Raw genomic sequence first — 57,092 nt, 5'->3', positions numbered from 1 at the left:
TGCCGCGCCGTACAAGGGCAATATTTTGTTGCTCGACAACAAGGGCGACGTGATCGCCGACTCGGCTTCGGTGGAGCCCAGGCAAGGCAACTACGCCGATCGCGAATACTTTCAATCTCACGTGAACAACCCGGACCCGGGCATGTTCATCAGCCCCCCCTTTAGAGCCAGGTCGCCCGAACAGGATTGGCGTATCAGTTTCAGTCGACGGCTGAGCGGCTCCCAGGGTGAGTTTCTGGGAGTAGCCGAAGCCGCCATGCGCTTGAGTTACTTCGATCAGTTGTTCAACAGTTTGAGCATCGGCCGCGATAGCACGGTCAATCTGATCAGCAAGAATGGGATTCTCCTGGCCCAACAACCACGCCTGGCCGAAGAGCTGATTGGCAAGGATTTCAGTAATCGCCCCAATTTCCAGCGCATCGTCAAAGAAGGCAATGGCAGCTTCACCAGCATGTCCGATCGATACCGTGACAAGCGTCTGTACACCTTTTCCAAGGTCGGAAATTTGCCACTGATCGTCATCGTTGCGCTGTCCAGTGATGAAGTTTTTGCGGCCTGGAAGCGCACGGCAGTGGTGGTCAGCTCTGCAACCGTAGCCTTGTGCGTAAGCCTGCTGTGGCTGACGTGGTTGCTACGCCGTGAATTGCGCCGACGTCACAACGCCGAACACGAGCTGGCACAACTGGCCGCCACCGATGCCTTGACCGGCGTAGCCAACCGCCGAATGCTCGATCAAACCCTGCGCCATGAGTGGTTTCGCGCGCAACGCTCCGGCAAACCGCTGTCGGTGTTGATGATCGATGCCGACCACTTCAAGGCGTTCAACGATCAACATGGCCATCAGGCGGGTGACGATGCGCTACGGGCACTGGCCAAGGTGATCGCCGAGAACGTGCGGCGACCGACGGACCTGGTCGCCCGCTACGGGGGGGAGGAGTTCTCGGTGGTCCTGGCGGAAACGGACAGCGCAGGCGCGCGGCAAATTGCTGAACACATTCGGTCTGCGGTGGAACAACTGCCGTTTGTGGCGGGCGTGGAATCGCCGATTACTGTCAGTATCGGCATCAGCACCTGGACTTCGACGACTGATACCAGCCTTGAACAGTTGCTGATTGCGGCGGACAAAGCGCTGTATCAGGCGAAGGAAAGCGGGCGAAATCGGGTGGTGGCTACGGAGTGAGATCTTCGCTGTAGCGGCCGGCCCCATCGCCGGCAAGCCTCGCTCCTACAGGGTACGCATTGCCATTGTAGGAGCGAGGCTTGCCCGCGAAGGCGTCATCACTACCACCGCATAACTTTCCGGCAGGCATAAAAAAAGGCCACCCGAAGGCAGCCTTTAAAAACTAGAGAGGTTTTTACTTACACCGCCGCAACCGGACGCATGTAAGAGATCGGTGCAGTGCTGGCGTCTTCGAAAGTCACGACTTCCCAAGCATCTGGCTGCTCAATCAACTTGCGCAGCAGCTGGTTGTTCAATGCATGTCCGGACTTGAAGCCCTTGAACTCACCAATCAGGCTATTGCCCAGCAGGTAGAGGTCACCAATTGCATCGAGGATCTTGTGCTTCACGAATTCGTCTTCATAGCGAAGGCCGTCTTCGTTCAGTACACCATCCGCGTCGACCACAATAGCGTTTTCAACGCTACCGCCGAGTGCGAGGTTGTGCTTGCGCAGGTACTCGATGTCACTCATGAAACCAAAGGTACGGGCGCGGCTGACTTCTTTTACGAACGAAGTGCTGGAAAAATCCACGCTTGCACTTTGTGTGCGGTTACGGAAAACCGGGTGATCGAAATCGATCTCGAAACTCACCTTGAAGCCTTCGAAAGGGACGAAAGTGGCGCGCTTGTCGCCGTCTTCCACTGTCACTTCCCGCAGGATCCGGATGAACTTCTTGGCTGCGTCCTGTTCTTCCAGGCCGGCCGATTGAATCAGGAAAACGAAAGGTCCAGCGCTACCATCCATGATCGGGACTTCGGACGCGGAGAGCTCGACGTAGGCGTTATCGATGCCCAGGCCGGCCATGGCCGAGAGCAAGTGCTCAACCGTGTCCACTTTCACGTCACCGTTGACCAGCGTCGTCGACATAGTTGTCTCGCCGACGTTGGCAGCACGAGCCGGGATCTCGACCACTGGATCGAGGTCGGCACGGCGAAAGACGATTCCGGTGTCGATCGGTGCAGGCTTGAGGGTCAGGTATACCTTCTCCCCGGAGTGCAGACCTACACCGGTGGCACGGATAATATTTTTCAGTGTGCGTTGTTTAATCATGGCTTGGGCCGCTTCAGCGCAAATTGCGAACTGGTATCAACAAAGGCTGGCGATGATAGCAGACCAGACCTTTGCTGAACACCAATCACCTTCATAGCCCTGATACATTCCATTAATCGGCCTGACGACGCAGGAAAGCCGGGATGTCCAGGTAGTCCAGATCATCTTGCGGATTCATCTTCGCGGCAGTCGCAGCACCGGCCTGAGCCTGGTTACGCATGACGGTCGGACGGTCCAGGTCACGGTAGTTCACCGCTGGAGCTTCCTGACGAGCGGGAGCCGATTGTTGCGGTTGCGGCGCCATGGAAGTGTGAACGGTATTGTCGATGACCTTCACAGGCTTCTCGATTTTCGCGCCCAGACCGGTGGCAACGACTGTTACGTGCAGCTCGTCGCGCATGTCCGGATCGATAACGGTACCGACCTTGACCATCGCGTGCTCGGAAGCGAAGGCTTCGATGATGCTACCCACGTCGGAGTACTCACCCAGGGACAGGTCAGGACCGGCGGTGATGTTCACCAGGATGCCGCGTGCACCTTGCAGGTTCACGTCTTCCAGCAGCGGGTTGCGAATGGCCGCTTCGGTAGCTTCGCGTGCACGGTTCGGACCGCTGGCGCAGCCAGTGCCCATCATCGCCATGCCCATTTCGCTCATCACGGTACGAACGTCGGCAAAGTCGACGTTGATCATGCCCGGACGCTTGATGATGTCGGAGATACCGCGAACGGCACCGGCCAGTACATCGTCTGCCTTGGCGAAAGCCGACAGCAGGCTGGCGTCTTTACCGAGGATGGTCAGCAGCTTCTCGTTGGGAATGGTGATCAACGAGTCGACGCTTTCCGACAGCAGGCGGATGCCTTCGTCGGCCAGTTGCATACGCTTGCGGCCTTCGAACGGGAACGGACGGGTCACCACCGCAACGGTGAGAATCCCCATTTCCTTGGCCACTTCAGCAATGATCGGCGCAGCACCGGTACCGGTACCGCCGCCCATGCCGGTGGTGATGAACACCATGTTGGTGCCCTGGAGGACTTCGGCAATGCGCTCGCGATCTTCGAGAGCGGCCTGACGACCTACTTCAGGGTTGGCGCCGGCGCCGAGACCTTTGGTCACGCTGGTGCCCAGTTGCAGGATGGTCCGCGCACTGATGCTCTTCAGCGCCTGGGCATCAGTGTTGGCGCAGATGAATTCAACGCCTTCAATGTTGCTCTTGACCATGTGATTGACAGCGTTGCCGCCGCCTCCGCCAACACCGATAACCTTAATGACCGGGCTTGCGGGGATGTTGTCTACGAGTTCGAACATTTTCCCTCTCCTTTGATTCTCTAGTTTTTTCGCCTACTGCCTGTATCTACAACGGTGCTGCGGTAATTCTTCAGAAGTTGCCTTGTACCCAGCTCTTGATGCGATCGAGCAAGGCGGCTTTCGGTTCGTCATTGCTGTAGCTGTCGCGGCTGCTGATGCCCGAGAACGAAATCCCGTCGGACTGCTTCTGCAGGCCGTACATCAACAGGCCGACGCCGGTGGAATAAATCGGGTTACGCACCACGTCGTCGAGGCCCTTCACGCCATGCGGCACGCCCAGGCGGACCGGCATGTGGAAAATCTCTTCGGCCAGTTCGACCGCGCCTTCCATCTTCGACGTACCACCGGTCAGCACGATGCCGGCCGGGATCAGGTCTTCGTAGCCGCTGCGGCGCAGTTCAGCCTGGATCAGCGTGAACAGTTCGTCGTAACGCGGCTCGACCACTTCGGCCAGGGCCTGGCGGGACAGCTCGCGCGGTGGACGGTCGCCAACGCTCGGGACCTTGATGGTTTCACCGGCACCGGCCAGCTTGGCCAGGGCACAGGCGTAGCGAATCTTGATTTCTTCGGCGTACTGGGTCGGGGTGCGCAACGCCATGGCGATGTCGTTGGTCACCTGATCGCCCGCAATCGGGATCACTGCGGTGTGACGGATCGCGCCTTCGGTGAAGATCGCGATGTCGGTGGTGCCACCGCCGATGTCCACCAGGCACACGCCCAGCTCTTTCTCGTCGTCGGTCAGTACCGAGTACGCGGACGCCAGTTGCTCGAGAATGATGTCGTCGATTTCCAGACCGCAGCGGCGCACGCATTTTTCAATGTTCTGTGCGGCGTTGACGGCGCAGGTGACCACGTGGACCTTGGCTTCCAGACGTACGCCGGACATGCCCAGAGGCTCACGCACGCCTTCCTGGTTATCGATCACGTAATCCTGCGGCAGGGTGTGCAGCACGCGCTGGTCAGCCGGGATCGCCACAGCCTGGGCAGCGTCGAGAACGCGCTCAAGGTCGGCGGAGCTGACTTCGCGATCACGAATCGCAACGATGCCGTGGGAGTTCAGGCTGCGGATGTGATTGCCGGCCACGCCGACGAACGCCGAGTGGATCCGGCAACCGGCCATCAGCTGCGCTTCTTCGATGGCGCGCTGGATCGATTGCACGGTGGACTCGATGTTCACCACCACGCCTTTCTTCAGGCCGCGGGACGGATGAGTGCCGATCCCGACGATTTCCAGCGTGCCGTCGTCCGAGACCTCGCCTACCAGCGCCACCACCTTGGAGGTGCCGATATCGAGACCGACGATCATTTTGCCGCTTTGCACGTTTGCCATGGGTCCTGCCTCTCTTAATTCTTCGCGACAGCGGGTTGGGCTGTCGTAGGCGCTACAGGTTCCCGCCAGCCAACAGCGAGGCCGTTGGCGTAGCGCAGATCGATGCGCGCAATGTTCGTAATCTGTTCTTTAAGCGTCTTGTCGTAGATGGCAATGAAGCGGCGCATCTTTTCCACCAGGTTGCCGCGGCCCAGCAGCAGTTCGATCCCCGGGCCCGAACTGCCGGCGCCGGTGGTCAGGAACCAGCTGCCTCGTTCACGCAACTCCAGGCGTGCAATCGAGAAGCCCAACGGCCTGAGCATCTGGCTCAGCACCTGGTATTGCTGCATCACTTGCTGCTGAGCCCGTTGTGGGCCGAACAGCTGTGGCAAGTGTTCGTAGTTCGCCAGCTCACGCGGGGTGAACGCCTGACCCTGGTTGTTCAACAGCGATTCGTCGCCCCAACGGGCCACCGGCAGTTGTTCTTCCAGGCGGATCACCACTTGATCCGGCCACACCCGACGTACTTCGGCGTGGGCAATCCATGGCATCTGTTCCAGCTCGGTGCGCATGCTCGCCAGGTCGATGGTGAAGAAGCTCGACGCCACGTACGGGGCGATTCGCTGCTGCACCGCTTGCTGGCTGATGTAACTCAGGTCGCCCTGCACCGCGATCTTGGTGATTGGCCGGTCGGCGTACGGCAGCAAACGCTGTGCGCCTTCGTAAGTGCCAAACCCCAGCGCGACCAGCAGCACCGGCCAGAACAGGCTTTTCAGAAAACCAAAATTGGCTTTCGGCAGGCGCGCAGACATCGGCTCTTTGGCCACCATTCGGCTGGCACCCCGCGGCACCGGCTTGCGGCCGGGTGCTGGAGGGGGCTGATGTCTTAGCTGTGCGCCTTGCATGGTCTTACCCTCGAACCTCAACACTGGCGGCCAGGATCGCCAGGACCAATTGCTGGAAATCCAGACCGGCGGCACGGGCCGCCATCGGGACCAGACTGTGATCGGTCATGCCCGGTGCGGTGTTGACTTCCAGGAACCAGAACTGCCCGTCGGCGTCCTGCATCACGTCAGCCCTGCCCCAACCGGCGATACCCAGCGCCTCACAGGCTTTCGCCGTGAGGTCCATCAGTTCTTTTTCCTTGTTGCTGTCGAGGCCGCACGGGATCCGGTACTGGGTATCGGAGGCCACGTACTTGGCGTCGTAGTCGTAGAAACTGTGTGTCGTGCCCAGGGCAATCGGTGGCAACACCTGGTCACGCAGGGTGGCGATGGTGAACTCCGGACCTTGAATCCATTGCTCGACCAACACTTGCGAATCGTAGGTACTGGCCGCTTTCCACGCGTCGATCAACTCCGGCGCGGAAGTCACTTTGGCCATCCCGATACTTGAACCTTCATGGGCCGGTTTGACGATCAAAGGGAAGCCCAGTTCCGTCGCCGCCGAAATACAATCGGCCTCGGAACTCAGTACCGCGTGGCGTGGCGTCGGAATGCCGAGGCTGTGCCACACCTGCTTGGTGCGCAGCTTGTCCATGGCCAGCGCCGACGCCAGAATGCCGCTGCCGGTGTACGGAATGCCCAGGCATTCCAGCAGGCCTTGCATGCTGCCGTCTTCACCGCCACGACCGTGGAGAATGATGAACGCACGGTCGATTTTCTCGTTGAGCAAACGCTGCAACAGGTCATCACCGACATCGAGACCGAACGCGTCCACACCGGCGCTTTGCAGCGCTGCGAGAACCGCGTTGCCCGACTTCAGGGAAACTTCACGCTCCGAACTCTTGCCGCCGAACAGCACGGCAACGCGGCCGAAATCTTTCGGCGCGACAGTGGAGACGAGGTTGGCGTAAGCAGCAGTCATTTCAACTTCCCCACGCTTGGCGCGGCAACGGCGCCAGCGAACAACGGACTCTTCAACAGTTTCGGTGCGAGACCGCCGATATCACCGGCGCCCTGGCACAACAGGATGTCGCCGGCACGCAGCAGCGGCTTGACGACAGGCGCGAGATCGACACCGCGCTCGATGTAGATCGGGTCGAGCTGACCGCGCTGACGGATGCTGTTGCACAGCTTGCGGCTGTCGGCACCCGGGATCGGCTCTTCGCCGGCCGGATAGACTTCCATCAGCAACAGCACGTTGGCGTCGGCCAGTACATTGACGAAATCGTCGTACAGGTCGCGGGTGCGGCTGTAACGGTGCGGCTGGTAGACCATCACCAAACGGCGCTCCGGCCAGCCACCACGCACGGCCTTGATCACGGCCGCGACTTCGGTCGGGTGGTGACCGTAGTCGTCGACCAGCATCACGCTGCCGTCTTCGACCGGCAGTTCGCCATAGACCTGGAAGCGTCGGCCGACACCCTGGAACCCGGACAGGCCCTGGACGATGGCTTCATCGCTGACGCCTTCGTCAGTGGCGATGCAGATGGTGGCCAGCGCGTTCAGCACGTTGTGGTTGCCCGGCATGTTCACCGAGACATCCAGCGGCTCGCGGTCAGGACGCAGCACGGTGAAGAAAGTCTGCATGCCCTGCTGACGCACATTGATCGCACGCACATCGCAGTCATCGCCGAAACCGTACGTGACGACCGGACGTTTGACCTGCGGCAGAATTTCACGCACCACCGGATCGTCCAGGCACACCACCGCCAGACCGTAGAACGGCAGGTTGTGCAGGAACTCGACGAAGGTTTTCTTCAGTTTGTTGAAGTCACCGTCGTAGGTCGCCATGTGGTCGGCGTCGATGTTGGTGACCACGGCCACCAGCGGCTGCAAGTGCAGGAAGCTGGCGTCGCTTTCGTCGGCTTCGGCGATCAGGTAGCGGCTGGTGCCGAGCTGGGCATTGGTGCCCGCGGCATTCAGACGACCACCGATGACGAACGTCGGATCGAGGCCACCGGCCGCAAATACCGAAGCGATCAGGCTGGTGGTGGTGGTTTTGCCGTGGGTACCGGCGACGGCGATGCCGTGGCGATAACGCATCAGCTCGGCCAGCATCTCGGCACGCGGCACCACCGGAATACGGCGTTCAAGCGCAGTGGCGACTTCCGGGTTGGAGGTGTTCACCGCGCTCGATACCACCAGCACGTCGGCGGCAGCGGCGTTCTCGGCACGGTGGCCGATAAAGATCTGGGCACCGAATGATTCGAGACGCTCGGTGACCGGCGAAGCTTTCAGGTCGGAACCGGACACTTCATAGCCCAGGTTCAGCAACACTTCGGCGATCCCGCACATGCCCACGCCGCCGATACCGACGAAGTGGATGCGACGGATACGGCGCATTTCCGGGTGCGGCATGGCTTTCTGATTCTCAACCATGGGCCACCTCCAGGCAGGTATCGACCACGTTACGGGTCGCATCGGGTTTGGCCAGGCGGCGTGCCGCGGTGGCCATGTCGGTGAGTCGTTGTGGTTGCATCAGGACCTCTGTCAGGCGTGCGGCTAGATCCGCTGCGCCAGTCGTTCTTTGCGGCATCAGGAAGGCAGCGCCTTCACGGGCCAAATAATCGGCGTTGCGGGTCTGGTGATCGTCGATCGCGTGGGGCAAAGGCACCAGCATCGAGGGCAGACCGGCGGCAGCCAGTTCACTGATGGTCAGCGCGCCTGCGCGGCACACCACCAGGTCGGCCCAGCCATAGGCGTGGGCCATGTCTTTGATGAAAGGCTGCACTTGCGCCTCGACGCCAGCCGCGCGATAGCGCTCTGCAGTCACTTCATCGTGGTTTTTCCCAGCCTGATGGAACACGTCCGGGCGCAGGTCGGGGGCGACGTGCGACAGGGCTTCAGGCAGTAATTTGTTCAACGGTTCTGCGCCCAGGCTTCCGCCGAGGATCAGCAAACGCGCCTTGCGACCAGCCAGGGCAGGTCGCGGTGTGTCGAGGAACAGCTCGGTGCGCACCGGGTTACCGGTGGTCCGTCGGCTGTCCGACAGGGTAAAGGTGTCGGGGAACGCTTCACAGACTCGGGCGGCCAACGGCACCAGCAACCGATTGGCGGTACCGGCCACGGCGTTCTGTTCGTGAACGATCACCGGCACACCGGCCAGTTTGGCTGCAACGCCGCCAGGACCGGTCACATAACCACCGAAACCGACCACGCACACCGGCCGCAACTGGCGAATGATCGCCCGCGCCTGCCAGACGGATTTGAGCAACATCAACGGCGCCTTGAGCAGGGACAACTTGCCCTTGCCGCGCAGACCGCTGGCGTTGATCCGGTGCAGCTCGATGCCGGCCATCGGCACCAGGTCATTTTCGATGCCACGCGGCGTGCCAAGCCAATGCACGGTGTAACCGCGGGCCTGGAACTCGCGAGCGCAAGCCAGCGCCGGGAACACGTGTCCGCCGGTGCCGCCCGCCATGATCAATACGTTAGCGCCCATGGGTCGGCTCCTCGGCGAAGTCGCTCTCATGGAACTCCATCTCCTCACTGCCCAGGTGGGTTCGACTCTCCCACTCAATGCGCAGCAACAAGCCGAGACAGGCACAGCAGATCACCAACGAACTGCCGCCATAACTGAGGAACGGCAAGGTCAGGCCTTTGGTAGGCAGCAGGCCGACGTTCACCCCGATGTTGATCAGGAACTGACCAATCCACAGGAACGACAGACCGTACGCAATATAGGCAGCAAAGAACTGCTTGGCCTTCTCGGCCCAATAACCGATGTACATGCCGCGAATACAGACAAAGACGAACAGCGCCACGGTGCACAGGGAACCCACGGCACCCAGCTCTTCGGCCAGAACCGAGAACACGAAGTCGGTGTGGGCTTCCGGCAGGTAGAACTGTTTCTGCACGCTGTTGCCCAGGCCTACGCCCAGCCACTCACCGCGACCGAACGCGATCAATGCTTGCGACAACTGATAACCGGCGCCGAACTGGTCGGCCCACGGGTCGGCAAAGTTGGTCAGACGCGCCATCCGGTATGGCTGCACCTGAATCAACAACACCACCGCCGCAACCGCCAGGACCACCATCAACGAGAACCGGAACAGCCCGACCCCGCCAAGGAACAGCATCGCCGCAGCCGCGCCCATCATCACGACGGTGGCACCGAAGTCCGGCTCCATCAGCAACAGACCCGCCATCGGCAGCAGCACGATGAACGGCTTGAAGAAACCCATCCAGCTTTCACGCACTTCTTTCTGGCGACGCACCAGATAACCGGCGAGGTAGATCACCACGAACACCTTGGCAATCTCGGAAGGCTGAACGTTGAAGAAACTGAAACCGATCCAGCGCATCGAACCGTTCACTTCACGGCCGATCCCCGGAATGATCACCATCACCAGCAAGCCGAACGCACCGATCAGCATCAGCCAGCCCAGGCGTTGCCAGGTGGCGATCGGAATCATCATGGTAACGATGCAGGCAGACAGGCCCAGCACCACGTAGATCAAGTGGCGAGTCATGTAGTACAGGGCACTGCCCGACTGCACGGCGCCCACTTCGGTCGAAGCCGAGGCGATCATGACCAGTCCGAGGCCGAGCAAGGCCAGGCAACCGGCAAGCATCGGAAAATCGAGATCGATGCCGCGCCCGGTGATGAGCGGCGAAGGAAACGGCTTGATGATGTTGAGCAGGCTCATGCCAGATCCTCCACTGCCTGGACGAACTGGTGACCACGGTCTTCGTAATTCTTGAACATGTCGAAGCTGGCGCAGGCCGGCGACAACAACACCACGTCGCCCGGTTGCGCAGCGGCGCGGCATTGCTCCACCGCTTCGACCAGCGAAGCAGCGCGGATCAGCGGCACGGCGTCGCCAATGGCCTCACCGATCTTGTCGGAGTCGCGGCCCATCAGGATCACGGCGCGGCAGTTGGCCGCCACCGGATCACGCAGATCATTGAACTCGGCACCCTTGCCGTCGCCACCGGCGATCAGCACGACCTTGCCGTCGATGTCCGCGCCCAGACCTTCGATGGCGGCCAGTGCGGCGCCGACGTTGGTGGCTTTGGAATCGTTGTAGTAGCTCACGCCGTCCAGGTCACGAACCCACTGGCAGCGATGTTCGAGACCGGCGAACGTGCGCAGGCTCGACAGCATGGCGTCGAACGGCAGGCCGACCGCGTGGCCCAGGGCCAGCGCCGCCAGGGCATTGGACTGATTGTGGGCGCCGCGAATTTTCAACTCGCGCACCGGCATCAGGTTCTGGAATTCGAAGGCGAGGTATTTCTCGCCGTCTTCTTCGCGGATACCAAACGCCTTGAAATCGGGTTTGCTCAAACCGAAGGTCCAGCAGGGCTGACCTTCGCCCATCAACGGACGGCTCAGGGCGTCCTGACGGTTGACCACGAACTGCCTGGCGCCACGGAAAATCCGGTGCTTGGCCAGGTGATAGGCCGGCAGGCCGCTGTAGCGGTCCATGTGGTCTTCGCTGACGTTGAGCACGGTCGCCACTTCGGCGTTGAGCTGGTCGGTGGTTTCGAGCTGGAAGCTCGACAGTTCCATCACGTACAACTCGATGTCATCGCGAAGCAGATCCAGCGCCGGCGTGCCGAGGTTGCCGCCGACAGCGACGCGCTTGCCGGCCGCAGCCGCCATCTCGCCCACCAGCGTGGTCACGGTGCTTTTCGCATTGGAGCCGCTGATGGCGACAATCGGCGCCTTCGCGTTACGCGCGAACAGCTCGATGTCACCGGACAACTTCACGCCACGAGCGGCGGCAGCCTGCAGGGCCGGGGTCGCCAGCGCCAGGCCGGGGCTCACGTAGAGCTCATCGGCGCGGCACAGGAATTCGACGTCCAGCTCGCCACAACGCACTTCCACGTGCGGATAGTCACGCTTGAGCGTGGCCAGTTCCGGTGGATTTTCCCGCGTATCGGCCACGGCAAACGACGTGCCCCGGTTCGCCAGGAAGCGAACCAGGGACATGCCGCTCTTGCCGAGGCCGACAACGATGCGGAAGTGGTCAGAAGCGATCAGAGACACGAGTTTCTACCTCAGCTTCAGGGTGGCAAGGCCGATCAGCACGAGAATCACGGTGATGATCCAGAAACGGACGATCACACGCGGCTCGGGCCAGCCCTTGAGTTCAAAGTGGTGGTGAATCGGTGCCATGCGGAACACACGGCGACCGGTCAGTTTGAAGGAGGCAACCTGAATGACGACTGACAGGGTCTCCATCACGAACACGCCGCCCATGATGAACAGGACGATTTCCTGGCGAACGATCACCGCGATGGTGCCCAGGGCCGCGCCCAGCGCCAGCGCACCGACGTCGCCCATGAAGACTTGTGCCGGGTAGGTGTTGAACCAGAGGAAGCCGAGGCCCGCACCGATCAACGCACCGCAGAACACGATCAGTTCACCGGCGCCGGGTACGTACGGGATCAGCAGGTATTCGGCGAATTTCACGTTACCCGACAGGTAGCAGAAGATCCCCAGACCACCACCGACCATCACGGTCGGCATGATCGCCAGGCCGTCGAGGCCGTCGGTCAGGTTGACCGCGTTGCTCGAACCGACGATCACGAAGTAAGTCAGCACGATGAAACCTGCGCCCAGCGGAATGCTGTAGTCCTTGAGCATTGGCAGGATCAGGGTGGTTTCGACCGGCGTCGCGGCGGTCATATAGAGGAAGATCGCCGCGCCGAGACCAAACACCGACTGCCAGAAATACTTCCAGCGGCTCGGCAGGCCTTTGGAGTTTTTCTCGATGACCTTGCGATAGTCATCGACCCAGCCGATGGCACCGAACAGCAACGTCACCAGCAACACGGTCCACACATAGCGGTTGCTCAGGTCAGCCCAGAGCAAGGTGCTGACGCCGATGGACGACAGGATCAGCGCGCCACCCATGGTCGGGGTGCCGGATTTGGACAGGTGCGATTGCGGGCCGTCGTTACGAACGGATTGACCGATCTGACGGTTCTGCAACGTGCGAATCATCCACGGGCCATAGCACAGCGACAAAACCAGCGCGGTCAGCACACCGAGAATCCCGCGCAGGGTCAGGTACTGAAAGACCGCGAAGCCTTTGTAGAACTGTTGCAGATACTCCGCTAGCAGCAGCAGCATTAATGTTTCTCCAGACTGGACCCGCACAAAGCGGCGACGATGTTTTCCATCGCAGCGCTGCGCGAGCCCTTGATCAAAATGGTGGTGTTTGTGTCTTGCTCGGCGCCGAGGGCCTTGATCAGTTCAGCCTGAGTGGTGAAGTGATAAGCCTGCTCGCCAAAAGCGTTTACGGCGTGAGTCATCAACGGCCCGACCGCGTAAAGCGCAGAAACCTTGCCACGGGCATACTCGCCCACGTCGCGGTGCCCCTGCTCCGCCCAGTCGCCCAACTCGCCGATATCCCCGAGCACCAGAACGGTGCGGCCGGAAAAGCCGGCGAGTATATCAACGGCCGCGCACATCGAGGTGGGGTTCGCGTTGTAAGTGTCATCGATCACGCGTATGCCATTGCTGGCCAGTTGCGCGACGGTACGGCCCTTGACCGGCTGCACCGCGCCGAGGCCGGTGGCGATGCCGGACAGCGACACGCCCAAGGCGTGCGCGGCAGCGGCGGCGGCCATGGCATTGGCAACGTTATGGGTGCCGAGCAGGTTCAGTTGAACGCGCTCCACACCGCCAGGACTGTGCAGATTGAACGCCGGGCAACCGCGCGCATCGCGATCCAGATCGCTGGCGTAGAAGTCGGCGCTGACGTTGCTCAGGGCAAAGGTCAGCACTTTGCGACCGGCGGCGCGGGTCTTCCAGATGTCGAAGGCCTTGTCGTCGAGATTGAGCACGGCGATGCCATCGTCCGCCAGCCCTTCAATAATCTCGCCCTTGGCTTCCACGATTTTTTCCGGCCCGCCGAACTCGCCGACGTGGGCGGTCCCGGCGTTGTTGAGCACGGCCACGTGGGGCTTGGTCATGCCAACGGTGTAGGCAATTTCGCCGAGCCGCGAAGCACCCAGCTCGATCACGGCGGCGGTATGTTCCGGCGCGAGTTCAAGCAAGGTCAGCGGCACGCCGAGGTCATTGTTCAGGTTGCCACGGGTCGCCAACACCGGACCGCGTGTGCGCAGGATGCTCGCAAGCATTTCCTTGACCGTGGTCTTGCCGCTGGAGCCGGTGATGGCGGCGACTGGGTGAGTAAACGCAGCACGGTTCATCGCCCCCAGTTGCCCCAGGGCCTGACGGGCGTCCTTGACCAGCAATTGCGGCAGCCCACTGTCGGGCACTTCGCGCTCGACCAGGGCAGCCACCGCGCCTTTGTTCGCCACATCATTCAGATAGTCATGGCCGTCGAAACGCGGGCCGGTCAAGGCAATAAACAGTTGGCCCGGCTTGATCGCACGGCTGTCGATGCTGACGCCATCGAACGTGGCATCGGCGATGATCATGCGGCCATTGAGCGCGCCAGTCAGTTCGCTCAGTTTCAAGTGTTTAAGCATGAGTCACCTCCCACGCGGTCAGTGCGCGATCAGCCTCGACCAGATCAGAGAAGTCATGACGCTGGCCGTTGATTTCCTGATAGTCCTCGTGACCTTTACCGGCCAGGACAATCACGTCATCCACCGAAGCACTGGCGATCAATTGCGCAATGGCCTGACCACGACCGGCGACGAACGTCACCTTATCCACGTTGGTGAAACCGGCGCGGATGTCATCGAAAATTACTGCAGGGTCTTCGGTGCGCGGATTGTCATCGGTGACCAGCACGCCGTCGGCAAGACGCTCGACCACTTCAGCCATCAGCGGGCGCTTGCCGCGATCGCGATCACCGCCGCAGCCGAACAGGCACAGCAAGCGACCTTTGGCATGCGGACGCAGGGCCATCAATACTTTTTCCAGCGCATCCGGGGTGTGGGCGTAATCGACCACCACCAGCGGCTGATTACCGCCGCCCAGGCGCTGCATTCGGCCGGCCGGGCCTTCGAGTTTCGGCAGGACCTTGAGGATTTCGTCCAGCGCGTAGTCGAGACCGAGCAAGGCACCGACCGCTGCCAGGACGTTGCTCAGGTTGAAGCGACCAAGCAAGGTGCTGCGCAGATGATGCTCGCCTTGCGGCGTGACCAACGTGGCGCGCACGCCTTCGTCGTCGAACTGCGCTTCGCGGCAAAACAGGTAGGCGCTGCTGTCGAGCAGGCTATAGGTGATCAAGCGCGACTCACGTTTTTCAGCAGCCAGTTGCCGGCCGAAATCGTCGTCGAGGTTCACCACCCGGCATTTCAGATCGTTCCAGTCGAACAGCTTGGCCTTGGCTTCGCCGTAGGCCTGCATGGTGCCGTGGTAATCCAGATGATCGCGGGACAGATTGGTCATCACCGCCACATCAAACGCCAATGCCGTTACACGGCCCTGATCCAGACCATGGGAAGACACTTCCATGGCCACGGCTTTGGCACCGGCCTTTTTCAGGTCGGCGAGGGTCGCTTGCACGGCGATCGGGTTCGGCGTGGTGTGCAGCCCGCTTTCCAGCGCGCCGTAGAAACCAGTGCCCAGTGTGCCGACAATGCCGCAATGCTGGCCGAGCAAATCCAGTGCTTGCGCCACCAATTGGGTCACGCTGGTTTTGCCGTTGGTGCCGGTCACGCCGACCAGGTTCAGGTGGCGGCTCGGTTCACCGTAGAAACGCCCGGCGATATCGGACAGCTGCGCCGCCAGGCCTTTGACCGGAATCAGCGGCACGTCGGTGATCGGCAGCACGGTTGCGCCTTCGACTTCATACGCCACGGCTGCAGCACCGCGCTGCAAGGCGTCGGCAATGTGCGCGCGACCGTCGAACTTGCCGCCAGGAACGGCAAGAAACAGATCGCCAGCCCGCACATTGCGGCTGTCCAGTGTCAGTTCGCGGATCAACAGATCGCGGCCAGCGTGGGCGAAAATCTTGTTCAGGCTCAGAGACATCAGCCGCGCCCTCCATTGGCTTTCAGCGGAACAACCGGTGTTGCATTGGCTTGCTGCACCGGCGGCAGGTTGTCCGGCGTGACGTTCATCAGGCGCAGGGTCCCGGACATCACTTTGCTGAACACCGGCGCCGATACCAGGCCACCGAAATAGCCGGCTTTGGTCGGTTCATCGATCACCACCACGATGGCGTATCGCGGGTCGCTCATCGGGCCGAAGCCTGCGAACAGCGAGCGGTAGGAATTCTCGGCATAGCCTTTGGTGCCGACCGACGTTTTACGCGCCGTACCGGACTTGCCGCCGACGTGATACGCCGGCACTTGCGCACGGAATACACCGCGCGGTGCTTCGATCACTTGTTGCAGCATGGTTTGCATGGTCTTGGCGACAGCTTCCGGCAGCACTTGCGTGGTTTGCGGCGCCTTGTCGGTCTTGATCAGGGTCAGTGGCGCGAGGCGACCGTTGTTGGCCAGGGCCGAGAAGGCGTGGACCAACTGGATCGCGGTCACGGAAATACCGTAGCCATAGGACAGCGTGGCGGTTTCAGCCTTGCGCCATTCGCGGTAGTTCGGCAGGTTGCCCACGCGCTCGCCCGGGAAGCCGAGGCCGGTGTCCTGGCCGAGGCCGACTTTCTGCGCCAGGCGGAAAATGGTTTCGCCGCCGATATCGAACGCGACCTTGCTCATGCCGACGTTACTGGAGTTGATCAGAATGCCGGTCAGGTCGAGTACCGGACCTTCGGTCTTCGATACGTCCTTGATGGTGTACTTGCCAATCTGCAGGCTGCCCGGGTACACCTCGACGGTGTCGGTCGGTTTCCAGCGGCCGGTTTCGATCGCGGCACTCATGGAGATCGCTTTCATGGTCGAACCCGGTTCGAACACGTCGATCATTGCGCGGTTACGCATCATCGCCGGTTGCAGGTTGCGACGGTTGTTCGGGTTGTAGGTCGGCTGGTTGACCATGGCGAGGATCTCGCCGGTCTTCACATCCATGATCACCAGGCTGCCGGCTTTCGCGCCGTTCTCGATGATCGCGTTGCGCAGCTCGCGGTTGGCCAGGTATTGCAAACGCAGGTCAATGGACAACGCCAAGGGCTTACCGGCCTTGGCGTTTTTGGTCACCTGAACATCTTTGATAAGTCGACCGCGCCGGTCCTTGATGACCTGCCGCTTGCCAGGGACACCGGCGAGCCATTCGTCATAGGCCAGCTCGACACCTTCACGACCGTGGTCATCAATGTCGGTAAAGCCGACCATATGAGCAGTCACTTCACCGGCCGGGTAGAAACGGCGGAATTCTTCGATGCCGTAGACGCCCGGCACTTTCAGGTCGAGCACGGACTGGCCTTGCTCAGGCGTCAGCCCGCGCACCAGATAGATAAATTCTTTATTAGCCTGAGCTTCGAGACGTTCGGCGAGGGCTTTCGGATCCTGACCCAACGCGGCCGCCAATGCTGGCCACTTCTCTTTGGCCGTTTGCATTTCCTTGGCGTTGGCCCACAGCGTGGTGACCGGAGTACTGACAGCCAAAGGCTCGCCGTTACGGTCGGTGATCAGACCACGGTGAGCCGGAATTGGAATATGACGAACGCTGCGCGCGTCGCCCTGGCCTTTCAGGAAGGCACGGTCGACCACTTGCAGGTCAATGATGCGCCAGCAAATTGCCGCGACCATGACGCCGAGCAAACCCACCACCAGGCGAAACCGCCATGGAAAGAGTGCGCCTTCGAGTTTCATCATGGCGCCACCATCTGCACGTCAGCGGCGCCAGGAATGTGCATCTTCAGTTGCTCGGTGGCCAGGACTTCGATGCGGCTGTGCGCCGTCCAGGTGCTCTGCTCGAGAATCAACCGGCCCCATTCCGCCTGCGCCTTGTCGCGCACGCTCAACTCGTTGTAAAGCGAGTTCAACAGCTGACGGTTCCAGTGGGCGCTGTACGACACGCCGATGGCCGACACGAGCACGCCAACAAACAGCAGGAGCATGAAAAAGCTTCCGCCGGGAAGTGGCTTGGCGAAAAGCTTGCTCACCGCAGCTTCTCCGCCACGCGCATGACGGCGCTACGGGAACGTGGGTTGGCTTTGAGTTCGGCCTCGGAGGCGGACTGCGCTTTGCCATGGATTTTGATTTTCGGTTCGAACGCGACGTGACGGACCGGCAGGTTGCGCGGCAGGTTGTCGGCTTCGCCTTTCACCAGTTTGCGCATGAACAGTTTGACGATGCGGTCTTCCAGCGAGTGAAAACTGATGACCACCAAGCGGCCACCGATTTCCAGGGATTCCAGCGCAGCTTCAAGGCCGGCTTCCAGATCGCCCAGTTCGTTGTTGACGTGAATACGCAGGCCCTGGAATGCACGGGTCGCAGGGTTCTTGCCCTTTTCCCATGCCGGGTTGGCGACTTTCAGGACTTCAGCCAGATCGCCGGTGCGTTCGAACGGCTTGATGTCGCGACGCTCGGCCACGGCACGGGCCATGCGCCCGGAGAAACGTTCTTCGCCGTATTCCTTGAACACCCGGGCGATTTCTTCCACCGGCGCGGTGTTGACGAATTCGGCAGCGCTGATCCCGCGGGACGGGTCCATGCGCATGTCCAGCGGGCCATCATTGAGGAAACTGAAACCGCGCTCAGGGTCGTCGAGCTGTGGCGAAGACACGCCCAGGTCAAGCAGAACACCGCTGACCTTGCCGGCCAGACCGCGTTCGGCGACTTCCGAACCGAGCTCGGCAAAGCTGCGCTGCACAACGACAAAGCGGCCGTCTTCGGCCGCTAGCGTCTGCCCGGTGGCAATCGCTTGAGGATCCTTGTCGAATCCCAGCAACCGACCCTCGGGACCAAGCTGGCTGAGGATCAACCGGCTGTGTCCGCCGCGCCCGAACGTGCCGTCCAGATAGCAGCCATCAGGACGTACGGCGAGAGCCTCGACGGCTTCGTCAAGCAGTACGGTGATGTGGTTAAAGCCGCTATCAATAGTCACAGGATCAAATCACGCAGTTCATCAGGCATGGCGCCCGGTTGTTGAATAGCAGCCAGGTCAGCGGCAGAAACCGCATCCCAGGCATCCTCGTCCCACAATTGGAACTTGTTCAGTTGGCCTACCAGCATCGCGCGCTTATCCAGCCGGGCATATTCACGAAGACGCGGCGGAACCAGGAAACGACCACTGCCATCGAGCTCGAGGTCGACGGCATTACCAATCAGTAAACGTTGCAGGCGGCGGTTCTCTTCGCGAAGCGAAGGCAGTGCGCGCAGTTTGGTTTCAATAATTTCCCACTCATCGAGGGGGTAAACACACAAACACGGATCAACGGCATCAATTGTGACGATAAGCTGACCGGAACTACGCGAAACGAGCTCGTCACGGTACCGGCTCGGCATGGCGAGACGGCCCTTTGCGTCGAGACTGATAGCGTTAGCTCCGCGAAACACGTCAGCGTTTCTCCAAATATTAGCGTTTTGCGTTCAAAAAACCCACTTCATGCCACTTTCCACCACTTGCGCACACTATAGGAATGCGGCCACCGCACCGTCAAGGCGCGGATTAAAGGAAAACCCTTACAGAACTGAGATTTAGGAGCGTATTGGGAGGGGTAACGGCAATCTGGCGGATGAATTTGCTCGATAACTTGAATCAGCACAGAAGGCTGCGTTCAGAAGTTAAAGTAGTTTGTTAAGAGTAAGATTTTTTCGGTATTACAAAAGAGGTTATGCGATTGATTGTGCAGGAGGGAAATTGCCATTACGAGCGCCCTGCTCAACGATTCAAACAGGGAGGGAAAAAGGTGGAGAGTCGATCTGTAAGCCGGGTTCTGTCTTGAACAGTCATTCGTCTACGATGGCCATCACTGGACATCTTTAGCAACCTACCCGGTCCCAGCGCGGGCCACGCCTTGGGACCCTATTTGGTCTTGCTCCAAGTGGGGTTTACCTAGCCACGAACTGTTGCCAGACGTGCGGTGCGCTCTTACCGCACCTTTTCACCCTTACCGGCGCCGAAGCGCTTAGGCGGTTATTTTCTGTGGCACTTTCCGTAGGCTCACGCCTCCCAGGCATTACCTGGCACTTCGCCCTATGGAGCCCGGACTTTCCTCCCCCCCCTAATTTTCATAGAGGGCAGCGACTGTCCGATCGACTCTCCGCCGCGAAGGTTAACGGCAGAGCGGCCGAAGAACAAGCGTTAAACGCCATCAGCCACGCCTACACGTCGGGATTTACTCGCCCTTCTGCTTATCCAACGCGACCTGATACAGGACATTCTTGCGTTCGCCGGTAATTTGCGCGGCCAATGCTGCGGCCCGCTTGAGTGGCATTTCTTCGAGCAACAGATTGAGGATGCGCATGGCTTCACTGCTGACGGCATCTTCCGTCTCGGGGGCAGACCAGCCCGCCACCAACACCACACACTCACCGCGCTGCTGATTGCTGTCCGACTCGACAAACTCGCGCAGCTCGGCCAATGGCAGGCCTTTCAGGGTTTCGAAGGTTTTGGTCAGTTCGCGCGCCAGCAACGCCAGACGCTCGCCACCGAAGACCAGCTCCATGTCTTGCAGGCATTCCAGGATCCGGTGCGGGGCCTCGTAGAAAATCAGCGTGCGCGCCTCTTCCTTTACCAACTCCAGACGAGCCCGACGACCGACCGCCTTGGCCGGCAGGAAGCCTTCGAAGATAAAACGGTCCGACGGCAAACCCGCCGCCGACAGCGCCGCAATCAATGCACAAGCCCCCGGGACCGGCACGACATTGATTCCGGCCGCACGGGCCTGACGCACCAGGTGATAACCCGGATCGGAGATCAGCGGCGTTCCGGCGTCGGAGATCAGCGCCACATCGTCACCGGCAAGCAGGCGGGTAATAAAGCGGCTACCTTCATCCCGCTCGTTGTGCTCGTGGCAAGCCGCCAGCGGCGTGGGGATGCCGAAATGCTGCATCAAACGCTGAGAATGACGGGTATCTTCGGCGGCGATCAATGCCACTTCGCGCAGGATCTTCAGTGCGCGCGCACTGATGTCGTCCAGGTTGCCGATGGGCGTCGCCACCACATAAAGCGAGCCAGCAGCGGAATTCAAAGCACCTGGAGCAGTCAAAGCGCACACCTCATGATCGGTAAAAGCCGCCATTGTAGCGCGTAGCGACGATTGCGATACGCGCAAGCAACCCCGGGTTTTTCAGGCTACGGTGCAGTGCTGCAACATTTGTACGAGCTAAATTGATCGATTCACGCCAGTAGCATCGCGCCCCGGCCAGTGCTTGGGTACAATTCCACGCTTATTTGATCGAGTATCAGGAACACTACATGATCGCTTGCCTGCGGCTGTTCACTGCCCTCTGCCTCGCTGCCTTGCTGGCGGCTTGCGCCAGCTCGCCCTCTTCCAGCCTTGGCGAACTTCCACGGACCCCGGATGCTAGTATCGAGCAACTGCTCGATCAGGCCGCCAAAAGCAAAACGCCGGAACAAGCCGCGCTGTTTCGCCTGAGCGCGGCCGACCTCGCTTATCGCCAGGGCAATGCCGGCCAGTCCGCGCAAATCCTGCAACAAGTGCCGGTCGAGCAACTCAAGCCAGGCCAACAGGTCTTCGCCAACACTCTGGCGGCCGAACTGGCCATGACCCGCAATCAGCCGAAAGCGGCGCTGACCGCTTTGAGCCATCCAAGCCTGCAACGCCTGGGTGAATTGCCGGAAGAACAACAGATTCGCACCGGCACCGTGCACGCTCGCGCCCTTGAGGCCGATGGCCAGACCCTCGCCGCCGCACGGGAGCGTATTTTCATCGCGCCGATGTTGAGCGGTGAAGCGGCAGGCAAAAACCACGAAGCGATCTGGACCCTGATCGCTTCGCTGCCAACCGACCAATTGCAGCCAACCACCAAGGACGACCTCGGTGGCTGGATGGGCCTGGCGCTGGCGGTTAAAACGGCCGGCACGCTTGAGCAGCAACAAGCTGCGATCGACAACTGGCGCGCCCAGAACCCTAAACACCCGGCCGCCATTCAGTTGCCGCTGTCACTGACCAAACTCAAGGAACTGGCCAGCCAGCCTCTGAGCAAGATCGCCCTGCTGCTGCCGCAAGACGGCCCGCTGGCATCGGTTGGCAAAGCGCTTCGCGAAGGTTTCATGGCAGCGCACTACCAGGCTCAACAGGCCGGCCAGAAGCCGCCTGCCATCGAGTTCTATGACAGCTCGCGCCTGACTTCCCTTGACGAGTTCTACCGCAAGGCTCAGGCCGATGGCGTGCAACTGGTCGTCGGCCCGCTGGAAAAACCACTGGTCAAACAGCTCAGCACTCGCCCGCAGCTGCCGATCACGACCCTGGCGCTGAACTACAGCGAAGGCGAACAAGGCCCGGCCCAGTTGTTCCAGTTCGGTCTTGCCGCTGAAGACGAAGCCCGCGAAGTGTCCCGTCGCGCTCGCGCCGATGGCCTGCATCGCGCCGCGATCATGGTGCCAAAAGGCGAATGGGGCGACCGCGTACTCCGAGCGTTCAGCCAGGACTGGCAGGCAAACGGCGGCAGCATCGTTGCCACCGAGCGCGTTGATCAGCCAGTGCAACTGGCCCAGCAGATTGCCGACATGTTCCAGCTGCGCCAGAGCGAAGGTCGTGCCAAGAGCCTGCAAAGCACCGTCGGTTCGCAGGTCGCTGCCCAGCCTTCGCGTCGCCAGGACATCGAGTTCATCTTCCTGGCCGCCACACCTCAGCAAGCCCAGCAGATCAAACCGACCCTGAACTTCCAATACGCAGGCGATGTGCCGGTTTACGCCACCTCCCACGTATTCAGTGCCAGCGGCGACGTGAACCAGTACAACGACATGAACGGCATTCGCTTCTGCGAAACCCCATGGTTGCTGGACGCCAATGACCCGCTGCGCAAGCAAGTGACCACACAATGGCCACAAGCCGCCGGCAGCCTGGGTCGTTTGTATGCGATGGGCGTCGACGCCTACCGCCTGGCTCCGCGCCTGGGGCAACTCAAGGCGCTGCCGGACAGCCGCATCGAAGGTCAATCGGGTAGCCTGGGCATGACTCAGAACCAGCGCGTCGTGCGCCAGTTGCCGTGGGCACAGTTCGCCAACGGCCAGGTTCAACGCCTTCCGGACACCCCGCGCTGATGCCTGACCGGTCACGCCAGCAAAGTGGTAAAGATGCCGAGCGCCATGCGCTCGAGCATCTGCAACAACAGGGTCTGCGCCTGCTGGCGCAGAACTGGTTGTGTAAACGCGGCGAGCTTGATCTGGTCATGCTTGATGGCGATACAGTAGTATTCGTTGAAGTTCGCTACAGAAAAAACACTCAATGGGGTGGCGCGCTCGATAGCATCGATGAGCGCAAACGGCAGAAACTGATTTTTGCCGCGCAGTATTTTCTTCAGCGCGAGTCGCGTTGGGCCAATTCCCCTTGCCGTTTCGACGTGGTTGCCATCGACAGCAGCCTCGATCAGTTGAACTGGCTGCAGAATGCCTTCGACAGCTGATCGCGTGCGTCCCGAACCGGACACTTTCACCCGACAATTTTGCTCTTTGCTTTGCGGGCTGCACATTCATGTGCCGAGTAGCCGCGCTAATTAAGGTCACACAGATGGACATGCAATCCCGAATTCGCCAGCTTTTTCAGGCCAGTATCGACACCAAGCAAATGGCGATGGACGTACTTGCACCGCACATCGAGCAAGCCAGCCAAGTGATGGTCAACGCCCTGCTCAACGAGGGCAAAATGCTCTCCTGCGGCAACGGCGGTTCCGCGGGCGATGCCCAGCATTTTTCGTCCGAACTGCTCAACCGCTTCGAACGTGAGCGTCCGAGCCTGCCGGCCATCGCGTTGACTACCGACAGCTCGACGATCACCTCGATCGCCAACGACTACAGCTACAACGAAATCTTCTCCAAGCAGATCCGCGCACTCGGCCAGCCGGGCGACGTACTGCTGGCGATTTCCACCAGCGGCAACTCGGCGAACATTATTCAAGCGATCCAGGCCGCACATGATCGCGAAATGATTGTCGTAGCATTGACGGGCCGCGATGGCGGCGGCATGGCGTCGCTGCTATTGCCCGAGGACGTCGAGATTCGCGTACCGGCCAACGTCACCGCACGTATTCAGGAAGTCCACCTGCTGGCGATCCATTGCCTTTGCGATTTGATCGACAGCCAACTGTTCGGGAGTGAAGAATGACCCCTAATCGCCTAGGCCTTCTGGCCTTGACCCTGTGCCTCGGCATCAGCGGCTGCACCTCGGTGGTGAATGCCAGCCGTGAAGCGCCGATCGATGATGATCGCGGCACACGCACCTTAGGCAGCAAGATCGACGACTCTCTGATCGACACCAAAGTCGGCGTGAACATCGCCAAGGCCGATCCAGCCCTGGACAACGATTCGCACATCGTCGTCACCAGCTTCAACGGCGTCGTACTGCTCGCCGGCCAAACGCCGCGCGCCGACCTCAAGGCCAAGGCCGAACAGGCCGCTGCCGCCGTCCAGCGCGTGAAAACGGTGCACAACGAACTGCAGGTGCTGCCGCCTTCCGGCTTCCTTGCCCGCCAGAACGACACCTGGCTGACCTCCAAGATCAAAACCCAGATGCTCACCGACCCGAACATCCCGGGCTCGCGCATCAAGGTTGTCACTGAAAACGGCATCGTCTATTTGCTGGGCCTGCTGACCAAGCAGGAAGCCGCCCAGGCGACCAATCTGGTGCAGGGTGTTTCCGGCGTGCAGAAGATTGTGAAGCTGTTTGAGTACATCGACTGATACTAGCGGCGATCTAGAGACCGCCCTCGACCTGTAGGAGCACGGCTTGCCGGCGAAGGCGATTTCGAGGACGCCTTCGCCGGCAAACGGAACACCGCCCGGCCGCTCCTACAGGCAATAAAAAAGGCGATCCTTTCGGATCGCCTTTTTTATTACTTCACCACTTTCAAACTTGGCCGACCGCTTGGGCGCGGCGGCTCACTGTCCGGCGGCGGAAGATCATCATCCGGCTCGATCTCTTCCTCGTCCTCCATAGGCGATTCCAGATCGAACACCATGCCCTGACCGTTCTCCCGGGCGTAAATGCCCAGGATCGATGCGATAGGCACGTACAGGGTGTGCGGCACGCCACCGAAGCGCCCCTCGAAGCTGACTGCTTCGTTATCCATGTGCAGATGACGCACGGCGGCCGGCGATACGTTCAGGACAATCTGTCCGTCACTGGCAAAACCCTGAGGCACCTGCACCGACGGATACTCGGAATTGACCAGCATGTGCGGGGTGCAATCGTTGTCCACAATCCACTCGTAGAGCGCGCGGACCAGATAAGGTCGACTGGAGTTCATAGCGGCTCCTTAAGCCTTAGCGCATATCGCGTTCGACGCCAGACAGACTTGCCTGGAAAGCCTCACGCGCAAACGAGCGCTCCATATAATCAAGCAACGGCTTGGCGGGCCGTGGCAGTTCAATACCCAAAATCGGCAAACGCCAGAGTATTGGTAGTAGGCAGCAATCCACCAGACTTTGTTCCTCGCTGAGGAAAAACGGCTTGTCGGCGAACAGCGGCGACACGCCAGTCAGGCTTTCGCGCAGCTCTTTACGAGCAACGACACGGGCAGCTTCCTTGGTCCGCGAATCCAGAATCAGATCCACCAGACCACACCAGTCACGCTGAATACGATGAATCAGCAAACGGCTGTTGGCACGCGCCACTGGATAAACCGGCAGCAAAGGCGGATGCGGGTAACGCTCATCCAGATATTCCATCACCACGGTCGACTCCCACAACGCCAGGTCACGATCGACCAGGGTGGGCAGGCTTCCGTAAGGGTTCACCTCAATCAGTTTAGGCGGCTGGCGGCCAGCTTCCACGTAAATGATCTCGGCGCTGACACCCTTCTCTGCAAGTACGATGCGCACTCGGTGGGAATAGTGGTCGGCGGGGTCGGAGTAACAGGCCAACCGATTGGTCACGCCCATGGCGGTCCTCCTCGCTTGTTGAAATTATCGGAAGCGGAAAAACGAGCGCGCCCAGAGGGCGTCTCCCGTAACGCCTGGATAAACCAGACTCGTTACACCTTCAGAGACGCCCTTGGGCGCGCGCGATTAACAGCAATTGCTTGAAACTTTATCAGTGCACATCTTTCCAGTATTCGCGCTTGAGCAAGTAGGCGAATACGAAGAAGAACGCCAGGTACAGCAAGACGTAGGTACCAATGCGCTGATGCTGCAGCTTAACCGGGTTAGCCGAGTAAGCGAGGAAGGTTACCAGATTCTTGACCTTCTCATCGAACTGCTCTTCGGTCAGAGCACCGCTCTTCGGCACGATGGTCAGCTGATCGCACGCTTCATGAGTCAGCGCGGTACCGGTCAGCGGATCATATTGCTTCTTGCCGTCTTCGACGATCTGGACCTGTTTGCAACCGACGACCTGACGACCTTGCAGGCCCACCAGGACGTTCGGCATGCCCACGTTCGGGAAGACCTTGTTGTTCACGCCCCAAGGACGCGACGGATCTTCGTAGAACGATTTCAGGTAGCCGTAGAGCCAGTCCGTACCGCGAACACGAGCCACCAGGGTCAGGTCAGGCGGTGCAGCACCGAACCAGGTCTTGGCGTCAGCCGGCTGCATGCCGATGCTCATGTGGTCGCCGATCTTGGCGCCAGTGAACACCAGCTTCGACAGCATCAGATCGTGAGGAATGCCCAGATCGTCGGCAACACGCTCATAGCGCTGGAACTTGGCGCTGTGGCAGCCCATGCAGTAGTTGGCGAATGTACGCGCCCCATCTTGCATGGCGGCCTTGTCGGAAACGTCGATGTCGACCTTTTCCAACTCAGGACCACCGTGCTCGGCAGCGAAGGACAGTACAGGCAAAGCAGCAAGAATCAGTACAGCAAATAGCTTTTTCATCAGCCAGTCACCCTTTCCGGAACCGGTTTGGTCTTCTCGAGCCTGGTGTAGAAAGGCATCAGAATGAAGTAGGCGAAGTACAGGAAAGTACACACCTGCGACAGCAACGTACGACCTGGAGTCGGTGCCAGAACACCCAGCACGCCCAGAATCACGAACGAGATGCAGAACACCCAGAGCCAGATTTTGCTCAACCAGCCTTTGTAGCGCATCGACTTGACCGGGCTACGGTCCAGCCATGGCAGGACGAACAGTACAGCAATGGCCGCACCCATGGCGATAACGCCCAGGAGCTTGTCCGGAACCGCCCGCAGAATCGCGTAGAACGGTGTGAAGTACCAGACCGGAGCAATGTGCTCTGGGGTCTTGAACGCGTTCGCCACTTCAAAGTTCGGCTTCTCGAGGAAGTAGCCGCCCATTTCCGGGAAGAAGAACACGATCGAGCAGAAGATGAACAGGAACACCACCACGCCGACGATATCTTTCACGGTGTAGTACGGGTGGAAGGCAATGCCGTCCAGCGGTACGCCGTTTTCGTCTTTGTATTTCTTGATGTCCACGCCGTCCGGGTTGTTCGAGCCGACTTCGTGCAGCGCCAGAACGTGCAGCACCACCAGACCGAGAATCACGATCGGCAGGGCAACAACGTGCAGGGCAAAGAAGCGGTTCAGCGTGATACCGGAAATCAGGTAGTCACCACGGATCCACTGAGTCAGGTCGTTACCGATGACCGGGATCGCACCGAACAGCGAGATGATCACCTGGGCACCCCAGTAGGACATCTGGCCCCACGGCAACAGGTAACCCATGAAGGCTTCCGCCATCAGCGCCAGGTAGATCAGCATGCCGAAGACCCACACCAGCTCACGCGGCTTCTGGTACGAACCGTAGAGCAAGCCACGGAACATGTGCAGATAAACCACGATGAAGAACGCCGAAGCGCCGGTGGAGTGCAGCAGACGCAGAATCGAGCCGTACTCGACGTCACGCATGATGTATTCGACGGAAGCAAACGCTTCTTCCGCCGACGGGGTGTAGCTCATGGTCAGCCAGACACCGGTAACGATCTGGTTGACCAGAACGAGCAGCGCCAGGGAACCAAAGAAGTAGAAGAAGTTGAAGTTCTTCGGGGCGTAGTACTTGCTGAGATGGTCTTCCCACATTTTGGTCGCGGGAAAGCGCGCATCAACCCAATCCATGAACTTGCTCATCACGCTTTCTCCGTATCGACGCCAATGACAATAATCTCATTGGTCTCATAGGAATGCGGGGGAACTGGCAGGTTCAAAGGCGCAGGTTGCGACTTGTAGACGCGGCCAGCCAGATCGTAGTGGGAACCGTGGCACGGGCAGAAATAGCCGCCTACCCAGTCCTTGCCCAGATCAGCAGGTGCCACTTCGGGACGGAAGGTCGGCGAGCAACCCAAGTGCGTACAGATACCGATCAGCAGCAGAACCTCTGGCTTGATCGAACGCGTAACCGGGTCGACATAGGTCGGTTGTGTCGAGTTCTTGGAGGTCGGGTCAGCCAGCTGGCCCTCGATCTTTTTCAGATTCCCCAGGATTTCCTCGGTACGGCGGACAATGAACACCGGCTGACCGCGCCACTCAGCAATCATCTGCTGGCCTGGCTCGATTTTGCTGACATTCACTTTCACCGGTGCACCTGCGGCTTTCGCCTTGGCACTGGGAAACCATGACCCCACGAACGGGACCGCAGCCCCCACCGCTCCTGCAGCACCCACCACGGATGTGGCTGCTACCAAGAAGCGACGCCGGCCTGCATTCACGCCGTCATTGCTCATTCAGTCCTCTCCCATCAGCTTTGTGGCCTGTTAAATCAGGCATCTACTAAGTAAAACTATGTACTTATAAAAATTTTGCCGAATGGTAATGAAAAGCCCCAATTCTGACAAGGTAATTACCGAAGGGCTCCACTGCCAAGCCTTGTAGTATAGGGGCTCTGCGGATGTGGCAAGTTGTCACAGAGCAATTCTTTGATAAATCGCACCCATAAAAAAACGCCCAGCTCCGTGAGGAAACTGGGCGTTCTTTTTGAACGTGAAAGCGAATTAACGCTTCGAGTACTGCGGGCGCTTACGCGCTTTACGCAGACCGACTTTCTTACGTTCAACTTCACGGGCGTCGCGGGTAACGAAGCCAGCTTTGCGCAGAGCGCTACGCAGGGTTTCGTCGTAGTCCATCAGAGCGCGAGTGATGCCGTGGCGGATTGCGCCAGCTTGACCACTTACACCACCGCCGATCACGGTGACGTAGATGTCGAACTTCTCGACAGTCTCAGTCAATTCCAGCGGCTGACGAACTACCATGCGGGCAGTTTCGCGGCCGAAGAAATTATCCAGCGAACGGTTGTTGATGGAGATGTTACCAGTACCCGGACGCAGGAAAACGCGTGCGGTTGCGGTCTTGCGACGGCCAGTGCCGTAATTTTGAGTCGCCGACATAATGAACTATTCCGTTAAAACTTCAGTTCTTGGGGCTGCTGAGCAGTATGAGGGTGTACAGCGCCCGCATAGACTTTCAGCTTACGATACATGTCGCGACCCAGCGGGTTCTTAGGCAGCATGCCTTTGACCGCGGTCTCGATCACGCGCTCAGGGGCTTTAGCGATCAGCTTTTCGAAGTTGATCGACTTGATGCCGCCCGGGAAACCGGAGTGGGAGTAGTAGATTTTGTCGGTGGTTTTAGCACCGGTTACACGAATCTGCTCGGCATTGATAACGACGATGTAATCGCCGGTGTCAACGTGAGGAGTGTACTCAGCTTTATGCTTGCCACGCAGACGGCTCGCGATTTCGGTGGCCAGACGACCCAGGGTCTGACCTGCAGCGTCGACGACAAACCAGTCGCGCTGTACTGTTTCCGGTTTAGCAGTAAAAGTTTTCATTCTTTATAGCCTCAGGGGCCGCCCTGTAAATTAGACGGCGGATCTTACTGAATAGTGCGTACTTTGACAAGTCAAAGGCAGCCGGATACAGACGCTTTCGGGGGCTCGGGTCGGCGCGTCCGTTCAACGGCAAGATTCTTCGGCGGCGGCGCATCACTTCCACTGCAGAAAGAGGTGCGCAATTATGCAGATTGCGAAAAATATTTCAACCTGCTTTTATGATTGTTTTGCCCAAGGAGCACCTGATGGATTATCGACAGCTAGGCCGAACCAATCTGAACGTGAGCGCCATCTGCCTCGGAACCATGACCTGGGGCGAGCAAAACAGTGAAGCTGAAGCCTTCGCTCAGATTGAACGGGCCAAAAGCGCCGGCATCAATTTCATCGACACCGCCGAGATGTACCCGGTACCACCGAAAGCTGAAACCTACGCCACCACCGAGCGCTACATCGGCAATTATTTCAAAAGCCGCGGTGATCGCGCCGACTGGATCCTGGCCAGCAAGATCGCCGGCCCCGGCAACACCATCGACTACATCCGCGACAAAAACCTGCGCCACAACCGCCAGCACATCACCGAAGCCGTGGATGCGAGCCTCAAGCGCCTGCAGACCGACTACATCGACCTCTATCAATTGCACTGGCCGGAGCGCAGCACCAATTTCTTCGGTCAACTGGGCTACAAACACAAGAGCGAAGCGAACCTGACCCCGCTGGAGGACACCCTCGAAGCGCTGGACGAACAGGTCAAGGCCGGCAAGATCCGCCACATCGGCCTGTCCAACGAAACACCGTGGGGCACCATGCGTTTCCTGGCACTGGCCGAAGCCCGTGGCTGGCCGCGTGCAGTGTCGATCCAGAACCCGTACAACCTGCTCAACCGCAGCTTCGAAGTCGGCCTGGCGGAAATCGCCATCCGCGAACAGTGCGGCCTGCTGGCCTATTCGCCGCTGGCGTTCGGTTTCCTGTCGGGCAAGTACGAAGGTGGCGCGCGTCCGCCGAAAGGTCGCCTGAGCCTCTACAGCCGCTTCAGCCGCTATTTCAATCCACAGTCGGAAGCCGCCTGCAGCCGTTATGTGGCGCTGGCCCGCGAGCATGGTCTGGACCCGGCGCAAATGGCCTTGGCGTTTGTAACGCAGCAGCCGTTCGTGACCAGCAACATCATCGGCGCGACGACGCTGGAACAACTGGACAGCAACATTGCCAGCTTCGAGCTGAAACTTTCCGATGAAGTGCTGGCGGGGATCGAGGCGATCCACAAGGATCACCCGAATCCAGCACCGTAACCCGCACATGTAGGAGCTGGCTTGCCAGCGATCAAAGACGATGCGGTGCCGCGCCGAACCGATCGCCGGCAAGCCGGCTCCTACAGTGACCGCGCAATAATCTCCTTCATGATTTCGTTGGTGCCGGCATAAATCCGCTGCACCCGCGCATCCGCCCACGCCCGGGCGATCGGGTATTCCCACATGAACCCGTAGCCGCCATGCAACTGCACGCACTCGTCGAGCACCTTGCATTGCAGGTCCGTGCCCCAATACTTGGCCATCGCCGCCGTCGGCACATCGAGCTTGCCTTGCAGGTGCAACTCCAGGCAACGATCGACGAAGACCCGGCCAATCTGGATCTCGGTCGCCATCTCCGCCAGCTTGAAGCGGGTGTTCTGGAAGTCGGCAATCGCCTTGCCGAACGCCTTGCGCTCGCGGGTGTATTCCAGCGTCCATTGCAGCGCAGCCTCAGCCGATGCCAGCCCGCCAACAGCAACCGTCAGACGCTCTTGCGGCAATTCCTGCATCAGATACGCGAAGCCCATCCCGGCCTGGCCCAGCAGGTTTTCTTTCGGCACGCGAACATCCTGGAAGAACAGCTCCGAGGTGTCCTGCGCTTTCATGCCGACTTTTTCCAGGCGCTTGCCCTTGGCAAAACCCGGTGTGTCGGCCTCGACCAGAAACAGGCTGGTGCCCTTCGCGCCTGCCTTCGGATCGGTCTTGGCCACGACAATCACCAGATCCGCGAGATAGCCGTTGGTGATGAATGTCTTCGAACCGTTGATCACATATTCATCGCCATCGAGCACCGCCGTGGTTTTCACCCCTTGCAGGTCGGAACCGGCACCCGGCTCGGTCATGGCAATCGCGGTGACCATCTCGCCGGACACCAGTTTTGGCAGGTATTTGTGTTTCAGCGCTTCGCTGCCGTAATGCAGGATGTACGGCGCGACGATGTCGGAATGCAGGGAAAAACCGATCCCGGTCAGCCCCAGACGCCCCACCTCTTCGATCACCACCGCACTGTAGAGAAAATCCGCTCCCAGCCCGCCGTACTCTTCCGGCAGGTGTGAACAGAGCATCCCCGCCTCCCCTGCCTTGTTCCAGAGTTGGCGGTCGATATAGCCTTGTTTTTCCCATTGCCCATGAAACGGCACGGCCTCTTTTTCGAGGAAGGTTCGCACGCTGTCGCGAAAAAGTTCGTGCTCGGAACTGAACAAGGTTCTGGGGATCATGCGGCACCTGTCGTTATTGTTAGAAGGAATAGACCTTCAGAGACTAAGCCTCGCTTCCGATACAGGACACTGGACACATCCGACAAAAAATAAGACGATCCAGCCGTCTGGTGACCACTTTCCCCTATAAGAATAAAGTTGAATTATGTCTAACCAAGTCTCCACGCCCTTGCGGCGCGTCAGCATCCTGGCTATCGACCGGGTTTTCGCTTCCACCCTCATGCAAGCCAAGGATTTCTTCCACCTGGCCAGCCTGCGTTACGGCAAACAACTGGGCCAGGGCCTGACACCGGCGTTCGAAACGCGCCTGGTCAGCCCCGACGGCAAACCGGTCAACAGCTTCAGCGACGTGATCATGCCGGTGGACGGCGGCCTGGAAAACGCTGACGTCATCATCCTCCCGGCGTTCTGGGACGATTTCGAAACCCTTTGCCAACGTTACCCACAGATCCTGCCGTGGTTGCGCCAGCAGCATGCGCGCGGCGCGGTACTGTGCGGAGAGGCCACCGGGGTGTTCTGGCTCGCCGAAGCCGGGCTGCTCGACGGCAAGGAAGCGACCACTTACTGGCGCTTCTTCAATGCCTTTGCCGAGCGTTTCCCGAGGGTTTATCTCAATCAGGACAAGCATCTGACCGACGCCGACAACCTCTATTGCGCCGGCGGCACCACGTCGGCGTGCGATCTCTATATCTATCTGATCGAGCGTTTCTGCGGCGCCAACGTGGCCCAGGCCGTGGCCCGCGACATTCTCTATGAAGTGCAACGCAGCTACTCGCCGGGACGCATCGGTTTCGGTGGCCAGAAGCTGCACCAGGACGTGATCATCCTGCAGATCCAGCACTGGCTCGAAGAGCACTTCGCCGACAAGTTCCGCTTCGAAGACGTTGCCCGCGAGCACGGCATGAGCATCCGCAACTTCATGCGCCGCTTCCAGACCGCCACCGGCGACAAGCCGCTGCATTACCTGCAACGCCTGCGCATTGAAACGGCAAAGGGCTTGCTGTCCGGCAGCCGCAAGAGCATCAAGACCATCAGTTATGAAGTCGGCTACGACGATGCGAGCTTCTTCGCGCGGCTGTTCCGCCAGCACACCGAGTTGTCGCCGAACCAGTATCGGCAGCAGTTTCAGCAAGCGGCGTGAAACCCCGCAAACCCTGTAGGAGCACAGCTTGCTGGCGATGGCGTCCTTGAGATAGCCATCGCCGGCAAGCCGTGCTCCTACAGGGGATCTGCAACGTACAAAAAAGGCCTGCAATTGCAGGCCTTTTTCATTTTCCGAAATTTCCTACGGCTTGTGAGCCCGGGACAGGAATTCGTGGGATTGCATTTCCAGCAGACGGCTGAGGGTGCGCTGGAATTCGAAATTCAGGCGACCGCCGGTGTAGAGGTCTTTGAGCTCGACTTCGGCGGAAATGATCAGCTTCACGTTACGGTCGTAGAATTCGTCGACCATGTTGATAAAGCGTCGGGCGATGTCGTCGGTGGTGACGCTCATCTGCTCGACACCGCTGAGCAGCACGGCGTGGAAGATCTTGCCCAGTTCGATGTAATCGTTCTGGCTGCGTGGGCCGTCGCAGAGCTCGCGAAAGTCAAACCAGGCCACGTCATCGCAGGTGCGCAAGGCACGAATTTCGCGGTTCTCGATGATCAGCACATCGTTCTCGATGGCCGCCGTGCATTCCGGCGTCAGCGCACGGAAGCTCTTGCGCAGGCTTTCGTGAGACGCCTCATCGAGCGGGAAGTGGAACAGCTCCGCTTGCTCGAGGTGACGCAGACGATAGTCGACGCCGCTGTCGACGTTGACGATCTCGGTGTTCTGTTTGATCAGCGCGATGGCCGGCAGGAAGCGCGCACGCTGCAAGCCGTCCTTGTACAAACCGTCCGGGACGATGTTCGAAGTGGCAACCAGGGTCACACCGTTCTTGAACAGCTCTTCCATCAGCGTGCCGAGGATCATCGCGTCGGTGATGTCGGAAACGAAGAATTCATCGAAACAGATCACTCGCGACTCGTCGGAGAAGCGCTTGGCGATGATGGTCAGCGGGTTTTTCTCGCCACCGAGGGTCTTCATCTCTTCGTGCACACGCTTCATGAAGCGGTGGAAGTGAGTCCGGGTCTTTTCCTTGAACGGCAGCGCTTCGAAGAAGGTGTCGACCAGGTAAGTCTTGCCGCGACCTACGCCGCCCCAGAAATACAGGCCCTTGACCGGCGCCTGTTCTTTCTTGCCAAACAGTTTGCCGAGCAGGCCCGGTTTGTTCTGCGAGGCCGCGACCAGATCGTCGTACAGGCGCTGCAAATGGCGCACGGCGGTTTCCTGCGCGGCGTCATGGAAGAATTCCGGGCGTTTCAGATCAGCTTGATATCGTTCTAGGGGCGTCATAATTCGTTAGCAAGGCAACAAAAACGGGCCGTCACTGTAGCGATGGCCCGTGGGAATGGCAATCGGCCCTTGGTCGGACCGAGCCGTTGATTATTCCTGAACCGGCGTCAGCGCAATCCGCAAAGCGTCGATGGCAACGTCACGGGCCGCCGTGTCGGCGAACGCCGGGCTATCGGCCACGCATTCGCCTTCCAGCCAGACGCTGAAGCTCAGGTCTTGATTGCGCACGTCCAGAGGCTGGCCCGCTTGCAGTTGCTTGGTCACCTGGCCAGCGGTTTTACCGTCAGCAAAGTTGCGCGACAGCAGCAGTTGCTCGCCATCGGCCGCCAGCAGGCGGAAGCGGAAACTGCCGTCGTCTTCACGGAAGCTGACAAAACGCGCAGCTTTCGCGGCTTTCTTCTTGGTGGTCGCCGCGACTTGCGTCTGGGCCACGAAAGAACGCAAGCCGACCGCTTCACGCAGCTCGTTGAGGAAAGGCGTCGCCACGGCACGGGCCTTTTTCGCACCGATTTGCAGGATGTCTTCCAGATCAGCCGGGCGTTCGATCAGTTGGTGATAACGCTCGCGGGACTCGCCCAGTTCACTGTCGAGCAGTTGGAACAGACGATTCTTCGCCTCCCCCCAACCCAGGCCCTGCAACAATTCGCTGCGGAATTCGTCGGACTGTGCCGGGGTGGCAAAGGCCTGGAACAGCGTGAACAGGTGCGAATTGTCTGGATCTTTGGCTTCGCCCGGCGCGCGGGAGTCAGTGACGATCCGCGAGATCGCGTCTTTCATCTCTTTGGCGCTGCTGAACAACGGAATGGTGTTGTCGTAGCTCTTCGACATCTTGCGACCGTCGAGGCCGGGCAGCGTCGCGACGCTTTCTTCGATCAGCGCCTCGGGCATGGTGAAGAACTCTTTGCCCTGGCCAAACAGATGGTTGAAACGCTGACCGATATCCCGGGCCATTTCCACGTGCTGGATCTGGTCACGACCGACCGGCACCTTGTGTGCGTTGAACATCAGGATGTCCGCGGCCATCAGCACCGGATAGCTGTACAGGCCCATGGTGATACCGGCATCCGGGTCTTCGCCGGTTTCGACGTTCTTGTCCACCGAAGCCTTGTAGGCGTGGGCGCGGTTGAGCAAGCCCTTGGCGGCAACGCAGGTCAGCAACCAGGTCAGCTCCGGGATTTCCGGGATGTCGGACTGGCGATAGAACGTCACGCGGTCCACATCCAGGCCACCGGCCAGCCAGGTCGCGGCGATTTCCAGACGCGAGCGCTGGATGCGCAGCGGGTCATCGCATTTGATCAGGGCGTGGTAGTCGGCCAGGAAGTAGAACGAATCGGCATTGCTGTCGCGGCTGGCAAGGATCGCCGGGCGGATGGCGCCGGCGTAGTTGCCCAGGTGCGGCGTGCCGGTGGTGGTGATGCCGGTGAGGATACGGGTACGAGTCGTCATGGGTAATCGCTTGTCAGACTGCAATCAATTCGAAAGACGCGGCAGGATCAGATCCTTGAGATCGGTCAGCTTGCCATGAAAAAAGTGTCCGCATTCTGCCACTTTCAGCAGCTCATGGGGACGATCGAGTTTCTCGGACCAGTCGTAGACAGCTTGCGGGTCAATGACTTCATCGGTTTCCGGCTGGATCAGGGTCAGCGGGCAATTCACCGGCAGCAGGTCGTAACCATTGAGCCGGGTGACAGCGGCGGCCACCATGAACAAATGCTTGAGCTGTTCACCCTGCGCTTCCAGGCGTCCGCCGAGACTTGCTGCAACAAAACCACCGAAGGAGAAACCGAACAACGTCAGCGGCAAATCAGGATGTTTGGCGCGCAGCCATGCGGCCGCTGCCTGGGCATCGTCGACTTCGCCGGTCCCCATGTCGTGCGAGCCTTCGCTGGCACCGACGCCACGGTAATTGAAACGCAAGGTAATCAAACCGGCATCGCGCGCGGTGCGCTGCAGGGTCGAGACCACTTTGTTGAGCATGGTGCCGCCCTGCACCGGGTTCGGGTGGCAGATCAGCGCGATGCCGCGCGGCTGCTCGATATCCAGGTAAAGTGCTTCCAATTGCCCGACCGGGCCGTCAATCACTACAGGGGTTTCGCGCATAAGCAAGGAAGGAACTCCGTGACCTCGAATCGGGTCGACTCGTCTAGCAAATTGTCTGTGCCGATGTATTGCGAGTGAATCGCGGTATACAGCGCAGGTTCGAGCCGTTAACGTAAAGCAAAGCCGTTTATAGAGGAAGGACTCGTGGAACACTCGCTCTTAGTTTGGTTGTTGCCGACTCTTGCCCTGGTTGTGGGTGTCGCCATTGGATTCCTGATCGCTCGCCTGGTGCCGAACGCCGCGCCGAGCAGCACCCAACGTCAGCTGGATGACATTCAGGAACGTTTTGACAGTTATCAGAACGAGGTGGTTACCCACTTCAACAGCACTGCAAACCTGGTCAAGAAACTGACTCAGAGCTATCAGGAAGTGCAGGATCACCTCGCCGAGGGTGCCAACCGCCTGGCCCTGGACGAGCAAACCCGCCAACGCCTGCTGGCTTCGCTGCACGCCGACGCGGCAGCGGCCCCACGGGAACGCCTGACGCCACCGCGCAATCAGGAGCCGCCTCGCGACTACGCCCCCAAAGCCCCGAACGCGCCGGGCATGCTTGATGAGCATTACGGCCTGAAGAAGTAATCAGGTTTCGCGCGATACACAAAAGCCCTCGGACGAGTGATTGTCCGGGGGCTTTTTTGTTGCTGATCCAATACCTTTGGTGCCGACTCGGCCCCTTCGCGGGCAAGCCCGCTCCCACAGGGATCGCGTACCTATCAAGCGACTCGGTCACTGTGGGAGCGGGCTTGCCCGCGAAGGGGCCAGAACTGGCGACACAAAAAAACCGCCCGATCTGTTTAGGATCGGGCGGTTTTTTTTACGCCTGGGGTTCAGTCAGGTGGGTAAAGGGGCTGCGTTTACTGCTGTGGATACTCTTGACCCGGAATCGCCTTGAGGTTGACCTCGACGCGACGGTTCTGTGCCCGGCCATTGACGTCGCCGTTGCTGGCAATCGGGTTATCCGGCCCGGCGCCGCGCGCCGACAGGTTGGCACCACTGACACCTTGGGACGTCAGGTAAGTCGCCACGCTCTGCGCACGACGCTGGGACAGGTCCATGTTGTGCTGATGGCTGCCGGTGCTGTCGGTGTAGCCAACGATTTCGATCTGGTTCTGGTTGAACTCTTTGAGCGAACCGGCCAGGTTGTTCAGCGGCTGATAGAAGCTGGAAGCGATGTTCGCCGAATCGGTGGCGAACGTGATGTTGCCCGGCATGATCAGCTTGATCTGATCGCCCTGACGCTGCACTTCAACACCGGTGTTGGCCATGCTGGCGCGCAGCTTTTTCTCTTGCTGGTCGGCGTAGTAACCGTAACCGGCAGCCGAAGCACCCACTACGGCGGCGCCGATCAGCGCACCCTTGCCACGGTTATCGTGGTTGATGGCGGCACCGGCCAACGCACCCGCCAGAGCGCCGAGGCCGCCGTACTTGGCGGTTTTGCTCATGCCCGTGGAACCACCGTCGGCCTGCCCCTGGCTGCTGTCATATGGGTTGGGCGAGGCGCAGCCTGACAACAAGGCCACAGCCGTAGCGACAATAATCAAACGCTGCTTGGTGAACATGAAGAACTCCTACTTTTTGCATTCTGGGATGCAACGGGTCTTAGGCATTGGTTCTTTGCGGGCGTTTGATCATTTCGGGCGCAGAAAATTCCGTCGATCCCCTTAAGCCCGCACAAAAGGGTTGTCGCGCATTTCATCACCCAGACGCGTATCCGGACCATGACCGGTCACCACCGTTGCGTCTTCATCAAGGGTGTACAGGCGCTGCTTGATCGAACGCACGATGGTCGCCTGATCACCACCCCACAAATCCGTGCGCCCTACCCCGCGACGAAACAACGTGTCACCGGCAATCAGCAGCTTAGCCTCTGAAAACCAAAAGCTCATGGAACCCGGCGTATGACCTGGCGTGTGCAACGCCACGCCGCAACCGCAGGCAAGTTCTTCATCGTCGGCCAACCAGCGATCCGGCGATGGAACCGGCGTGTAAGGCACACCGAACATCTGGCATTGCATCTCCAGATTGTCCCAGAGGAACTGATCCTCTTTGTGCAAGTGCAGGGTCGCGCCGGTTTTCTCCTTCAACTGACCGGAGGCCAGGAAGTGATCGAGGTGCGCATGGGTATGGATGATGCTGACAACCTTCAGGCCCAGGGCATCGAGTCGGGCGAGGATCAATTCGTGATTGCCGCCCGGATCGACCACGATGGCCTTCTTCGTCACCGGATCGCCGATGATCGTGCAGTTGCACTGCAACGGGCCTACGGGGAAGGTTTCGCGGATGAGGGTCGGTTGTTGGGACATCGGGGCATGCTCGATAAAAACGGGGACGAGGGATTTTCGCACACAATTGCGTCCAGCCATTGACCGCCTGTGTATCGTCACACTACGTCAGCCCAACACTCCCAATGCCTTGGCCCTCGCCACCGCCTGCGTGCGCCGCTCAACCCCGAGCTTGCTGTTGATGTGGCTGGCGTGGGTTTTAACCGTGTGCAGGGAAATGAACAGCTGATCGCTGATTTCCTGGTTCGAGCAGCCTTGGGCAATGAGCTTCAGAACCGACAGTTCGCGGGAACTGAGTTGCTCGCAGGCTTGTGAGGGCTCCGGAGCAAGGCGTGCAGCGATAACGGGGAGTCGCTCCGACAGGCTCTGCGATACCGTCGCTTTCGCGCAGTTCTGCAGTTGCTCGCGAAGCCAGTCAGGGCATTTATTCAACAAGCCATCAAAAGGCTGCAGCGCGCCGCCACTGGCCGCTTCAAGGGCCTGAGCGAAGGACTGCCGGGCTTCAGGCTCGCGGTTGTGCGCAAGGAGCAGTTCGGTTTTTTGTGTCAGCGCCATCACACTGAGCAACTGCCGACCGGTTTGCTGACCATGCTCGAGTAACGCATTCAATCGCCCTTCGGCCAGCATCGGCTGCGCCTGAATGACCTCAAGCAAGGCCTGCTGCAACTCGATATGCAGTGGCAGTTGCGGATGGAATTCCGGCGGTGCCGCAGGCGTTTCGCCGTTGTAGGTCTGGCCCAATCGTGCGAGCCAGGCTTCCGCCAGATCGGTGCGTCCCTGGGCCAGCCAGAGTTCGCATTTGACCAGGGTAATCATCGCCAGGTAGTAAATCGGCGGGACGTCCCAGATATGCATCAGCCGTTCGGCTTCGGCGAGTTCGGCAAAGGCCTTGGCGAACTCGCCGCTGCTGCCTTCGAGCCGGGCGATCACGCAATGGCCGATCAGGACACTGATGTCGCGACAGGCACGGGCCTCAGTCAAACCGGCCTGCAAACGCAGCCGCGCGGTCTGTGGTTGCAGGCGCAGGGCCAGCAGAAATCCTTCGTACAAGGTCAATCGAGCACGCACGGCATACAGCCGTTGCGGCGACAACCCTTGCAGGCGTTGCAATCCCTGACGGACTTCGTCCAGCGAGCGCAGGATTTCCCCTCGCGCCTGCAACACGCGCGCCCGGTCGTAATGGGCCAGCGCTTCAAACAACGGATTGCCCACCCGTTGCGCCAGTTCAAGCGAGTCGCGGTTCAAACCACGGGCACGCCACAAGTCGCCGTCGGCAATGGCCAGGTTGGAAAGGGTCGAGAGACACATCAGGCGCTGGCCGTAGCGTTTCGATGGCAGGCTTTCCAGCGCTTCGGTGCAATACAGCAGCGTCAATTCGCGGTTGCCGCGCCCGCGGGCAATGATCCCGCTCAATGCCAGCCATTGCGCCAGCATGGATTTCTGCGCAGTGGCCGACGGGGCCGGCAGGAAGCGGCTCAGATGATTGGCCAACTCTTCGGCGGCGTCGAGCTGACAGGCCAGCCCCAAGGCCCAGCTGTAAAGCACGATCAACCGTGGCGTGCTGATCAGCAGGCTGTCGGGCAAGTCCATTTTCCAGCGCAGCAACATGCCGACATTCTGTTCCGCCAGCAATTGCTCTTCCGAAAGGTTCTGCACCAGGTTGGCCGCGACATCCAGATGCCCGGCGCGCAACGCCTGCTCCACCGCCTCATCGAGCAGGCCCTGGGCATTGAACCAGCGACACGCGCGTAGATGCAGGCTGGCCGCCGGCACCATCGCCTGTGAGGTTGGCCGGGTGCGCAGCAGGTCGGAAAACAGATGGTGATAGCGGTACCAGTGGCCATGTTCGTCCAGCGGTACGAGGAACACTTGGTGCGCAAGCAGAAAACGCAGGATCTCGGCACTGTCATGCGCTTCGCGAACGGCATCGCACAGCTCGCTGCAAAAACGCTCTTGAGGGGCCGTGTCATAGAGGAACGACTGCACCTCGGCGGGCAGGCAATCGATGACTTCTTCAAGCAGGTAATCGCGAATCAGCCCTTCCCCACCGTGCAGGGACTGGGGTAACGCACCGTCGGAACCCGCTTCGGAAGCCGCCAGCAACCAGAAACGCAAGCCGGCAACCCAGCCTTCACTGCGCTGGATCAGGTTTTCCAGTGCTTCGCCACGCAACGAACTGCTGTGCCGATCGAGCAGGGTCAAGGCTTCGTCGTGGGTCAGGCGCAGATCCTGCTCATGCAACTCAAGCAATTGTCGCGACAACCGCAGCCGCGCCAGATGCCAGTCCGGACGCTGGCGACTGGTGACCATCACCAGCAAGCCGTCGGGAAGGTGATTGAGGAAAAACTGCAGGCAACGATCGAGCACCGGCCCCTGGGCCAGATGATAGTCATCGAGGACCAGCAGCAATGGCGCTGTCGGCAACAGGTGCACGGCCAACTCATCGAGCAAGCCGTCCAGCCATTCTTCAAAAGCAAACGGCTGATGCCGCTGACGCATTTTCAGCAGCCCCAGAGACTGGCAGCCCAACTGCGGAAAAAAGTCCTGAAGGCCTTCGAGCAATCGCTCCAGAAAACGGCCTGGATCGTTGTCCCGCGGACTCAACCCCAGCCAGAGACTTTGCCAATGCGCCGGCAGCCCCTGACAGAACTCCACAGCCAATGAGCTCTTGCCAAACCCCGCCGGCGCGCTGACCAGCAGCAGCCGGCCACCGAGACCGGCACTGAGGCGCTCGCATAAACGAGGCCGCAGCACATGGCCGTCGGGCAGCGGAGGCCGATAAAAACGCCCGTCCAATGTTGCGACGGTAACGCTTGCATGGCCCGGGAGTGGGGACAGATCAGTCATGGCCGGCTCTTGTTTGAAATGCTGTTGGCGGCGTTGCAGATGTCCGCAGACTAGCGGTAAACGAAGAGGTAATGAAGGTTATTGCTACAAATGGCTACAAAAAGTCTACGAACAAAAAAAAGCCCCGAACCAGTCGGGGCTTCTTTCGAGGATGCGGCCTCTGTTCAGTTCAGGTTAACGAACCCCGGTCTGACGCAATGCCGCCGGCGTGAAGTCGCTGGTGGTGGCAGTGAAACCGAAGTTGTATGCCGACTTCTCTTCGTTCTTCATGCCCAGTGCCAGGTAACGGCCGGACTGCAGGTCGTAGAGGGCTTCCAGGGTGTACCAAGGCACTTGAACGTTGTAGTAGTTCTGGGAGTGAGCTTCCGCTACACGCCAGAGCTGGTTACGACCGTCGTAGTGATCAATGACCGCTGCTTGCCAGGTATCTTCGTCGATGTAGAAGTCACGCTTGGCGTAGATGTGACGCTGACCTTCCTTCAGGGTTGCAACCACATGCCAGACCCGACGCAGCTCGTAACGAGCCAAGTCCTGGTTGATGTGACCGGCCTTGATGATGTCGGCGTACTTCAGCTTCGGATCGTCGAGCTTGTAGCTGTCGGAGGCGATGTACATCTCTTTCTTGCCTTCGAGCTTCCAGTCGTAACGATCCGGTGCACCGTTGTACATGTCCAGGTTGTCGGAGGTACGCAGGCCGTCCGCCGCGGTACCCGGCCCGTCATAAGACACTTGCGGAGCACGACGCACACGACGCTGACCGGCGTTGTAGACCCACGCCGAACGTGGTTCCGCTACCTGATCGAGGGTTTCGTGCACCAGCAGCACACCACCGGCCAGACGTGCAGGCGCGGTCACTTCCTGCTTGAAGTAGAACAGGATGTTGCCCGGGTTCGCCGGATCGTAATCCTTCATCTTGTCGCGGAATACGAACTGATCCTGGAAGTACACCAAGCTGTACGAGCCGTTCGGCTGCGGGGTGGCCTGGGTCACCAGACGGGTCACGCTGCCACCGCGATAACGGGTGATGTGGTTCCAGATAACCTCAACGCCGCTCTTTGGAATCGGGAACGGTACGGCTGTCTCGAAGTTTTTCAGCCCGTTGCCGCCGGACACCAGCTCCGTGGCAGTGGCGTTTCTCTTGATGGCAGCGAACACGTCATCCGGCACGGTCGCGCCGCGATGGGACGGGTAAACCGGCATCTTGAAGGTTTCCGGGTAACGCTTGAACATCGCGTACTGGCCTGGAGCAAGCTTGTCCTTGTACTGATCGACGTTCTGCGCCGTGATGGTGAACAGCGGTTTTTCACTGGCGAACGGGTCGGACAGGAAACCTTTGGCGTCGGCGGTGCCGGCGTTCTTCGCCATCGGCTTCCAGGCTGGAATCGAACCGTCAGCATTGCCCGCCATCTCGGCGCCCATTGGCGTCAGGCTCTTGCCCAGCTTGTCCGCTTCGGCCGCAGGGACCGCTGCCATCACACTGGTCGCCAGCAGCGTTAGCCCCAGAACTCCAGCGTTGAACAGACTCTTTGTTGTTTTCATAGGTGTGTTCGTCCTGAAAATGCAGTGCTTAGAAGTTCACGCCGAAGCTGAGCGCAACGAAGTCGCGGTCATCCACGGTGGTGTACTTGCCGTCAAAGAAGTTGGTGTAGGCCAGGGACGCGGTGTAGGTGTTCTGGTACTCGGCATCGAGACCCAGGCTGACCGCTTTGCGACCTTCCTCGAAGTTGCCGCCAGGGCCAGGCGAGTAACCGTCGACGTCATGGGACCAGGCGATGTTCGGCTTGAAGTTCACACCGGCGATCACGTCGTTGTATTCCCAGATAGCACGAGCGCGATAGCCCCAGGAGTCAGTCGTGGTGAAGCCATCGTTTTCGCAGTAGCGGTTGACGTTGTTTTGCGGACCGCCTGCCAGGGTCGAAGCGTTCAATGCCTGGCACTGACCGTTTGGCAATGGACCTGGGCCGTAGCTCGGGTCACGTCCGTAACGGGCTTTCGAAGTGCTTTCCAGGCCGCCGACGTGAGTCCAGCCAACCTCGCCCACCAACGTCAGTCGCTCGGCACCCATCACCTGATCGAAGAAGTGGGTGAAGGTTGTCTGCAGTTGAGACACTTCCTTGCGACGATAGCCATGCTGATCCGCACCAGGCTGCCCTTGCAGCACGGAAACGCTAGGGTTCAGTGGTGTCAGGCCGGAAAAGAGGATGTCGGTGGTGTTGAGCTGTACCGGTGCGTTCGGACGGTAGCTGAACTCACCACTCCAGGCGGTGCCGGTAGGCAACGTGGTGGAGAAGCTCAGGCCATAAAGCCGAATGTCTTCCGGATATTCGATGAAGTAGCTGGAGTTACCCGCCACCACCAATGGCAGGGTTTGCGCCGCCAGTCCGTTCGCGCCACCCACGATGCCAGCTGCGGTTCCCAGCGGAATGCCTGTGCCAACCAGTGCGCCAGTCAGAGCGCCACCCAGTGCCTGTGCGTTATAGGCGCTCGCCGGAGCCCCCTTGCCGCTGAAAATCGGCGCACGGCTGTGGTAGTTCATCATGTAGGCACCGAATTCGGTGTCCAGCGGCTCGAACATGTACTTGAAGGACACGCCGAACTGGCCACTGTCACGCGCATCGCGATCCGGACCACGACGAACGATCGCGCCTTCGTCCGGGTTACCCCAGTTCACGCCCCTGGCAGCCAGCGTGTTGAGGACCGCGTTGCGCGAGGCGGCTGGCAAACGAGCGGCCGCCAACGAGTTGTTGAGCCCGTTACGGGTCCGCAGCACGGCCAGGTTGTTATCGCAGCCATCGGAAATCACGTCCGGTTGCGAGAAGAACGTACCGCAGTTGTCGGTAACGGTCTGGTCCCATTCCAGTTGATAGAACGCTTCCGTGGAAAGGTTCTCGGTCAGGCTCTGGGACACGTAGAACATGTTGACCGGGATCAGGCCTTCCTTGATCTCGGCACCTGGACGGCGGAACGCGGAAACGTCGATCGGGTTGATCGAGTTGATGCCGCCGCCGATGAACGTACTCTCGCCCCAGCTGACCACTTGTTTGCCCAGACGCACGGAACCCGGCTGATCGGCAACCGAGTAGTTGTGGTAGACGAAGGCGTCGAGAATTTGCCCGCCGGAGGACTTGGCGCCTTCCTTGCGGTTGTTGTCGCTGATGTCCTTGAACGGACGGTCTTCGTCCTTGAGTTCGAAGTCATACCAGTATTTGCCCCGGACGAAGATGCCGGTGTCGCCGTATTTCAATTCAAGGTCATGGATGCCTTTGAAGATCTTCGAGAAGGTTTCCCCGCTCTTGAAGTTCAAGTGGCCGTCATCGGAGGTCTGGGACAGGCCACGACCACCGTTGTTGACGCCGATGAGGTTCTTGTTGGCGCTCTCGGTAGACCAACTGGCACCAATCGACAGGGATGAGTCGAACTGACCTTCGATTTCACCAACGTTGAAACTGACGCCGAATGCGGGCCCGGCGAGCGAAGAGGCAAGACTGACAGCCAGAGGCAGTTTTGCCCGGCGCCAGAACTGGTTTACTGATGTCATCGACGCTACTCCATGTGCATTATTGTTATGGCATTGAGTACTTTTAAAAACGCTGTGGTTGACCGGAAGCCAAGGCATTCCGAATTCACTCCAAAGTTGCATCGCCCCGTTTTGTGCGTGTGCCCCGTTCTTAAAAATCCTTGAGCGGACTATAGCCAGCAGGTAGTACTGCTTGATCCCTCTAAAGTGTGATTTGCAGCTGCCGGCCACTCTGGAACAGTCCTTTCGCCAAGCCGACACCTGTCGGCACGGGAATGATGGCTGAAAATTCTGATTTCACAAGCCAAGCGCTTGCTTGGTGGGGCTGGCGTGCCATTTCGGGCACGCCGGAAGGCGCTTAAAGCGTCGAGAGGAAGGTGCTGTTGTTGGCTTGCCATTCAGTGATGTCGAGGCGAATTCGCTTCTTGTCGAGTTTGCCGACACTGGTCTTGGGAATTTCAGTAACAAGGGCGATCTGGCTCGGGATGGCCCACTTGCTCAGGTGCCCCAGCTCCACAAATGGCTTGAGGTGCTCCTTGAGTTCCCTGGCCCCGATTACATGGCCCTCACGGATCACCAGCAAGGCAAACGGGCGCTCGCCCCACTGCGGATCGGCAATGCCCACCACTGCTACTTCGCGTACCGCTGCATGGCGACTGATCAGGTCTTCCAGGTCCAGAGAGGAAATCCATTCGCCGCCGGTCTTGATCACGTCCTTGATCCGATCGCGAATGTCGATCACGCCCATGCTGTCCAGCGTCGCCACGTCCCCGGTGTGCAGCCAGCCACCGGCCCAGAGCTCCGCGCCCTTCTGCGGCTCATTGAAATAGCCTTCGGTGAGCCACGGCGCACGCAGCACCAATTCACCCTGGGTCTCGCCATCGGCGGGCAGGAAGTTACCGTCGGTGTCGACAATGGCCGCTTCCACCAAAGGCCCCGGCACGCCGGCCTTGATCCGGTACGTGGTGCGTTCGTCTTCGGTGCCCGCCATCAGCTCATCGTTGAGGTGCGCACAGGAAACCAGCGGGCCGGTTTCCGACATGCCGTACGCGGCGGTCAGCTGAATGCCTTTGGCTTTGGCGGCTTCGTACAACGCACGATTCAATGCACTGCCGCCGATGACGATTTTCCAGCCGCCGAAGTCGGTGCCCTGCGCCGCCTTGGCGTTGAGAACCATCTGCAGGATGGTCGGTACGCAATGCGAGAAGGTGACCTTTTCCTTGCGCCACAGCTCCACCAGGTATTCGGGATCGTAGCGCCCCGGATAAACCTGCTTGAGCCCGAGCATGGTCGCCACATACGGCAAGCCCCAGGCGTGCACATGGAACATCGGGGTGATCGGCATGTACACGTCGTTGGTGCCCAACAGCCGCACACTGTCGATGGCGCCCATGATGGTCGACACGCCCATGGTGTGCAGCACCAATTGCCGATGGGTGAAGTACACGCCTTTGGGATTGCCGGTGGTGCCGGTGGTATAGAAGGTGGTCGCGACCGAATTTTCGTCGAAATCCTGGAAGTCGTACTGCGTGCTCGCGGCCGCCAGCAACTGCTCGTATTCACCGACGAGGTTCGGCAGGTCGGCGGTTTTTTCCGGCAGGTCGGTCAGCAGCAGGGTTTTCTCGACGGTGGTCAGGTGCCCGGCAATCGCGTTGTACAGCCCGACGAATTCGCTGTTGACCAGCACGAAGCGGTCCTCGGCGTGATTCATGGTGTAGAGGATCTGTTCCGGCGACAGGCGCACGTTGATGGTGTGGATCACCGCGCCGATCATCGGAATGGCAAACATGCATTCCAGATAACGATGACTGTCCCAGTCCATCACCGCCACGGTATCGCCGGCCTTGACGCCGGCCGCCGTCAGCACGTTGGCCAGGCGTGCGACCCGTTCGATCAGGGTCGGATAGCTGTAGCGCAATTGATCGCGGTAAATGATCTCGCGGGTTTTCTCATAGCGCGCGCCGGACATCAGCAGCCGTTTGATCAGCAGCGGATACTGGTAAGCGCCTTCGGCTGGGGGGATAACGCGAGTCTGCAACATAAGAATCCCTTTTCTGACTGCACGGTCGTGGCTGAAAGTAAGCACTCTAGTGCCCTTCCATGACAACCAAATCAGCCGAAGGAATGATTTGCAACATTCAGCAAATGCTAGCGTTGCGCCAGCATTTAACAGCTATCCAGACCTGTAGGAGCCGGCTTGCTGGCGATGGTCTTGCAGGCGCAGCATCCTTTCCAGAATAGATGCGTCATCGTTAAAGACCATCGCCAGCAAGCCGGCTCCTACAAGATCAATGCATCTCGGTAAACGCGAGTTTCACGCCGATGGCGATCAGCACGGCGCCCATGGTCCGGTCGAACCAGTGGCCCATGCGGGCGAAACCGGCGCGTACACGCTGCTGGCTGAACAGCATCGCCACCAGGCAGAACCAGAAAGCCGTCGCCGCCGCCAGGTAAACCCCGTAACCGGCCTGCACCGCCAATGGCGTATGCGGATTGATCACCACGGTGAACAACGACAGGAAGAACAGCGTGGCTTTCGGGTTCAGACCGTTGGTCACGAAACCCGAGGTGAAGGCGCCGCGAGCGGTGCGCTCACCCGCTTCCTTGTGCAGATCGTCAGTCACCGGCTTGGCCGGTTGCGCGCGCAGGGCCTTGAAACCGATGTACAGCAGATACGCGGCGGCCGCCCATTTCAAGGCGTTGAACAGCACGATCGACTGGGACACGATCAGGCCGATACCGAGCAGCGAATAACCGACGTGCAGGAAAATCGCCGTACCGACACCCATCGCCGTCCAGGTGCCGGCGCGACGACCGTGGGTCACGCTCTCACGCACCACCACGGCGAAATCCGGGCCGGGGCTGGCGACGGCCAGCAGGTGAATCAGGGCAACGGTCAAAAACTCTGTCCAATACATGCGGGCTCCTCAAAAGGCAGATCGATAAAAGTACGCTCAAGGTGTCCGCAATCCCTGTGGGAGCGAGCCCTGCTCGCGATGAGGGAGTGTCAGTCGCAAAACTCTTGTCTGACACACCATTTTCGCCGGCAAGCCGGTCTCGCTCCCAAAGGGGTCAGCGTGCTATCCGATGATGCGTAACGATTTGTTTCATCTGGTAGGCTCGGCAGATTACGCCTTCAGTTCAATGCACAAAAGGTACAGTTGATGACGAACTCTCGCCGCGCCGTTTTCCTCGACCATCCCTCGCTGGACCTCGGCGATCTCGACCTCAGCCCATTGCGCGCCTGCTTCGATGATTTGCAACTGTTTGCGCAGACCACGCAGGATCAAGTGATCGAACGCCTCAAGGGCGCCACCGTCGCCATCAGCAACAAAATCCTGATCGATGCCGCCGCCATCGCCGCCAGCCCCGAGCTGAAGCTGATCCTGATCACCGCCACCGGCACCAATAACGTCGACCTCGCCGCCGCCCGCGCCCATGGCGTGACCGTCTGCAACTGCCAGGGTTACGGCACGCCATCGGTGGCGCAGCACACGATCATGCTGCTGCTGAACCTGGCGACGCGCCTCGCCGATTATCAGAAAGCCGTCGGTGAAGGTCGCTGGCAACAGGCAAAACAGTTCTGCCTGCTGGACTACCCGATCGTCGAACTGGAAGGCAAAACCCTCGGTTTGCTCGGTCATGGCGAACTGGGCGGCGCGGTCGCACGACTGGCCGAAGCCTTCGGCATGCGCGTGCTGCTTGGGCAGATTCCGGGGCGCCCCGCCCGACCGGACCGTTTGCCGCTGGATGAACTGCTGCCGCAAATCGACGCGCTGACGTTGCACTGCCCGCTCAACGAACACACTCGCCACTTCATCGGCGCCCGCGAACTGGCCTCGATGAAACCCGGCGCTTTTGTGGTCAACACCGCCCGTGGCGGCCTGATTGATGAACAGGCGCTGGCCGATGCCTTGCGTAACGGCCACCTCGGCGGTGCGGCCACCGACGTGTTGAGCGTCGAACCGCCGAGCGCCGGCAACCCGTTGCTCGCCGCCGACATTCCACGCCTGATCGTTACGCCGCACAACGCCTGGGGCAGTCGCGAGGCGCGGCAGCGGATCGTTGGCCAATTGACCGAAAACGCGCAGGGATACTTCAGCGGTAAGGCGCTGCGGGTCGTCAGTTGATAAACTGCGGCACTTTTTTCAAGGAGCAGAGTATGGATCCGCGCAGTGAAGTACTGCTTCGTCAGGCCGAGTTATTCCAGGGTTCGGTGCTGCTGGCCGGTTTGCCCGCCGATGATTTGCTCGGGCGCCTGCCCGACGCCCACGGCTGGTGCTGGCACGCCGGCGATCAGGCCGCGCTGGATGCCCGCTTCACCGAGCGCAGCCATTTTGGCGTGACTGCGCCCGAGCGCGAATTCGACACCGCCGTGGTGTTTCTGCCCAAATCCAAGGACCTCACCGATTACATCCTCAACGCCCTCGCCTCGCGCCTGGCCGGACGCGAGTTGTACCTGGTGGGTGAAAAACGCAGCGGCATCGAAGGCGCGGCCAAACAACTGAACCCGTTTGGCAAACCGCGCAAGCTCGACAGTGCGCGTCATTGCCAGCTGTGGCTGGTCACCGTGGCCGATGCGCCGCAAGCCAAATCCCTGGAAAGCCTGGCCCAGACCTACGAGTTGCCGCTGGCCGAAGGGCCGCTGAAAGTCATCAGCCTGCCGGGCGTATTCAGCCACGGTCGGCTGGATCGCGGCAGCGCGTTGTTGCTGGAACACCTGGACAAATTGCCAAGCGGCCATTTGCTGGACTTCGGTTGCGGCGCCGGTGTTTTGGGCGCGGCGGTCAAACGTCGTTATCCGCACAATCAGGTCACGCTGCTCGACGTGGATGCGTTTGCCGCCGCCAGCAGTCGCTTGACCCTGGCTGCCAATGGTCTGGAAGCGGACGTCATTACCGGTGACGGAATCGATGCTGCACCGATGGGTTTGAGTGCAATTCTGAGCAACCCGCCGTTCCATGTCGGCGTGCACACCGATTACTTCGCTACCGAAAACCTGCTGCGAAAAGCAGCCAAACATCTGAAAAACGGCGGCGAACTGCGCTTGGTTGCGAACAGCTTCCTGAAGTACCAACCGCTGATCGAAGAGCACCTCGGCGTGTGTGCGATCAAGGCCGAAGGTCAGGGTTTCCGAATCTACCGGGCCAAACGCGGTTAGCAATTTGTACTTGCCCTATCGGATTTGCCTAGGCAGAATCCGCTCCGTCCTAGGGGAGTAGTCTCCCACGAGCGCCATGCTCGTCCGGCATACGTCAACATACTTGGTCCTCAGACCATGGCGTATGCGACCCAAGCGTCCGCATCAGACGGATCGCCAGGGTTTGACAAGACCTATGACACGAACACCTTACCCGGGGCGGGAAGGCTGTACGTGTCATAGCCGTGTCGACCCGCCCCTTAGGAAAACCCTGATGCTGGATTCACTTCTCGTTCCCACCGCAATCGTTGCCTTGGCCGAAATCGGCGACAAGACGCAACTGCTCGCGCTCATCCTTGCTGCCCGCTTTCGCAAACCGTGGCCAATCATCGCCGGCATCGTCGCCGCCACCCTGGCCAACCACGCGGCAGCCGGTGCGGTAGGTGCCTGGGTCGGCAGTTTCTTCTCGGATGCGGTGTTGCACTGGATCCTCGCCGCGAGCTTCGCTGCGACGGCATTGTGGACACTGGTGCCGGACAAGATGGATGACGATGAAGCCAGCACCGCCCGCAAATTCGGGCCGTTCCTGACGACATTGATCGCGTTCTTCCTCGCGGAAATCGGTGACAAGACCCAGATCGCGACCGTGATGCTGGCCGCGCAATACCCGGAACTGTGGCTGGTGATTATCGGCACCACCCTGGGCATGTTGATTGCCAACGTGCCGGTGGTTTTGGCGGGTAACTTTGCGGCGGACAAATTGCCATTGACCCTGATTCGTCGACTGGCGGCGTCGGCGTTCTTCGTCCTGGCGATTGTCGCGGTGTACAAGGCGATGCAGAGCAGTGGGTGGGTTTGACGCGTTAGGTCGTTAGACCGCGTTATCGTTCATCGCGAGCAGGCTCGCTCCCACATTGGAATGCAATCACCTGTGGGAGCGAGCCTGCTCGCGATGAGGCCCGAGGCTTCAAAACATAACTATCAGGACTTCCGCGCGTTCTCGTACAACGGCATCACCTTCGGAATCGCCGCCTGCAACGACGCAATCCGACTGGACGACGCCGGGTGAGTGCTCATGAACTCCGGTGGAGAACCTTCCGAAGCCTTGCTCATCTTGTTCCACAGGGTGATCGCGGCGTTCGGGTTGTAACCGGCGCGGGCCGCCAGTTCCAGGCCGATCAGGTCCGCTTCGTTTTCGTTGGCGCGACTGTTGGGCAGCGTCATGCCGTAGTTGGCCACGGTGTCCGCCAGGGCCAGGCTGTCCTGGCCCAGACCGAGCAAGGCACCCGCGCCCTGCTTGGCCATTTCGATGCCGTACGCCTTGGACATCGCTTCACGACCGTGCTCACGCAGGGCGTGGGCGATTTCATGGCCCATGATCGCGGCGATTTCATCGTCGGTCAGTTGCAGGCTGTCGATCAGCCCGGTGTAGAAAATGATCTTGCCGCCAGGCCCGCAGTTGGCGTTGAGCTCATCACTCTTGATCAGGTTGACTTCCCATTTCCACTGGGCCGAATCCGGACGGAAAATCGGCGCCTGGGCGATCAGCCGATCAGCGATCACCTGGATGCGCTTGGCATCGTTGCTGGTCTTGTCCAGCACACCTTTGTTGGTCGCCTCGCCAACGGTCTTTTGATAAGACTGGGCGTACATCTGGTTGACCTCGTCCGAGGACAACATGCTGAACATGTACTGCTTGCGCTCCACGCCCACGGCTCCGCCGCTGGTGGTGTTGACCGACTGACAACCCGCGAGCAGCAGACCCGCGCTCAGAGCACACAAAACCAATCGCTTGTTCATCACAAAACTCCCTCGAAACATGCCGCGTATCCTAGGCGTCGATTTGTATCGGCGCCAGATACAACAGACATACAGACGTGGATTTCGGACAAAGCTCTCATCAACAGTAGGAAAAATTCACATACCGCCACCCGCCACGGCCAGTCACGGCCGGCAATGATTCAATTGCGACATCGACGGCTCCAAAACAGCCATTTCGTCGCACCTCACTCATGGCCCTCGAGCCCCCTGCCGATACAGCACCGCAGAAGTCCTCTTGCGTGCGGAGCACCCATGAAATTCAAGTCCATCCAGTTTTCCGTGGCGGCCCTCGCTGGCGCCATCGTATTAAGTGTCGTGGCAGCCCTGGTGCTGTACGCGCTGTTTTCCGGCGCACGGACGCAAGACATGGTTCAGGATCGGACCCAGGCGCAATTCGAGCAAGTCATCGAGCAGCGCCTGACGTCCCTGGCGCAAACCCAGGTCAGCCAGATCCAGCGTGAACTCGAAGCGCCGCTGCTGATTGCCGGCGGACTGGTGCGGGTCAACGCCCTGATCGGCACGCCAGGCGCCGATGGCCAGCCGCAACTGAACCTGAGCCGCGAGCAATTGATCAGCCTGATCAAGGAAAACGTCGCCAAAAACCCGAAGATTCTCGGCACCTACATCGGTTGGGAAAAAAACGCCCTCGACCACAACGACGCAGCTTACGTCGACACCAAGGTCGTCGGCATCGACGCCAGCAACGGGCGTTTCCTGCCATGGTGGTTCCGCAACGAAGACGGCAGCCTGGGCCTGGACAAACTGGTGGACGTCGACGACCAGAAAACCCTGTCTACCGGCGTGCGCGCCAGCGAGTACTACCTGTGCTCGAAAGAAACCAAAAAATCCTGCGTGATTGATCCGGCGCCCTACAAGGTCGGCGACAAAATCGTCATGCTCGCGTCCTTTATTGAACCGATCATGCTCAACGGTGCGTTCCAGGGCATCGTCGGCGCCGACCTCTCGGTGAACTTCATCCAGGAAATGCTCCTGGGCGCGAACCAGAAGTTGTACAACGGCTCGGGCGTCATGGCGCTGATCGGTGGTAATGGCCGGATCGTTGCCTACACCAAGGACCCGAGCAAATTCGGCGAGAAGGTCAGTGACATCCTCGACAGCCAGCAGATCGCCAACATGGCCAATCTGAAGCGCGGCGAAGTCACCTACACCGTCGACAAGGCCCAGGGCCGGATCGAGTTGTACCTGCCGTTCGGCATCGGCCAGACCGACGCCCGCTGGACGCTGATGCTGCAACTGCCGCTGAACGCGGTGATGGCCGACCTGCAAAAACTCCAGGCCGACCTGAACACCCAGCGCAAATCCGACACCTTCGGCATGGCCATGGTCGGTCTGCTGATCGCCGGCGTCGGTTTGCTGGTGATCTGGCTGGTGGGCCACGGCATTGCTCGCCCACTGAAACAAATGGTGGCCATGCTCGATGACATTGCCAAAGGTGAAGGCGACCTGACGCGCCGTCTGACCAGTGATCGCGCCGACGAACTGGGCTCGATCGCCAAAGGGTTCAACACTTTCCTCGCCAAGTTGCAGGCGATGATCACCCAAGTGGTGACGTCGGTGCAGAGCGTCAGCGATTCGTCGGAACACACCGCTGACATCGCCATCCGCACCAACATTGGCGTACAGAAACAAATGGTCGAAATCGATCAGGTCGCCACGGCGGTGCATGAAATGACCGCTACCGCCCAGGACGTGGCGCGCAACGCGACCCAGGCGGCGCAAGCGGCCAGCCATGCGGATCAGGCGGCCTCTCAGGGCAAACAGATCGTGCGGGATACGTCGAACTCGATCGGCGTGCTGGCCGTGGAAATCGGCAAGGCTGTCGGCGTGGTGCAAAACCTGGCCAAGGACAGCGAGAACATCAACGCGATCCTCACCGCCATTCGCGGCATCGCCGAGCAGACCAACCTGCTGGCCTTGAACGCCGCCATTGAAGCGGCACGGGCCGGCGAGCAGGGCCGTGGCTTTGCGGTGGTGGCCGATGAGGTGCGCAACCTGGCGCAGAAAACCCAGAAGGCCACCGAAGAAATCCAGACCATGATCCAGCAGCTGCAACAAGGCACGCGCGATGTGGTGCGGGTGATGGAAGACAGCCAGAACCGCACCGACGAAAGCGTGCAGCATGCGGCGAAAGCGGCCGAAGCGCTGGATGCGATCACTCAGGCGGTGTCGGTGATCAATGACATGAACACCCAGATTGCCAGCGCGGCCGAGGAACAGAGTGCGGTGGCGGATGACATCAACCGGAACGTGATCAACATTGGGCAAGTGGCCAATGAAGTGGCGGGCGGTGCGGATGAATCAAGCGCGGCGAGTGCGGGGTTGACCAAGCTGGCTGAGCAGCAGCGGCGGTTGATCAATCAGTTCAAGGTTTGATTCGAGGGCCTCTTCGCGGGCAAGTCGGATCGCCGCACCGCTCGCTCCTACAGGGGATTATCGAACCTGTAGGAGCGAGGCTTGCCCGCGAAGACGTCAGCCCAGACACCCCATCAGCCGGGAGTCAAACACTCCGGCCCATTCAACTTCGGATCATTCACCAGATTCGCCAACACCCGCTCGCGCAACGCCGCGGGCTCACTGGCCAGTAATCCCTGCAACACATGCAACGGCGTCTCGGGATCGAGCCACGCCTCCTGCCCCGCCGCATCCAGGATCAACGGCCGACGCTGACTCGCCGCCGGTTGCGTGATCACGGCCGTGCTCAGCCACACCTGCTCCTGTACCGGATACGCCTCCCAGATCGCCGCGAAAAACAGCGTCGACCCCTCCCCCGGCGTCAGCCAATACGGACGCTTGCGGGTGCCGCCGCGCCATTCGTAAAAACCGTTGGCCGGCAACAGGCAGCGGCGCTCGCGCAGGGCCTGGCGAAACATCGGTTGCTCGGCCACGGTTTCGGCGCGGGCATGGGCCGGCGTGCGGGACAGATCGGTGAGCCACGGCGGCGTCAAACCCCAGCGGGCGCGGGCCAACTCACGCTCGCCGTCGGCGCCGGCACGCAGCATCAACACCGAATCATTGGGGGAAATATTCCACTGGGCCTGCTGATCGGCGGGAAAGCCAGGCAGGGCCGCGAAGGCGGGATTCCAGCGAAACAGGGCATAACGTCCACACATGGGGCAGCACGACTCTTGATCAAACGAACGTCAGCCTAACAGACCAGCGTGCCGGGAAAACTTTCCGGTTCATCGCCGGGCATCGGCAGTGCGGCATTGTACGCGGTGATCAACTCCCGGGCGTATTCGGCCTGGTCGTTATCCACCGACAAGCCCAGCAGACCGAAGATCGGCAATTCGCCGGTGCCGCCAAGCAAATCGCGGCCGACCAGATGCGCCTCGACGCCCTCGCTGGCCAACATGCTTTGCAGCAACTCGCCTTCCATCAGGTTTTCCGGTTCGTAGATTCGCTGCATGGATGCCCTCACTCGTTCTCGCTGAACACTTCGAGATGCCACTCCTCTCCATGAACCTGCAACACAAACGTAATTGGCCGACAACACACCTGACAGTCCTCGATATAGGTCTGATCACCCGCCGACAAATCCACAGTCGTCTCGACCTCTTCACCACAATACGGACATTCATACTCTGCAGTTTCCAGCATCGCGGTCTCCCAAGTGACTTGTGCGTATAATCGCCGGTCTATTTGCAGGGCTATTTTTGTCTGGCTAACTTTTCAGACCGTGCCCCGTTGGTTTTCGATCAAAACCTTTACTTACCCTAGCCGTTTCTAACAAGAGAGCATGATGGGCGAATTCGATGCCATCCGACCTTACGACGACAGCGAAGTCCCAGCGGTGCTGGCACGCTTGCTCGGTGACAAGGCGTTTCTAGATATCCTCACCCACTTCCGCTTCCCGCGTTTTGCCGGTGCCTTCGGCTGGATGCTCAAACCTCTTATAGCTCATCGGCTGCGCCGTGAGTTCGCCGGCATCGATTCGGTGGCCACGCTGCAGGACAAAGTCGAGTATTACGTCGACCACACCATCGAGCGCGCCACGGACGGTGTCACGTACACCGGCGTCGAGCAATTCAAATCCGGCAGCGCCTACCTGTTCATCGCCAACCACCGCGACATCGTGATGGACCCGGCCTTCGTCAACTATGCCGTGTACCACGCAGGCCTGCCGACGCCGCGCATCGCGATTGGCGACAACTTGCTGCAAAAGCCCTTCGTCAGCGACCTGATGCGCCTGAACAAGAGCTTCATCGTGCACCGTTCGATCACCGGTCGCCGCGAGAAAATGGCGGCTTATCAGCTGTTGTCGGCGTACATCAACCACTCGATCCGCAACGATTGCGCCTCCATCTGGATCGCGCAGGCCGAAGGCCGGGCCAAGGACGGCGACGACCGCACCGAGTCGGCGATCCTCAAGATGTTCCACATGAGCCGCAAGGACGAGCCGTTCGGCGAAGTCATCCGCTCGCTGAACGTCACCCCGGTGTCGATCAGCTACGAATATGACCCGTGCGACCAGGCCAAGGCCCGCGAACTCTACATCCGCGCCACCACCGGCACCTACACCAAGGCACCAGGCGAGGACGACGTGAGCATCGCCAAGGGAATCACTGGCTACAAGGGGCGAGTCCACGTGAACTTCGCCGCGCCGATCACCGAGCTGTTCGAAGACACCAAGCAATTGGCGGTCGAGATGGACAAGCAGATTCTCGGCGGCTACCGCTTGTTCCCGGTGCACTACCTGGCTTACGCGCAGTGGAAGGATGCCGACCCGCAGTTGCAGGTGCCGAAAGCGTCTGATGTGTTTGCTGCCGACGAACTGGCGAAAGCCCAGGAAGAATGGCAACAGCGCCTGGACGCTTGCCCGGAAGAACATCGTCCGTTCCTGGTGCTGCAATACGCTACGCCGGTGCGTAATCAGTACCGTGTGAAGGCCGGGTTGCCGTTGTAACTCCGGCCTGGATACAAACCCTGTAGGAGTGAGCCTGCTCGCGATAGCGCTGTGTCAGCTACAG

52 protein-coding genes, 1 other RNA gene, 1 pseudogene and 1 riboswitch (1 of these 55 running past the window's edge) are annotated in these 57,092 nt (G+C 59.9%); of the genes and pseudogenes, 14 read left to right on the top strand and 40 right to left on the bottom strand.

What is annotated here, in order from left to right:
• Positions 1–1,180, top strand: partial view of a sensor domain-containing diguanylate cyclase gene (locus KGB27_RS11545; protein WP_223554539.1) — the 3' portion only. Its footprint begins 317 nt before the window's first position; only the last 1,180 of its 1,497 coding nucleotides appear in the window; the start codon falls outside the window, past its left edge; its stop codon occupies positions 1,178–1,180.
• A 179-nt stretch (positions 1,181–1,359) separates the two neighbouring features.
• Here the strand turns inward: KGB27_RS11545 and lpxC are convergent, their stop codons facing one another.
• From lpxC to rsmI, 18 genes are all read right to left on the bottom strand, one after another.
• Positions 1,360–2,271 (bottom strand): UDP-3-O-acyl-N-acetylglucosamine deacetylase, encoded by a 912-nt coding sequence (lpxC, locus tag KGB27_RS11540; RefSeq protein ID WP_008025989.1) that lies wholly within the window; start codon positions 2,269–2,271, stop codon positions 1,360–1,362.
• Between the two features lie 112 nt (positions 2,272–2,383).
• On the bottom strand, positions 2,384–3,577 hold the full coding sequence (gene ftsZ / locus KGB27_RS11535; protein WP_008025988.1) for a cell division protein FtsZ: 1,194 nt from the start codon (positions 3,575–3,577) through the stop codon (positions 2,384–2,386).
• A 70-nt stretch (positions 3,578–3,647) separates the two neighbouring features.
• A complete protein-coding gene (gene ftsA, locus KGB27_RS11530) occupies positions 3,648–4,907 on the bottom strand; it encodes a cell division protein FtsA (protein WP_008025987.1) in 1,260 nt (419 codons plus the stop codon).
• A 14-nt stretch (positions 4,908–4,921) separates the two neighbouring features.
• Positions 4,922–5,791, bottom strand: coding sequence for a cell division protein FtsQ/DivIB (locus tag KGB27_RS11525; protein ID WP_008025986.1), 870 nt, complete (start codon positions 5,789–5,791; stop codon positions 4,922–4,924).
• Between the two features lie 4 nt (positions 5,792–5,795).
• Positions 5,796–6,752 (bottom strand): D-alanine--D-alanine ligase, encoded by a 957-nt coding sequence (locus KGB27_RS11520; protein WP_223554537.1) that lies wholly within the window; start codon positions 6,750–6,752, stop codon positions 5,796–5,798.
• Positions 6,749–8,209, bottom strand: a complete 1,461-nt coding sequence (gene murC, locus KGB27_RS11515; RefSeq protein WP_008037298.1) for a UDP-N-acetylmuramate--L-alanine ligase — start codon at positions 8,207–8,209, stop codon at positions 6,749–6,751. The genes KGB27_RS11520 and murC overlap by 4 nt, the downstream gene beginning before the upstream one ends.
• A complete protein-coding gene (gene murG / locus KGB27_RS11510) occupies positions 8,202–9,272 on the bottom strand; it encodes an undecaprenyldiphospho-muramoylpentapeptide beta-N-acetylglucosaminyltransferase (RefSeq protein ID WP_008037296.1) in 1,071 nt (356 codons plus the stop codon). Before murG ends, murC begins: the two co-directional genes overlap by 8 nt.
• Positions 9,262–10,479, bottom strand: coding sequence for a putative lipid II flippase FtsW (gene ftsW / locus KGB27_RS11505; protein WP_008037295.1), 1,218 nt, complete (start codon positions 10,477–10,479; stop codon positions 9,262–9,264). The genes murG and ftsW overlap by 11 nt, the downstream gene beginning before the upstream one ends.
• On the bottom strand, positions 10,476–11,822 hold the full coding sequence (gene murD / locus KGB27_RS11500; protein WP_192228967.1) for a UDP-N-acetylmuramoyl-L-alanine--D-glutamate ligase: 1,347 nt from the start codon (positions 11,820–11,822) through the stop codon (positions 10,476–10,478). The genes ftsW and murD overlap by 4 nt, the downstream gene beginning before the upstream one ends.
• A 6-nt stretch (positions 11,823–11,828) precedes the next feature.
• A complete protein-coding gene (mraY, locus tag KGB27_RS11495) occupies positions 11,829–12,911 on the bottom strand; it encodes a phospho-N-acetylmuramoyl-pentapeptide-transferase (RefSeq protein ID WP_008025976.1) in 1,083 nt (360 codons plus the stop codon).
• Positions 12,911–14,278, bottom strand: coding sequence for a UDP-N-acetylmuramoyl-tripeptide--D-alanyl-D-alanine ligase (locus KGB27_RS11490; protein WP_223554535.1), 1,368 nt, complete (start codon positions 14,276–14,278; stop codon positions 12,911–12,913). The genes mraY and KGB27_RS11490 overlap by 1 nt, the downstream gene beginning before the upstream one ends.
• Positions 14,271–15,734 (bottom strand): UDP-N-acetylmuramoyl-L-alanyl-D-glutamate--2,6-diaminopimelate ligase, encoded by a 1,464-nt coding sequence (locus tag KGB27_RS11485; RefSeq protein WP_223554533.1) that lies wholly within the window; start codon positions 15,732–15,734, stop codon positions 14,271–14,273. The genes KGB27_RS11490 and KGB27_RS11485 overlap by 8 nt, the downstream gene beginning before the upstream one ends.
• Positions 15,734–17,473, bottom strand: coding sequence for a peptidoglycan D,D-transpeptidase FtsI family protein (locus tag KGB27_RS11480; protein WP_177318160.1), 1,740 nt, complete (start codon positions 17,471–17,473; stop codon positions 15,734–15,736). Before KGB27_RS11480 ends, KGB27_RS11485 begins: the two co-directional genes overlap by 1 nt.
• Entirely contained in the window at positions 17,473–17,766 is a 294-nt protein-coding gene (gene ftsL / locus KGB27_RS11475; protein ID WP_032828607.1) for a cell division protein FtsL, read from the bottom strand. Before ftsL ends, KGB27_RS11480 begins: the two co-directional genes overlap by 1 nt.
• The gene (gene rsmH / locus KGB27_RS11470; RefSeq protein WP_008037287.1) at positions 17,763–18,710 is read right to left on the bottom strand and encodes a 16S rRNA (cytosine(1402)-N(4))-methyltransferase RsmH; all 948 of its coding nucleotides are present in this window, start codon (positions 18,708–18,710) and stop codon (positions 17,763–17,765) included. The genes ftsL and rsmH overlap by 4 nt, the downstream gene beginning before the upstream one ends.
• A complete protein-coding gene (gene mraZ, locus KGB27_RS11465; protein WP_008025967.1) occupies positions 18,707–19,162 on the bottom strand; it encodes a division/cell wall cluster transcriptional repressor MraZ in 456 nt (151 codons plus the stop codon). Before mraZ ends, rsmH begins: the two co-directional genes overlap by 4 nt.
• Before the next feature lie 353 nt (positions 19,163–19,515).
• An RNA gene (gene rnpB / locus KGB27_RS11460) (RNase P RNA component class A) lies at positions 19,516–19,869 on the bottom strand.
• 75 nt (positions 19,870–19,944) lie between these two features.
• A complete protein-coding gene (gene rsmI, locus KGB27_RS11455; protein WP_223554531.1) occupies positions 19,945–20,850 on the bottom strand; it encodes a 16S rRNA (cytidine(1402)-2'-O)-methyltransferase in 906 nt (301 codons plus the stop codon).
• 176 nt (positions 20,851–21,026) lie between these two features.
• Between rsmI and KGB27_RS11450 the strand changes: the two genes are divergently transcribed.
• The 4 genes from KGB27_RS11450 (at position 21,027) to KGB27_RS11435 (ending at position 24,473) form a co-directional block, all read left to right on the top strand.
• Positions 21,027–22,838: a penicillin-binding protein activator gene (locus KGB27_RS11450; protein ID WP_008037284.1), complete on the top strand. Its 1,812-nt coding sequence runs from the start codon at positions 21,027–21,029 to the stop codon at positions 22,836–22,838.
• Positions 22,838–23,200 (top strand): YraN family protein, encoded by a 363-nt coding sequence (locus tag KGB27_RS11445; protein ID WP_008025963.1) that lies wholly within the window; start codon positions 22,838–22,840, stop codon positions 23,198–23,200. Before KGB27_RS11450 ends, KGB27_RS11445 begins: the two co-directional genes overlap by 1 nt.
• Positions 23,201–23,304: 104 nt before the next feature.
• Positions 23,305–23,898 (top strand): phosphoheptose isomerase, encoded by a 594-nt coding sequence (locus KGB27_RS11440; protein WP_008025961.1) that lies wholly within the window; start codon positions 23,305–23,307, stop codon positions 23,896–23,898.
• Positions 23,895–24,473 (top strand): BON domain-containing protein, encoded by a 579-nt coding sequence (locus KGB27_RS11435; protein WP_008025960.1) that lies wholly within the window; start codon positions 23,895–23,897, stop codon positions 24,471–24,473. Before KGB27_RS11440 ends, KGB27_RS11435 begins: the two co-directional genes overlap by 4 nt.
• Positions 24,474–24,625: 152 nt before the next feature.
• On the opposite strand, the gene KGB27_RS11430 is transcribed toward KGB27_RS11435, so the two are convergent.
• The 7 genes from KGB27_RS11430 to rplM all read right to left on the bottom strand — a co-directional run bounded on the left by KGB27_RS11430 (position 24,626) and on the right by rplM (position 29,514).
• On the bottom strand, positions 24,626–25,039 hold the full coding sequence (locus KGB27_RS11430; RefSeq protein WP_008037283.1) for a ClpXP protease specificity-enhancing factor: 414 nt from the start codon (positions 25,037–25,039) through the stop codon (positions 24,626–24,628).
• 16 nt (positions 25,040–25,055) lie between these two features.
• Complete coding sequence (locus KGB27_RS11425) at positions 25,056–25,673, bottom strand: glutathione S-transferase N-terminal domain-containing protein (protein WP_007905304.1); 618 nt, start codon at positions 25,671–25,673, stop codon at positions 25,056–25,058.
• Positions 25,674–25,824: 151 nt separating this feature from the next.
• Positions 25,825–26,607, bottom strand: coding sequence for a cytochrome c1 (locus tag KGB27_RS11420; RefSeq protein WP_008025956.1), 783 nt, complete (start codon positions 26,605–26,607; stop codon positions 25,825–25,827).
• Complete coding sequence (locus tag KGB27_RS11415) at positions 26,607–27,818, bottom strand: cytochrome b (RefSeq protein WP_007943720.1); 1,212 nt, start codon at positions 27,816–27,818, stop codon at positions 26,607–26,609. Before KGB27_RS11415 ends, KGB27_RS11420 begins: the two co-directional genes overlap by 1 nt.
• Positions 27,818–28,411 carry a ubiquinol-cytochrome c reductase iron-sulfur subunit gene (gene petA / locus KGB27_RS11410; protein WP_008025954.1) on the bottom strand — a complete coding sequence of 198 codons (594 nt, stop codon included), beginning with the start codon at positions 28,409–28,411 and terminating at the stop codon, positions 27,818–27,820. The genes KGB27_RS11415 and petA overlap by 1 nt, the downstream gene beginning before the upstream one ends.
• Positions 28,412–28,678: 267 nt before the next feature.
• Positions 28,679–29,071, bottom strand: coding sequence for a 30S ribosomal protein S9 (rpsI, locus tag KGB27_RS11405; protein ID WP_003228056.1), 393 nt, complete (start codon positions 29,069–29,071; stop codon positions 28,679–28,681).
• 14 nt (positions 29,072–29,085) lie between these two features.
• The gene (gene rplM / locus KGB27_RS11400) at positions 29,086–29,514 is read right to left on the bottom strand and encodes a 50S ribosomal protein L13 (RefSeq protein WP_007905295.1); all 429 of its coding nucleotides are present in this window, start codon (positions 29,512–29,514) and stop codon (positions 29,086–29,088) included.
• A 245-nt stretch (positions 29,515–29,759) separates the two neighbouring features.
• On the opposite strand from rplM, the gene KGB27_RS11395 reads away from it, so the two are divergent.
• Positions 29,760–30,800, top strand: a complete 1,041-nt coding sequence (locus KGB27_RS11395) for an NADP(H)-dependent aldo-keto reductase (protein WP_008025952.1) — start codon at positions 29,760–29,762, stop codon at positions 30,798–30,800.
• An 80-nt stretch (positions 30,801–30,880) separates the two neighbouring features.
• Here KGB27_RS11395 and KGB27_RS11390 read toward each other — a convergent pair whose 3' ends face one another.
• Entirely contained in the window at positions 30,881–32,017 is a 1,137-nt protein-coding gene (locus KGB27_RS11390) for an acyl-CoA dehydrogenase family protein (protein WP_192228963.1), read from the bottom strand.
• 244 nt (positions 32,018–32,261) lie between these two features.
• Here KGB27_RS11390 and KGB27_RS11385 point away from each other — a divergent pair, with 244 nt between their 5' ends.
• The gene (locus KGB27_RS11385) at positions 32,262–33,158 is read left to right on the top strand and encodes a GlxA family transcriptional regulator (RefSeq protein ID WP_177318159.1); all 897 of its coding nucleotides are present in this window, start codon (positions 32,262–32,264) and stop codon (positions 33,156–33,158) included.
• A gap of 144 nt (positions 33,159–33,302) precedes the next feature.
• Here the strand turns inward: KGB27_RS11385 and zapE are convergent, their stop codons facing one another.
• The 3 genes from zapE to KGB27_RS11370 form a co-directional block, all read right to left on the bottom strand.
• Entirely contained in the window at positions 33,303–34,397 is a 1,095-nt protein-coding gene (gene zapE, locus KGB27_RS11380) for a cell division protein ZapE (protein WP_008025947.1), read from the bottom strand.
• Positions 34,398–34,487: 90 nt separating this feature from the next.
• A complete protein-coding gene (locus KGB27_RS11375; RefSeq protein ID WP_008037280.1) occupies positions 34,488–35,843 on the bottom strand; it encodes a tryptophan--tRNA ligase in 1,356 nt (451 codons plus the stop codon).
• Positions 35,844–35,867: 24 nt separating this feature from the next.
• Entirely contained in the window at positions 35,868–36,497 is a 630-nt protein-coding gene (locus KGB27_RS11370) for an alpha/beta hydrolase (RefSeq protein WP_223437261.1), read from the bottom strand.
• A gap of 144 nt (positions 36,498–36,641) precedes the next feature.
• On the opposite strand from KGB27_RS11370, the gene KGB27_RS11365 reads away from it, so the two are divergent.
• Positions 36,642–37,076, top strand: a complete 435-nt coding sequence (locus KGB27_RS11365) for a YhcB family protein (protein WP_008025941.1) — start codon at positions 36,642–36,644, stop codon at positions 37,074–37,076.
• Between the two features lie 275 nt (positions 37,077–37,351).
• Here KGB27_RS11365 and KGB27_RS11360 read toward each other — a convergent pair whose 3' ends face one another.
• From KGB27_RS11360 to KGB27_RS11330, 7 genes are all read right to left on the bottom strand, one after another.
• Entirely contained in the window at positions 37,352–38,056 is a 705-nt protein-coding gene (locus KGB27_RS11360; RefSeq protein WP_223554529.1) for an OmpA family protein, read from the bottom strand.
• Between the two features lie 102 nt (positions 38,057–38,158).
• Positions 38,159–38,800: an MBL fold metallo-hydrolase gene (locus KGB27_RS11355; RefSeq protein ID WP_008025937.1), complete on the bottom strand. Its 642-nt coding sequence runs from the start codon at positions 38,798–38,800 to the stop codon at positions 38,159–38,161.
• An 87-nt stretch (positions 38,801–38,887) separates the two neighbouring features.
• On the bottom strand, positions 38,888–41,626 hold the full coding sequence (locus KGB27_RS11350; protein WP_223554527.1) for a LuxR C-terminal-related transcriptional regulator: 2,739 nt from the start codon (positions 41,624–41,626) through the stop codon (positions 38,888–38,890).
• A gap of 174 nt (positions 41,627–41,800) precedes the next feature.
• Positions 41,801–43,165 (bottom strand): DUF1329 domain-containing protein, encoded by a 1,365-nt coding sequence (locus KGB27_RS11345; RefSeq protein WP_008037263.1) that lies wholly within the window; start codon positions 43,163–43,165, stop codon positions 41,801–41,803.
• Positions 43,166–43,193: 28 nt separating this feature from the next.
• Complete coding sequence (locus KGB27_RS11340; RefSeq protein ID WP_008037261.1) at positions 43,194–45,164, bottom strand: DUF1302 domain-containing protein; 1,971 nt, start codon at positions 45,162–45,164, stop codon at positions 43,194–43,196.
• Positions 45,165–45,501: 337 nt separating this feature from the next.
• Positions 45,502–47,184 carry a fatty acid--CoA ligase gene (locus KGB27_RS11335; RefSeq protein ID WP_008025929.1) on the bottom strand — a complete coding sequence of 561 codons (1,683 nt, stop codon included), beginning with the start codon at positions 47,182–47,184 and terminating at the stop codon, positions 45,502–45,504.
• Between the two features lie 247 nt (positions 47,185–47,431).
• Entirely contained in the window at positions 47,432–48,061 is a 630-nt protein-coding gene (locus KGB27_RS11330) for a LysE family translocator (protein ID WP_008025927.1), read from the bottom strand.
• A gap of 246 nt (positions 48,062–48,307) precedes the next feature.
• Between KGB27_RS11330 and KGB27_RS11325 the strand changes: the two genes are divergently transcribed.
• From KGB27_RS11325 to KGB27_RS11315, 3 genes are all read left to right on the top strand, one after another.
• Complete coding sequence (locus tag KGB27_RS11325) at positions 48,308–49,273, top strand: 2-hydroxyacid dehydrogenase (protein ID WP_192419212.1); 966 nt, start codon at positions 48,308–48,310, stop codon at positions 49,271–49,273.
• Between the two features lie 32 nt (positions 49,274–49,305).
• Positions 49,306–50,304, top strand: a complete 999-nt coding sequence (locus KGB27_RS11320; RefSeq protein ID WP_008025924.1) for a class I SAM-dependent methyltransferase — start codon at positions 49,306–49,308, stop codon at positions 50,302–50,304.
• A 40-nt stretch (positions 50,305–50,344) separates the two neighbouring features.
• Positions 50,345–50,468, top strand: a riboswitch (yybP-ykoY riboswitch).
• 89 nt (positions 50,469–50,557) lie between these two features.
• Positions 50,558–51,142 (top strand): TMEM165/GDT1 family protein, encoded by a 585-nt coding sequence (locus KGB27_RS11315; RefSeq protein WP_008025922.1) that lies wholly within the window; start codon positions 50,558–50,560, stop codon positions 51,140–51,142.
• Positions 51,143–51,264: 122 nt separating this feature from the next.
• Here KGB27_RS11315 and KGB27_RS11310 read toward each other — a convergent pair whose 3' ends face one another.
• Positions 51,265–52,083 carry a M48 family metallopeptidase gene (locus KGB27_RS11310; RefSeq protein ID WP_192228959.1) on the bottom strand — a complete coding sequence of 273 codons (819 nt, stop codon included), beginning with the start codon at positions 52,081–52,083 and terminating at the stop codon, positions 51,265–51,267.
• A gap of 156 nt (positions 52,084–52,239) precedes the next feature.
• Between KGB27_RS11310 and KGB27_RS31560 the strand changes: the two are divergent.
• A pseudogene (locus tag KGB27_RS31560) lies at positions 52,240–53,643 on the top strand (HAMP domain-containing protein); the annotation flags it as partial.
• A 12-nt stretch (positions 53,644–53,655) separates the two neighbouring features.
• Positions 53,656–54,498, top strand: coding sequence for a methyl-accepting chemotaxis protein (locus tag KGB27_RS31555; protein WP_411736649.1), 843 nt, complete (start codon positions 53,656–53,658; stop codon positions 54,496–54,498).
• Positions 54,499–54,611: 113 nt separating this feature from the next.
• On the opposite strand, the gene KGB27_RS11300 is transcribed toward KGB27_RS31555, so the two are convergent.
• The 3 genes from KGB27_RS11300 to KGB27_RS11290 are packed head-to-tail and all read right to left on the bottom strand — an operon-like array spanning position 54,612 to position 55,722.
• A complete protein-coding gene (locus tag KGB27_RS11300) occupies positions 54,612–55,235 on the bottom strand; it encodes an SOS response-associated peptidase (protein WP_008025916.1) in 624 nt (207 codons plus the stop codon).
• 35 nt (positions 55,236–55,270) lie between these two features.
• Positions 55,271–55,531 (bottom strand): putative signal transducing protein, encoded by a 261-nt coding sequence (locus KGB27_RS11295; RefSeq protein ID WP_008025915.1) that lies wholly within the window; start codon positions 55,529–55,531, stop codon positions 55,271–55,273.
• Positions 55,532–55,539: 8 nt separating this feature from the next.
• The gene (locus KGB27_RS11290) at positions 55,540–55,722 is read right to left on the bottom strand and encodes a CPXCG motif-containing cysteine-rich protein (protein ID WP_192228957.1); all 183 of its coding nucleotides are present in this window, start codon (positions 55,720–55,722) and stop codon (positions 55,540–55,542) included.
• Between the two features lie 139 nt (positions 55,723–55,861).
• Here KGB27_RS11290 and KGB27_RS11285 point away from each other — a divergent pair, with 139 nt between their 5' ends.
• On the top strand, positions 55,862–57,028 hold the full coding sequence (locus KGB27_RS11285) for a 1-acyl-sn-glycerol-3-phosphate acyltransferase (RefSeq protein WP_032828604.1): 1,167 nt from the start codon (positions 55,862–55,864) through the stop codon (positions 57,026–57,028).
• The last annotated feature ends 64 nt before the right edge of the window (positions 57,029–57,092 follow it).

The organism is Pseudomonas sp. BF-R-01, from assembly GCF_019946615.1.
Taxonomy (GTDB): domain Bacteria; phylum Pseudomonadota; class Gammaproteobacteria; order Pseudomonadales; family Pseudomonadaceae; genus Aquipseudomonas; species Aquipseudomonas migulae.
This window is presented reverse-complemented; position numbering and strand designations above follow the sequence as displayed.

Excerpts from the sequence above, each read along its gene's own strand:
- KGB27_RS11390 (WP_192228963.1), bottom strand. The coding sequence starts at position 32,017 with ATGATCCCCAGAACCTTGTTCAGTTCCGAGCACGAACTTTTTCGCGAC.
- KGB27_RS11335 (WP_008025929.1), bottom strand. The coding sequence starts at position 47,184 with ATGTTGCAGACTCGCGTTATCCCCCCAGCCGAAGGCGCTTACCAGTAT.
- KGB27_RS11415 (WP_007943720.1), bottom strand. The coding sequence starts at position 27,818 with ATGAGCAAGTTCATGGATTGGGTTGATGCGCGCTTTCCCGCGACCAAA.
- KGB27_RS11425 (WP_007905304.1), bottom strand. The coding sequence starts at position 25,673 with ATGGGCGTGACCAATCGGTTGGCCTGTTACTCCGACCCCGCCGACCAC.
- KGB27_RS11330 (WP_008025927.1), bottom strand. The coding sequence starts at position 48,061 with ATGTATTGGACAGAGTTTTTGACCGTTGCCCTGATTCACCTGCTGGCC.
- KGB27_RS11350 (WP_223554527.1), bottom strand. The coding sequence starts at position 41,626 with ATGACTGATCTGTCCCCACTCCCGGGCCATGCAAGCGTTACCGTCGCA.
- KGB27_RS11525 (WP_008025986.1), bottom strand. The coding sequence starts at position 5,791 with ATGCAAGGCGCACAGCTAAGACATCAGCCCCCTCCAGCACCCGGCCGC.
- murC (WP_008037298.1), bottom strand. The coding sequence starts at position 8,209 with ATGGTTGAGAATCAGAAAGCCATGCCGCACCCGGAAATGCGCCGTATC.
- rplM (WP_007905295.1), bottom strand. The coding sequence starts at position 29,514 with ATGAAAACTTTTACTGCTAAACCGGAAACAGTACAGCGCGACTGGTTT.
- KGB27_RS11445 (WP_008025963.1), top strand. The coding sequence starts at position 22,838 with ATGCCTGACCGGTCACGCCAGCAAAGTGGTAAAGATGCCGAGCGCCAT.
- rpsI (WP_003228056.1), bottom strand. The coding sequence starts at position 29,071 with ATGTCGGCGACTCAAAATTACGGCACTGGCCGTCGCAAGACCGCAACC.
- KGB27_RS11370 (WP_223437261.1), bottom strand. The coding sequence starts at position 36,497 with ATGCGCGAAACCCCTGTAGTGATTGACGGCCCGGTCGGGCAATTGGAA.
- rsmI (WP_223554531.1), bottom strand. The coding sequence starts at position 20,850 with ATGGCGGCTTTTACCGATCATGAGGTGTGCGCTTTGACTGCTCCAGGT.
- KGB27_RS11360 (WP_223554529.1), bottom strand. The coding sequence starts at position 38,056 with ATGTTCACCAAGCAGCGTTTGATTATTGTCGCTACGGCTGTGGCCTTG.
- KGB27_RS11345 (WP_008037263.1), bottom strand. The coding sequence starts at position 43,165 with ATGAAAACAACAAAGAGTCTGTTCAACGCTGGAGTTCTGGGGCTAACG.
- KGB27_RS11420 (WP_008025956.1), bottom strand. The coding sequence starts at position 26,607 with ATGAAAAAGCTATTTGCTGTACTGATTCTTGCTGCTTTGCCTGTACTG.
- KGB27_RS11490 (WP_223554535.1), bottom strand. The coding sequence starts at position 14,278 with ATGCTTAAACACTTGAAACTGAGCGAACTGACTGGCGCGCTCAATGGC.
- KGB27_RS11340 (WP_008037261.1), bottom strand. The coding sequence starts at position 45,164 with ATGACATCAGTAAACCAGTTCTGGCGCCGGGCAAAACTGCCTCTGGCT.
- mraY (WP_008025976.1), bottom strand. The coding sequence starts at position 12,911 with ATGCTGCTGCTGCTAGCGGAGTATCTGCAACAGTTCTACAAAGGCTTC.
- KGB27_RS11375 (WP_008037280.1), bottom strand. The coding sequence starts at position 35,843 with ATGACGACTCGTACCCGTATCCTCACCGGCATCACCACCACCGGCACG.
- petA (WP_008025954.1), bottom strand. The coding sequence starts at position 28,411 with ATGAGCAATGACGGCGTGAATGCAGGCCGGCGTCGCTTCTTGGTAGCA.
- ftsW (WP_008037295.1), bottom strand. The coding sequence starts at position 10,479 with ATGAGCCTGCTCAACATCATCAAGCCGTTTCCTTCGCCGCTCATCACC.
- KGB27_RS11395 (WP_008025952.1), top strand. The coding sequence starts at position 29,760 with ATGGATTATCGACAGCTAGGCCGAACCAATCTGAACGTGAGCGCCATC.
- KGB27_RS11285 (WP_032828604.1), top strand. The coding sequence starts at position 55,862 with ATGATGGGCGAATTCGATGCCATCCGACCTTACGACGACAGCGAAGTC.
- ftsZ (WP_008025988.1), bottom strand. The coding sequence starts at position 3,577 with ATGTTCGAACTCGTAGACAACATCCCCGCAAGCCCGGTCATTAAGGTT.
- zapE (WP_008025947.1), bottom strand. The coding sequence starts at position 34,397 with ATGACGCCCCTAGAACGATATCAAGCTGATCTGAAACGCCCGGAATTC.
- ftsA (WP_008025987.1), bottom strand. The coding sequence starts at position 4,907 with ATGGCAAACGTGCAAAGCGGCAAAATGATCGTCGGTCTCGATATCGGC.
- KGB27_RS11320 (WP_008025924.1), top strand. The coding sequence starts at position 49,306 with ATGGATCCGCGCAGTGAAGTACTGCTTCGTCAGGCCGAGTTATTCCAG.
- KGB27_RS11315 (WP_008025922.1), top strand. The coding sequence starts at position 50,558 with ATGCTGGATTCACTTCTCGTTCCCACCGCAATCGTTGCCTTGGCCGAA.
- KGB27_RS11325 (WP_192419212.1), top strand. The coding sequence starts at position 48,308 with ATGACGAACTCTCGCCGCGCCGTTTTCCTCGACCATCCCTCGCTGGAC.
- KGB27_RS11485 (WP_223554533.1), bottom strand. The coding sequence starts at position 15,734 with ATGTCTCTGAGCCTGAACAAGATTTTCGCCCACGCTGGCCGCGATCTG.
- KGB27_RS11480 (WP_177318160.1), bottom strand. The coding sequence starts at position 17,473 with ATGAAACTCGAAGGCGCACTCTTTCCATGGCGGTTTCGCCTGGTGGTG.
- KGB27_RS11520 (WP_223554537.1), bottom strand. The coding sequence starts at position 6,752 with ATGACTGCTGCTTACGCCAACCTCGTCTCCACTGTCGCGCCGAAAGAT.
- KGB27_RS11450 (WP_008037284.1), top strand. The coding sequence starts at position 21,027 with ATGATCGCTTGCCTGCGGCTGTTCACTGCCCTCTGCCTCGCTGCCTTG.
- KGB27_RS11300 (WP_008025916.1), bottom strand. The coding sequence starts at position 55,235 with ATGTGTGGACGTTATGCCCTGTTTCGCTGGAATCCCGCCTTCGCGGCC.
- KGB27_RS11355 (WP_008025937.1), bottom strand. The coding sequence starts at position 38,800 with ATGTCCCAACAACCGACCCTCATCCGCGAAACCTTCCCCGTAGGCCCG.
- KGB27_RS11440 (WP_008025961.1), top strand. The coding sequence starts at position 23,305 with ATGGACATGCAATCCCGAATTCGCCAGCTTTTTCAGGCCAGTATCGAC.
- KGB27_RS11430 (WP_008037283.1), bottom strand. The coding sequence starts at position 25,039 with ATGAACTCCAGTCGACCTTATCTGGTCCGCGCGCTCTACGAGTGGATT.
- KGB27_RS11295 (WP_008025915.1), bottom strand. The coding sequence starts at position 55,531 with ATGCAGCGAATCTACGAACCGGAAAACCTGATGGAAGGCGAGTTGCTG.
- KGB27_RS11290 (WP_192228957.1), bottom strand. The coding sequence starts at position 55,722 with ATGCTGGAAACTGCAGAGTATGAATGTCCGTATTGTGGTGAAGAGGTC.
- KGB27_RS11310 (WP_192228959.1), bottom strand. The coding sequence starts at position 52,083 with ATGAACAAGCGATTGGTTTTGTGTGCTCTGAGCGCGGGTCTGCTGCTC.
- murG (WP_008037296.1), bottom strand. The coding sequence starts at position 9,272 with ATGGGCGCTAACGTATTGATCATGGCGGGCGGCACCGGCGGACACGTG.
- KGB27_RS31555 (WP_411736649.1), top strand. The coding sequence starts at position 53,656 with ATGATCACCCAAGTGGTGACGTCGGTGCAGAGCGTCAGCGATTCGTCG.
- KGB27_RS11435 (WP_008025960.1), top strand. The coding sequence starts at position 23,895 with ATGACCCCTAATCGCCTAGGCCTTCTGGCCTTGACCCTGTGCCTCGGC.
- lpxC (WP_008025989.1), bottom strand. The coding sequence starts at position 2,271 with ATGATTAAACAACGCACACTGAAAAATATTATCCGTGCCACCGGTGTA.